The organism is Sphingorhabdus sp., assembly GCF_040079335.1.
GTDB lineage: Bacteria > Pseudomonadota > Alphaproteobacteria > Sphingomonadales > Sphingomonadaceae > Sphingorhabdus_B.
Genome location: NZ_JBEBKL010000012.1, coordinates 1 through 55,925, shown reverse-complemented (window position 1 = coordinate 55,925; position 55,925 = coordinate 1). Strand labels below are relative to the sequence as shown.

Here is a 55,925-nt window from a genome sequence, read left to right as displayed (position 1 = left end):
AGAGTCGCTGTTGCCTCCAGGCTTTAACGATCCTGCACCGCCGCCCGCAGCACGGCCCGCGCCGCCGCCAAGTTCCAATACAACGCGGCCCACTGATGGCGCGCCGACATCGCCTTCAGCGACTCCGTCCAACGATACCGCTGCGCCTGCCGCGACTTCCAAAGATCCCGAAAAAGATGAGGAAGACGAAGAAGAAACCGAAGTCCGTTACGATGTGCCACCCACCGCGCGGCGCTCGCTGAAAGCGGTCGGGTTGTTCACCGATGCATCGGGCGGCTTCCCGGCGGACGCTTTCGGCGCGCTAGACGGCAAATTTTTAACGCAGGTTGTGCAGCGGACCAACGGCCCGCTTGCCTCGCGCTGGGGCACGATCATGACCCGCCGCTTGCTCGCCAGCCGCACGGCGACCCCGCGCAACATCAATGGCGCCGATTGGGCCGCCGAACGCAGCTGGCTGCTGTTGCGCATGGGCGATGCGGTTGCGGCGCGCCAGTTGGTGCAACAGGTCGATTCGGATCGATATACCAAGCGGCTCTATCAGGTCGCGATGCCGGTTTTCCTGGCCAATGCCGATTTGTCCGGCATGTGCCCTGTGGCTGACGCTGGTGCGCAGCAGACCGGTGAAGGCACCTGGCGGATGGCGCAACCGATCTGCGCCTCGCTCGCTGGGGAGCAAGGCCGTGCAACCGCACTGCTCAATCAGGCGCGCGCGCGTGGCTGGCTCAAAGGCATTGATTATCTACTCGGCGAAAAGGCGGTCGGGGCCGGGGTCCAGGGGCGTCGTTCGGTCAAGATCGAATGGGAAAATGCCAAGGGCTTTACAACATGGCGCCACGGCATCGGGCAGGCAACCGGTGTCGAGCCGCCAGAGGCGCTTTATGCAAAGGCAGGCAGGCAGGTTAATGGCTGGGTCGCGCAACTGCCCACGGCTTCGCTGCCAGCGCGTATGCGCTCGGCCCCCGCAGCAGCGGCTATGGGCGTGCTGTCCAATCGCGCGCTGGTCGATATTTACAGTGTCGCCTTTGAAGATCCCGATGTGCCCGCAGACATTAAGGCACGCGGCGAATCGTTGCAAACGGCCTATGCCGATAATAGCAATGCTGCCAAGATCGCCGCGATGGCCGACTTGTGGGATGGCGGATCGACACCAGACCAGCGCAGGTCAGCACTGGTTTTGACGGCGCGGGCCGCGGCGCTCATCGCGCCTAGCGAAGATCATGCGGGGGAAGCCGACAGGCTGATAGCGTCGATGCTGTCGGCTGGCTTTGACGAACAGGCGGTTCGCTGGGCCTCGATCGTTGATGGCGGCTCACTCGGTTGGGGTTTGCTCGCCTGTGCGGCCGCCGGATGGCGCGGGGCGATCAACGAAGGCGAGCTCGACGATTTCCGCAGCAATGATGACAGCGCCGATTATCGCAAATCGAAATTTCTGTTGGCGGGACTTGCCGGGCTTGGCCGGGTGGAAGCAGCGGCGATTACCGATTTTTCGGAGACACTTGAGGTCAACATCCGCAAGGAAAGCGGCTGGTCACGGGCAATCGCATCGGCGGCGCAACGCGGGGAAAGCGGTACGGTTGTTTTGCTCGCTGCCTCGGCTTTGCAGGGCACCGGCTGGCAGGATATTCCGCCGCACCACCTGTTTCACATCGTGCGCGCGCTCAATCAGGTAGGCCTTGATGGCGAAGCCCGGATGATCGCCGCAGAGGCTGTAAGCTGGAGTTGAGGCGCAGTTGAACAGCCAGATCAACCCGGGCGCCGATGCCGATCTGATTGAGCGATTCCTCGAAATGCTGGCCGCAGAACGCGGTGTCGCGCGAAACACCCTGCTTGCCTATCGCAGCGATCTGGCAGCAGCCTCCGAAATGCTGGCAGGCAAATTGGCCGCAGCGAGCAAGGAAACGCTGGCGATTTTGACCGCTGGCTGGTCGCACCTTGCCAATAGTTCGATTGCGCGAAAAGCGGCTGCATTGCGCGGTTTTTTCGGATTTTTGGAAGAAGAGGGGTTCCGGCCCGATAACCCCTCCGCCGCCCTGCCGCGCCCGGTGCAAAGCCGTTCGCTTCCCAAGATACTTGATGTAGCCGAGGTCGAGGCCTTGTTTGCATCAATCGAAGTGCGGTTGGCCAAAACCAAACCATCACCGCTGGACTATCGCCTATCGGCGCTAGTTGAACTGCTCTATGGGTCGGGCTTGCGCGCAACCGAACTTGTCGCCCTTCCGCGCACGTCGATTGTTCGCGATAGGCCATATATCATCCTGATCGGCAAAGGTGCCAAGGAACGGCTGGTACCGATTTCGGACCGCGCAAGGCAGGCGGTCGGTACTTGGCACGCCTTTGTCCCCAAGGATTCGAAATATCTTTTCCCATCGCGGGCGGCGAGGGCCTCGGGCAAGGGCGATGTGCATATCAGCCGCATTCGCCTGTTCCAGATCATACGCGAACTGGCGGCCGAATCCGGTATCGATCCAGCCAAGGTCAGCCCGCATGTGCTGCGTCACGCCTTCGCCACCCATTTGCTCGCTGGCGGTGCCAATTTGCGCGCGCTGCAGGCGATGCTCGGCCATGCCGATATCGCCACCACACAGATCTACACCCATGTCGATTCGTCGAAGCTGGTCGAGCTGGTGAACCAGCGGCACCCGCTCGCAAAACGCAAGCTCTCTCGTTGACCCCGCCGCCTGCAGGTTCTAACGGCGAGGCATGACAGTCTATCTCGATTTCGAAAAGCCGGTCGCCGCACTCGAAGCTCGCATCCAGGAACTGGAAGACACGGCGGGTGAAACCGAAATTGATGCCGCCAGCGAAATCGGAAAATTGCGCGCCAAGGCGGACAAGCTGCTGGCCGATACCTATTCAAAGCTGACGCCTTGGCAGAAAACGCAAGTTGCCCGCCATCCAGAGCGTCCGCATTTCAAGCATTTTGTCGCCAATCTGTTTGATGATTTCCTGCCACTCGCCGGGGATCGTGCTTTTGGCGACGATCAGGCAATAATAGGCGGTCTGGCGCGCTTGGGCGATCGCCGCGTGGTGCTTATCGGTCACGAAAAGGGTGACGACACCGAAAGCCGCTTGCGGCACAATTTCGGCATGGGCAAACCTGAAGGTTATCGTAAAGCGATCCGCCTGATGGAACTTGCCGACCGTTTCGGACTGCCAGTGGTTTCGCTGGTCGACACCTCGGGTGCCTTTCCCGGCGTCCAGGCCGAAGAGCGCGGACAGGCCGAGGCGATCGCCCGATCGACCGAAAAATGCCTGCAACTCGGGGTGCCGATGATTTCGTGCATCGTCGGTGAAGGTGGCTCGGGTGGTGCGGTTGCGCTCGCTGCGGCGGATCGGGTCCTGATGTTCGAACATGCGGTCTATGCCGTGATTTCGCCCGAAGGCTGCGCCTCGATCCTGTGGCGCACCAATGATCGTGCGGCGGATGCGGCCCAGGCGATGAAAGTGACTGCCGCCGACCTGAAATCGCTGGGCGTCATCGATGCGATTGTGCCGGAGCCGATGGGCGGCGCACACCGCGATCATGCCGCTGCAGCTGCCAATCTTGGCAAGGCGCTGTCACAATCGCTTGGCGAACTGGAAAATCTGAGCCGGGGCGAAGTGAAAAAGCGTCGCCATGCCAAGTTTCTGGCGATGGGGCAGTTTTAACGCGTTTTCCTGCCCCGGTTCATATCAGGGCCAGCTGCAACAATTTACCTAGACTCCTGTGATTGCGTGCTAAAGTGCATGCGCATTAAAAGGAGTCTGTCGTGCGTAACAAACTGCTCTTGACCCTCGCAGCCTCGGCGCTGGCCGTTGGTGCCATTTCGACCGAAGGCGCATTTGCCGCAAAATCGAAAAGCAGCGAACCCTTACCCTTTTCATCGAAAGAAAAGGCCAATGGTGCGAAATATCACCCTGAAATTCTGAAGGAATTTGGCGGAGCCTATCAAAGCCCGCAGACGGCCTATGTCGAGCGGGTGGGCAAGAAGATTGCTCTGCAATCGGGCCTCGCGAACAGCGAGGGCGAGTTCACAGTGACCTTCCTCAATTCCGCAGTAAACAACGCATTCGCAATCGAGGGTGGCTATGTTTATATCACCCGCCAGCTTGCGGCACTTTGCAACAGCGAGGCCGAAATGGCGGGCGTGCTTGGCCATGAAGTCGGGCACACAGCGGCCCGCCACAGCAAGAAACGCCAGAAACAAGCGACGCTTGCCAGTATCATCGGCGTACTCGGCACAATCGGTGGCGCGATGATTGGTGACAATGGCGGCCTAGCAGGCGCCTTGGGTGGCGCTGCGAAGCAATATTCTGGACAATTGGCGCAGCTGTTTACCCTGAAATATTCGCGCGGACAGGAAGAGCAAGCCGACGATCTGGGGATCAAATATCTCAGCAAGGCCGGTTATGATCCGTCTGCCTTGTCAGCCATGCTCAATTCGCTCGCGCTGCAGACGGCGGTGGATGCCAAGGTGGCGGGGCTCAACGCGCACTCGGTGCCTGAATGGGCGAGCACCCACCCTGATCCGGCCAAACGCGTTGTGCGCGCGGCGACCAATGCGAAGAAATATCCGGCCAGTACGGTCCGCAATGCCGATATGCATTACAAGGCAATCGACGGGATGATGTATGATGATGATCCCAAGGAAGGCGTGATCGAAGGGCAGGAATTCCTGCACCCCGATCTGCGTCTGCGCTTCGCGGTGCCTTCTGGATTCGGAATGTCGAATGGTACGCAGGCGGTTACTATCAGCGGTAATGGCGGTAAGGCGCTGTTTACGACGCAGGCGTTCAATGGCGACCGCAAGGCCTATATCGACGCCGCCTTCAAGGCCGTGGTTGGGGATCAGCAGCAGGTCAATTATGGCTCGATTCAGCAGACTACAGTTAATGGAATTCCCGCTTTTTATGCCAGCGCTAATGTGCAGACCCAGCAATCGGGAACTGTGACGCTGACAGTATTCGCCTATGAATGGGCGTCAAATCAGGCGTTCCACTTCGTCACCATCGCGCCCGCTAACAGCACACCTTTCACATCGATGTTTGAAAGCGTGACGCGGATGACCGACAAGCAGGCGGCCGAAATCAAGCCACGCAAATTGCGCGTTGTAACGGTTGGAAAGAATGACAGCGTTGCGACCCTTTCAGGGCGAATGGCCTATAAGAATTTCCAGACCGAACGGTTTCTGGCGCTAAACGGCCTTGCCAGCAACGCGACACTGACGTCGGGCCAGAAGGTGAAAATCGTCACTTATTAGGGTCGGTTCGGCGTCCTTTTATCAAAAGGACGCCGCTTTCATTATCAATCGTCGCGCGAGATACGTTCCTGGCGCTCGTGGCGCTCCTGCGCCTCCAGCGTCATGGTGGCGATCGGGCGAGCGCGCAGGCGGGCGAGCGAGATCGGTTCGCCGGTTACCTGGCAATAGCCATATTCGCCTTCCTTGATACGACGCAGCGCTGCATCGATTTTGGCAATCAGTTTGCGCTGGCGATCGCGGGTGCGCAGTTCGATACCCCAATCGGTTTCGCTCGATGCGCGGTCGTTCAGATCGGGTTCGCGAATGGGCCCGTCTTGCAGCTGGTTCAGCGTTCCGCGCGATTCATCGAGAATCTCTTTGCGCCATTTGAGCAATTGCAGTTCAAAGTAGCGCAGTTGTTTTTCGCTCATGAACGGCTCGCCATCGGACGGCACGTAATCGGGGTCTAGGTCACTCTCCAATTCGCTGATTTTTTCGGATTTGTCTTGCACTTGAGTGCTTGCATTCATTGCAGAATCTCCACCGAAGAACGGCTAGAACAGGGGCCAAAAAGCCCGTATTCCCTCTCTTGGCGGGCGCTATAGACGCGGCTCAAAGAGCGCACAAGCGACAAATCGAACGTGAGAGAATCGTCTGTGGAAATTTTACGCAACAATCAGCTATAACTTCGGATAGAGTTAACACCTGCCATAGCAAACAGTTCCACAACGGGACGTTTCGTCATTTTACACCGGAATATGTGCGATTTTTTTTGTTGTCGGCGGGTGAAGAGGGTTAATGTAATTGCGGCTTAAGGAGTCTTCTGCCCAATTGGATCGACAAAGGGCGGGAATCTATCGGACTCGGTAAATTGACCGTCGCAACGACTGAAGAGGTCAGGGAATATGTCAGTACGGATGGCTTTGGCAAAATTGTGCGCTTGCACATGCGGCGGTGCCCTTATCGGCGGCGGAGCCGTGCAGATTGCAGACCAGCCGCCTGCACAGGTAAAGGTGCATAAGGCCAAGAAGCACGTGAAAGCCCGCAAGATTGCGCGCCACGCCCCCGTCCGTAAGGTCAAACGCGTCCGTAAGGTCGTTCGCACCACGACGACAACCTGCATGCCGCAGCCTGTCGCAATCGCGCAGGGCATGCCGATGCCGATCCCCTATGCGCCGCTTCCCCCCATGGGTGACGTCGGCAGCAGTGGTGGCGGCGTTCCCGTCGTCATCGGTGGCGGTTTTGGCGGTGGTTTCGGCGGTGGTTTCTTCGGCGGCTTCTCGGGCGGCGGTGGTGGCAGCAGCGGTGGAACCGTTGTGATCTCGTCAACTTCGACCGGTTCGACCAGCACTTCTTCGGGTGGCTCGGGCGGTTCGAGCACTTCGACCGGCGGTTCCAGCACCTCCAGCACCTCGGGTGGCGTTTCAACGTCGACCGGCGGTGTCAGCACCTCGACCGGCGGCGTTTCGACTTCGACGGGTGGCGTCAGCACTTCGAGCGGTAACGTTTCGACCTCGTCGGGTAACAACAGCACCAGTTCGTCAAGCTCCTCCTCGTCTTCATCGTCGAGCAGCTCTTCTTCATCCAGCTCCTCGTCTTCAGGTTCATCCTCGGGCGGCGGCAGCACGGGTGGCAAGCCGGGCGGTAGCAGCGGCGGCCATCATGGCAGCAGTGGTGGACATCACGGCAGCAGCGGTGGTTCGGGCGGATCTTCGGGTTCGTCGGGTAGCAGCGGCTCGTCGGGTTCGAGCGGCTCCAGCGGTTCGAGCGGGTCCTCATCGTCGTCGAGCAGTTCATCTTCGTCGAGTTCATCGAGCAGCTCTTCGGGCGGTTCGTCGAGCTTTGGCGGTAGCACTAGCACGGGTTCGACCGGATCGAGCGGTTCGACGAGCAGCAGCTCTTCCAGTTCGTCTTCGTCCAGCTCCAGCTCTTCGTCGTCATCGAGCGGTGGCAGCACCAGCAGCACCGGCGGAACCGACGTTCCGGCCCCACCGATGGTATTGCTCTTTGGCGCAGCAGCAGCAGGGCTGTTCGCCCGCCGCCGCAATGCGAAGAAGAAGCTGTCCAAGGCAGCCTGAATTTCAGACATCACGAAATGTTGAGGGGGGCGGCTTTCGGGCCGCCCTTTTCGTTTATGATGCTTGCACCCGCGCGCGCCGCTCGGCATAGGCCTTGGAAATGCACGACCTGAAATCCATCCGCGAAAATCCTGTCGCATTCGACGCCGCACTGGCGCGTCGTGGGGCAGCTTCTGTATCTGCCGAAATCCTTGCCCTAGACGAACGCCGCCGTTCGGTGTTGACCGAACTGCAGGAGGGCCAGTCACGCCGCAACGAGGCGTCGAAAGCCATTGGCGCGGCGATGGGCAAAGGTGACGCTGCCACTGCGGATGCGCTGAAGGCCGAGGTCGGCCTGCTCAAGGAAAAGCTGCCGCTATTGGAGGAGCAGGAACGTGAAGTTTCGGGCGAACTGGATGCGCTCCTCGCCTCCATCCCGAACCTGCCCTTCGACGAGGTGCCGCAGGGTACCGACGAGCATGACAATGTCGAAGTCAGCCGCTGGGGCACCCCACGCGCTTTCGATTTCGATGCAAAGGATCACAGCGAAATTGGCCCACCGCTGGGGTTAGATTTTGAAACCGGTGTAGCGATTTCAGGTGCGCGATTCACCTTCATGCGCGGGCAGATGGCGCGGCTGAACCGGGCACTTGGCCAGTACATGCTCGACCACCAGACCGGGACCAATGGTTATGCCGAGTGCAACACACCCGTCCTTGTCAATGATGCCGCCATGTATGGCACCGACAAGCTGCCAAAATTTGCCGAGGATTCCTTTCGCACAACCGATGGGCGCTGGCTCATCCCAACCGCAGAGGTATCGCTGACCAGCAGCCAGGCCGGCAAAATCCTAGACGATGCGGCGCTTCCCATTCGCATGACCGCACTCACTCTTTGCTTCCGCTCCGAAGCAGGTGCAGCCGGCAAGGACACCAAGGGCCTGATCCGCCAGCACCAGTTCGAAAAGGTTGAACTGGTCTCGATCACCCGCCCCGAAGACAGCGTGGCCGAGCATGAACGGATGACCGCTGCGGCGGAAAGCGTGCTGCAGGCGCTAAAGCTGCCCTATCGCAAGCTGCTGCTGTGCACCGGCGACATGGGCTTCGGCGCACGCAAGACCTATGATCTGGAGGTATGGCTGCCGGGCCAGGGGCTGTATCGCGAGATTTCGAGCTGTTCGAACTGCGGAGATTTCCAGGCGCGACGCATGAACGCGCGCTATCGTCCGGTTGAGGGCAAGGGGACGGCGTTCGTTCACACGCTTAATGGCTCTGGTCTGGCGGTGGGCCGAACGCTCGTCGCGGTGATCGAAAATTACCAGAATCCAGATGGAAGCGTGTCGGTTCCGGATGTGCTGAAGCCCTATATGGGGGGAACTGATAGGCTGGTTCCCGCAACATAAACACTCGTCAATCCCGCGAAGGCGGGAATCCATCACCTGCCGCCGAAATTTCAACTGCCGGTGATGGACCCCCGCCTTCGCGGGGGTGACGAAACAAGATAAGGTTCAAAAAAATGCGCATCCTCCTTACCAATGACGACGGCGTGAATGCCCCCGGGCTCAAGGTCCTCGAAAAGATCGCGCGCGAATTCAGTGACGATATCTGGATTGTCGCACCCGCCGAGGAAAATTCGGGCGCTGGCCATTCGCTGACTCTCACCCGCCCGGTGCGCATCCGCGAACATGGGCATCAGCATTTCTCGGTGACGGGCACGCCGACCGATTCAGTGATGATCGCGCTCGGCGTGATCATGAAGGATGCAAAACCCGACGTCGTTTTATCGGGCGTCAATCGCGGCGCCAATCTGGGCGACGACATTACCTATTCGGGCACCGTTTCCGCCGCGATGGAAGGCGCGCTGGCAGGTGTTCGCGCAATTGCGATGAGCCAGGTTTACGGCAAGGAAGGGATGGGCGATGCCGTGCCCTTCTCGGCTGCCGAGGCGTGGGGACCAAAGGTGCTGGCACCGCTGCTCGCAACCCCCTTCGTTCCGCGCACGCTGGTGAATGTGAACTTTCCAGCGGTCGCGCCCGATGCGGTCAAGGGCATTCAGGTCGTGCGGCAGGGCTTCCACGATTACAGCCGTGGCTCGATCGTCAAGGGCACCGACCCGCGCGGCTATGACTATTTCTGGTTCGGCCTGCACGGGGTTGAGCATACATCGGGCCATGATACCGATCTGGAAGTCGTCGATGACGGCTTCATCTCGGTCACACCGTTGCAACTCGACCTGACGCACCGCGAATCGCTCGAAGCGTTGCGTTCGGCGTATAAATAAGGGCTCAGGCGCCGAGCAGCGCGAAAACCAGCCCCATCGCTGCGTAAAAAGCGATCCAGTATCCGGCGTCGATGGCGAACAGCTTGCCCGATTTGTGCCCGTACAGATAGTTGGTGCCGATGGCAGGGGCGACAAAGCCGATCGCAATTCCGGTGGAGATCATCATCGTCCGGTAAAAGTCGGTATCGAAATGCGAGAGCAGATGGCCGAGGAACACCGCCGACAAGAGGCTGAACAGGAAGGTGATCCCGAAAATCTTGGCCATATTGCCCGATTTGATTTCATCGTCCGATAGCCCGATTTCGCGCTGCCACGCTTTGCCAAACAACGGACCGTACCAAAGCCCGCCGACCATGAAGCCGGAAGCCGCCGCAACCAGTATTGCCAGAAGATTTGCATTCGCCATGAGTTCTCCCCTCCCGCTTGCGGGAGGGGCTCGCCGACTCTATCCCCCGGACAGAGTCCAAGGGCGAGCGGGGAGGGCCTGTCTCGCAAGTTAGTTCGAAACCATACCCTCCCCTGACCCCTCCCGCAAGCGGGAGGGGAATTTGGTGACAAGCGGTTGCAAAAGCCCTAAGGGCGCGCGCTATATGGCAACGAAAATTCAAGAAGCGCCCAAGGTGGGCATGGTCTCGCTTGGCTGCCCCAAGGCGCTGGTCGATAGCGAACGCATCCTCACCAAGCTGCGTGCAGACGGCTATGCAATGTCGCCCGATTATGAGGGTGCGGACGTCGTGCTCGTCAACACCTGCGGCTTCCTTGACAGCGCCAAGGAGGAAAGTCTTGAGGCGATCGGTGAGGCGATTGCCGAAAATGGCCGGGTGATTGTCACCGGCTGCATGGGCAATGAGGCAGAGCTGATCCGCGCGCGCTTCCCTGAGGTGCTGGCCGTCACCGGCGCGCATCAATATGAGGATGTAGTGGCCGCAGTGCACGCCGCCGCCCCGCCGGCGCGCGGGGCCTTTGTCGACCTCGTCCCCGAAGGTGGGCTGAAACTGACGCCGCGCCACTACAGCTATCTGAAGATTTCGGAAGGCTGCAATCACAGCTGCGCATTTTGCATCATTCCGTCTTTGCGTGGGAAGCTCGTCAGCCGCCGGATCGATGCGGTGCTGCGTGAAGCCGAGAAGCTGGTATCGGCGGGCACGAAAGAACTGCTTGTCATCAGCCAGGATACATCGGCTTACGGCGTCGATACCCGCCACGAACCGCGCGAGTGGAAAGGCCGCCAAGTGCGCGCGCATATGACCGATCTGGCGCGCGAACTGGGGCAATTGCGCACGGCAGAGGGCAGGGCGCCGTGGGTGCGGTTGCACTATGTCTATCCCTATCCGCATGTCGACGATGTCATCCCGTTGATGGCCGAAGGGTTGCTGACGCCCTATCTCGATATCCCGTTCCAGCATGCAGCACCGTCGGTGCTGAAAGCGATGAAGCGGCCCGCCAACGAAGCCAAGGTGCTCGAACGCATCCGCAACTGGCGCAGCATCGCACCCGATATTGCGATCCGCTCCAGCTTCGTCGTCGGCTTCCCCGGAGAGACCGAGGCGGATTTCCAATATCTGCTCGACTGGCTGGATGAAGCCCAGCTCGACCGCGTGGGTGCCTTCCGGTTTGAACCCGTCGAAGGGGCCGCCGCCAATGCGTTGCCCAATCCGGTGCCTGAAGAGGTGAAGGAAGAACGCTACCAGCGGATAATGGAAAAGACCGCCGCGATTAGCGCCGCCAAACTGGCGGCCAAAGTCGGGCGCACTTTGCCCGTCATCATCGATGAAGTCGGGGAATCGGATGAGGACGGCAGTATCGGTGCCACCGCGCGTAGCCAGGCCGATGCGCCGGAAATTGACGGAAATGTATTCCTGCGTGACATGCCCGAAACGCTGCAACCCGGCGATATTGTTGAAGTTACTATAGAAGACGCCGATGAGCACGACCTGTTCGGGGTAATAGCCAAAGCCTGATGTAAACGGGTTGCAATCTGCAACCATGTCAGTAAGTTTCCTTTTAAGCGCACGGTTAAATGGTGCGGAGGAGACGAATATGGTGGCGAAACAGCATGGCGGAGAATTTGATGTCCTGATCGTCGGGGCGGGGCTTTCGGGGATCGCGGCTGCCGCGCATCTGACTATGCAATGTCCGGGTAAAAGCTATGCCGTGATCGAGCAGCGCGCCGACATGGGCGGGACGTGGGATCTGTTCCGCTATCCCGGCATCCGTTCGGATTCGGACATGCACACGCTCGGCTATCGTTTCAAACCGTGGACCGAGGCGAAGGCGATCGCAGACGGCCCGGCGATTCACAAATATGTCCATGAAACCGCCGACGAATATGGCATCGCGCCCAATATCCGTTTCCGCCACCGCGTGCTGGGTGCAGACTGGTCGACCGACAAGGCCTGCTGGACGATAACCGCGCGCCGCGAAGAGGATGGCGCCGAGGTTCAGTTTACCGCCAACTTCCTGTTCATGTGCGCGGGCTATTATGATTATGATCAGGGCTATCGCCCCGAATTCCCGCAAGAAGCGAGCTATGCCGGGCGGATCATCCACCCACAGCATTGGCCGGAAAATCTGAACTATGCGGGTAAGAAGGTCGTCGTGATCGGATCGGGTGCGACTGCCGTCACAATCGTGCCGGTGATGGCCGAGACCGCCGAGAAGGTCTATATGCTGCAGCGCACGCCGACCTATATGGTTTCGCGCCCGGCAAAGGATTGGCTTGCCAACACGATGCGCGCCATCTTGCCCGAGATGATGGCGTATAAGATCACCCGCTGGCGCAACATCGCGATGCAGCGCTTCACTTATAATATGGCCCGAAAAAAACCGCAGAAGATGGGTAAGCGCATTATCGAAATGGCGCGCAAGATGCTTCCCGCCGATTACCCAAATTTCGAAAAGGATTTCACACCGCCTTACACGCCTTGGGAGCAAAGACTGTGTCTGGTGCCCGATGCCGATATGTTCAACGCGATCTCCAGCGGCAAGGCAGAGATTGTCACCGACCATATCGACCATTTCACCCCGACCGGCATTAAGTTGAAATCGGGGCGCGAGCTGGAGGCGGACATCATCGTCTCCGCAACCGGCCTCAACCTGGTGATGATGGGCAAGACCAATCTAAGCATCGATGGCAAGCCGACCGCTCCGCACGAGCATGTCAGCTATAAGGGCATGATGTTCAACGATATTCCGAACTTTGCGAGCGTGTTTGGCTATGTGAATGCCAGTTGGACGCTGAAGACCGATATCGTTGCAGATTATGTCTGCCGCCTTTTGAAGACCATGGATGCAAAAGGTGTGCAGATTGCCAATCCGCATCTGGCCGACGCCGATATGCCGCGCCTGCCGTGGGTCGACGACTTCTCCTCGGGCTATTTCGCGCGCTCGTTCGACAAGCTGCCCAAAAATGGCGACCGCCACCCCTGGCGCGTGCTGCAGGATTATAAGGCGGAGAAGAAGATCCTGACCGAAGAGCCGATCGAGGATGGCATGATGCTGTTCTCGAAAGCTGGCGAGATGGTGAAGCCGGTGGCAGCTGCGGCAGAGCCTATGCTGGAAGCGGCCGAATAGCGCTCAGTCTGGGTTCAATTCGTCCCGCTTTGTAACTGCCGCAACCCGTCGCTCGGCCACCGGTTCGGGGGCGACGACATGCGGTTTGCGGCGAACGATCCACAAAACCAGCGCGATGGTGAGTAAGCCGAGCACGACAATCGCGCCAGCCAGCCCGGCAAAAACGCCGAACATCGGTTTGAGATTGGGGGAATAGGTCTTGGCGACGGGTGTGTCGTTGCTGATCTTCCAAAAGTCGACCTCATAGGGTTCGTCGTTCAAGCGGAACAGGCGCACTTCGGCCGTGGTCCATTTCCCGCCATCTTTGGCCGCATAAATGATGGTAACTTCGGAATCTTCCGGGCCCATCATATGTTCAGGCTTGTAGGTGATGAAGCGCGGCGTGAGTTTAGGTTCTGCCTTTAAGTAATTTGATTTATTAGAAAAATGAGCGCTGAGTTCATCCCTTGCGGTCGGTGCAACATGGCGTTCCGCCACCACCCTATCCCCCTTCTGCAAGGCAGCCACAAATGCGTCAGACGTAGGTCCGATGTCTCTGGGTAATTCGATCACATCGGGCTCGCTCCACGAACAGGCGGCGAGCAGGAAAAGGAACAGCAAAGGCAATCGCTTCAGAAAATCCGCGTGTAAGGCCATTTGCTTCTCCCCCTGTTGAATCGTTGTCGCTATCAAGGCTGCATGACTGACTATAGCAATTTGATCCAGCCCGATAGCGGGCAAGCCGCAACCGACATTGAAATCATTTCAAAAGAGGGATTTGCCGACTGGTTCGCCGGTCAGCCCAGCCCTGTCCGCGCCGCCGCCACCGCGCAGAAGTTTGACGGAAATGCAGGCGATTTTGCCATCCTGCATATCCCCGGCGGCGATGAGTGGAAGGCGGCACTGATCGTTGCCGATGCGGCGAAGCTCGAACATTGGTCGCTCGCCAAGGCGGCGGAGTCGTTACCTGAAGGCACGTACCGGTTGACGGGCGCCGAAACCGGCGACGCGCTTCTCGGCTGGCTGCTCGGCCAATATCGGTTCGACGAATATCGCAGCGAGTCCAAGCTGAAAGGGCCGCGTGTCCTGCTCACCAGCGAGCCGGGACGTATTGAAAATGCGGTGCGGCAGGCAGAGGCGACCGATCTGGTGCGCACGCTCGTCAACCGGCCCGCAGGCGATCTGGGCCCCGACCAGTTGGAGGCCGAGGCGCAGCGGCTGGCCAAGGCGCATAAGGGCACGCTGCATGTCACCAAGGGGCATGATCTCGAAACCGGCTATCCGCTGATCCATGCGGTCGGCAAGGCAGCGTCGCGCGATTATGCGCCACGGCTGATCGAACTTGAATGGGGCGATGAACGCCATCCGCGCATTGCCATTGTCGGCAAAGGCGTGGTTTTCGATTCGGGCGGGCTTTCGATGAAAAGCGCGGTCGGTATGCGGCTGATGAAAAAGGATATGGGCGGTGCCGCGCATGCGCTGGCGCTCGCCGAACTGATCATGAAGGCGCATCTACCGGTGCGGCTGCACCTGCTGGTGGCGGCGGTCGAAAATTGCGTTGCGGGTGGGGCCTTGCGCCCGGGCGACATCGTCAAAAGCCGCGCGGGTATTCATGTCGAGATCGACAATACCGATGCCGAAGGGCGGTTGATCCTTGCAGATACGCTGGCCAAGGCGGTGGAGGACAAGGCCGGACTGATCGTCAATTTCGCGACGCTGACAGGCGCGGCTCGCGTGGCGCTCGGCCCTGATTTGCCTGCGCTTTTTGTCAATGACGATGAACTGGCCGACGGCCTGCTCGATGCGGGCAAAGCGGTGGCCGACCCGCTGTGGCGGATGCCGTTGTGGAAGCCCTATGCCGATATGCTCGACAGCGACATTGCCGATACCGCCAATGCAGGTGGCAGCTTTGCAGGCGCGATCACGGCGGCCTTGTTCATGCAGAAATTCGTGCCCGATGAAGTGCGCTGGGCGCATCTCGATACCTTCGCCTGGCGGCCGACCGCGAAGCCGGGGCGGCCCAAGGGCGGAGAGGCGCTGGGGCTGCGTGCGGTCTATCGCTACTTGTCGCAGGCCTATCCGGTCCGCTAAGGGGCGCGCTAAGCTAGGGGAATTATAGTGGCCGATACGGCACCACCGAAACAGCGCGCGACCTATCGCCTCAGCGGGCATAGCATCGAAGGCGACAAGCGCACGACGCCGATCCGTGGCGATCTGGCGGACATCAAGCTCGCCGGAAAGCTGTTCGCACCGCATTATGCGGTGCCGATGTTGCGCACCGGGATTGCGCCCGTCACCGAAATCCATGCCGAACCGCATCTGAGTTCGATGCCGGTCAGCGCGCTGATGCACGGCGAAGAATTTGCCGTGCTCGATGTCGCGGGGGAATGGGCCTGGGGCTATTGCCTGCACGACGATTATCTCGGCTATCTGCGCTTTGCCGATCTGGGCGATGATTTCACCGCGACCCATGTGGTCAGCGCGCCTGCAACCTTGCTGGTGGCGCAACCCTCGATCAAGGCGCCCGTGCTGGCCCGCTACCCGATGGGGGCGCAGATCGTCTGCGGTGAAGCCAGCGAATGCGGTAAGTTCCTTGCCTGCGAAGGCGGCTGGATACCGCGCGTGCACCTGTCCGAACCCGGCAAGGTCGATGGTTCGCCTGCCGATCTGGCCGAAAAGCTGGTTGGCGTACCCTATAGTTGGGGCGGCCGCAGCGGCGATGCGCTCGATTGTTCGGGGTTGGTGCAACTGGTTCTCGGCCTGAAGGGCATTAAGGCCCCGCGCGATGCCGATATGCAGCAGGCCAGTTTCGGTGAAGAACTGGGCGCGGACGAAAAACTGCAGCGCGGCGACCTTGTTTTCTTCCCCGGCCATGTCGGCATCATGGCGGATGACAGCAACCTGATCCACGCCAATGGCGCGGCAATGGCGGTTTCGATCGAGCCCTTGGCCGATGCGACGGCGCGTTTTGCCGAGCATGAGGTGCCGGTCTTGGCGCGGAAGAGGGTGGCGTTGTGACTGCCCCATCGGTTTTCTGCCCCTCTCCCCTTGCGGGAGAGGAAAGACTTGGCTTGGCAGCTTGCTGCCTAGCAAGTCTTGGAGAGGGGGTGGCCGCCACAAGCCCTCTCCAATTGCGACTAGGCAACAAGTTGCCAAGTCTCCATATCCTCTCCCGTAAAGGGAGAGGAATATGACCCACACCCTCTTCATCGACGGCGCAGTCGGCACCACCGGCCTCGAAATCGCTGACCGGCTTTCGGGCCGCAGCGAGTTTGCGCAGATCATCCTGCCCGAGGACAAGCGCAAGGATGCCGCCGCGCGTCGTGAGGCGCTGAACGATGCCGATTTCGTCATCCTCTGCCTGCCCGATGATGCGGCGAAGGAAGCGGTGGCGATGATTGCCAATGATCGCACCCGCGTGATCGATGCCTCGACCGCGCACCGCGTCGATTCCCATTGGGCCTATGGCTTTCCGGAGTTCAAAAAGGGCCAGCATGAACGGATCGCGGCGGCACGCTTCGTTTCCAATCCGGGTTGCTACCCCACCGGCTTTCTAGGCCTTGTCGCGCCGCTGGTCGCGGCCAAGCTGATCCCGTCAGACTGGCCCTATACCGTCAACGCCGTGTCCGGCTATTCGGGCGGCGGAAAGGCGTTGATCGAACGGTTCGAGGGGGAGGGCGCCGATATCGGTTTCCGCACCTATGGCCTTGACCTCAGCCACAAACATGTGCCGGAGATGCAGCTACATGCCGGCCTGTCACTCGCCCCGATTTTTGCGCCAGCAGTGGTCAAGGCGTTCCGCGGCATGATGGTGGAGGTGCCGCTGCCGATCTCGGTGATGCCCGGCAGCGATAGCCCCGAAGAGATGCGTGCCTGCCTAATGGAGCACTATGCGGGTTCGCCGGTGGTTAAGGTCCATACCGACATGGCGCCGTCCGAACTGCTGATCCTCAACACGCAGGAACCGAACGACCGGCTCGACCTCTACGTGATGGGCAGCCCCAAGGGCGATCAGGTGCGGCTGATGGCGATGCTCGACAATCTGGGCAAGGGCGCCAGCGGTGCGGCCGTGCAGAATTTGAACATCATGGCCGGGCTGGATGAGGTGAGCGGGTTGCGGTTGTGATGCGCATTGCACGCCCCGTGCAGCTATTTATTGCGATAACGGTGTTAGCCACGGCTGATGCCTCTTTCGCGCAACCCGTAAAAGCTGGAGACGTTTTTAAGATATTCTCCCGCTATGAAAACGAAGAAAAACGCGAGGATGGATCAAGCAGTTCAAGCGGTCAGACTGCCATCATCGAGCGAGTAATTCGTGTCGATGAACGTGGTTTAGAGCTGGAGTATGATGAATTTCCAGCCGAAGATGGGACAAAGAAGGGCGCTAACTGGCAACTGCCCGCTCGCATTTTTCGGCCGTTCGAGGGTGAGCCTTCACTGTTGAATACGGAAGAACTTGAGAGCCGCGTTGACCCTTGGCTGAAGAAAGCCAAATTTCCCCGTGCTGCGTGCGGTCAGTGGATATTCACGTGGAATGCTTTCAAAATTGAATGCGATCCCGTTTCAGCACTTGGAATTGTAAAGCAGTATGATTTGTGGACGTGGATATCGGACAGGATGCCTTATAGTGATCCATACGCTTCTGCTCCTTCGCCCATACGTCTCAGAACCAGCAACGCCGAAGGTGCAACCTATACTGTTGAGCTTGCAGTAGACCCTGAAAAGGTGAGGTTAGCTGAGGCTGAGTCTGAAGTGGTTGTCGGAAAGATTATGGGCGACAATAAGTCGCTAGAGGATGCCCTGCTGAATCAGGCTGACAGAAAAATATCCGGTATCATGTCTGTAGAAATCGAAACAGACCCAGCAGGCCTCATCGTAAAGAAGACGACGGTAACAAAACTCGACATTGCAAAATCTGATGGCGACGTCGAGAGCCGCACCAGCACGGTAACCGTCGAACGCGAACGCCTTCCTGCATCTGCTTTACCGCAGCCTCAATAAGGCGGCTTGTGCAGCCCCTTGGGGCTCGCCGTAAAGATCTCGCAGCCTTTGTCGGTAATCCCGATTGAGTGCTCGAACTGCGCCGATAGCGAGCGATCCCGCGTCACTGCTGTCCAGCCATCTTCCAGCACCTTGGCGTGCGGTTTGCCGATGTTGATCATCGGTTCGATGGTGAAGATCATGCCGGGTTTTAGTTCGGGCCCAGTGCCGGGCTTTCCGGCATGCACCACTTCGGGCGCGTCATGGAACAAACGCCCAAGGCCATGCCCGCAAAATTCGCGGACTACGCCATAACGATGCGCTTCGGCATGGGTCTGGATCGCATGGGCAATATCTCCGATGCGGTTGCCGGGCTTGGCCTGTTCAATGCCGAGCATCAGGCATTCATAGGTCACATCGACCAGCCGCTTTGCCTTGGTGGGCACATCGCCGACCAGATACATGCGGCTGGTATCGCCGTGCCAGCCATCGACGATCGGGGTGACATCGATATTGACGATATCGCCATCGCGCAGTTTCTTGTCCGACGGGATGCCGTGGCAGATCACATGGTTGATGCTGGTGCAGCAGCTGTGCGTATAGCCGCGATAGCCGAGCGTCGCCGGGATGCCGCCGCCCTTCAGTGTCATTTCGCGCACCAGATCGTCAATCTCGCCCGTGGTCACGCCGGGCACGACGAAGGTGGTGAGGGCATCAAGGATTTCGGCGGCAAGACGGCCTGCCTTGCGCATGCCTTCAAAGGCTTCCGCGCCGTGCAGCTTGATCACCCCGTCACGCGGGATGGCGGCCTCTTCGGCGGTAACGGCAACATATTGGTTCATGAGGGCGCATATAGGCGCTTTATCCGTGCTTTGCGAGGGGAGTCTTTGCGGCTATGCCCGAGTCCATGACCTCAAACCGCATCTACACCGCCGCACTTGTCATCATTGGCGATGAAATCCTTTCCGGCCGCACGCAGGACAAGAATATCAGCCAGATCGCGCTCTGGCTTAACGTGCAGGGCATCCGCCTGCGCGAGGTGCGCGTGGTGCCCGATGTCGAGGAGGCGATTGTAGAGGCGGTGAACACACTGCGCGCGCGCAACGATTATCTGTTCACCACCGGCGGGATCGGGCCGACGCATGACGACATCACCGTCGATGCGATTGCAGCGGCGCTAGGCGTGCAGGTGGTCCTGCATCCTATCGCGAAGGAAATCCTCGAGCGCTATTACGAAACCCGTGGTGGTGTGACCGAACAGCGGCTGCGCATGGCGAGGGTGCCCGATGGCGCGGACCTGATCCCGAACAAGATGTCGGGCGCGCCGGGGATCAAGATTGGCAATATCTTCATTATGGCGGGTGTGCCGCACATCACCGCTGGCATGCTCGATGCTCTGACCGGCACGCTGGAGGGTGGCGCACCCTTGCTGTCGCACCAGATCGGCTGCTGGGTCGCCGAAAGCGAGATCGCAAAGCTGCTCGGCGATACCGAAAAGGCGCATGAAGGCTGCCAGATTGGCAGCTATCCCTTTTTCCGTGAAGGCCGTGTTGGCGCCAATTTCGTGGTACGCTCCACCGACGCGCACCAGTTGGCGGCCTGTGTCGAGGCCCTGCGATCGGGGCTAGCCGGCTTTGGTTATGAAACCATCGATGGCGGGATTTGACCGCTTATTCATCCTGCGTCAATCGACGCCGCAGCAGGAAGCCGGTCGATGAAATTTCTCCCTAGTCTTCGCCTGGCAACCGCGCTTGCGCTGCTCATTCCTGCACAGTCGGTTTTTGCAGAAACCACCCCTGCGACAGAAACCAAACCCGCCCAGACCCCTTGGCTTTACGAGAATAGCGACGTTCCAGTCGACGCCAGCTGGACCTTCGGTGTACTCGAAAATGGCCTGCGCTATGCGGTGAAGAAGAATATCGTGCCGCAGGGTCAGGTCTCAATCCGCGTGCGCGTTGATGCGGGTGCGCTGCATGAAGAGGATAATGAGCTCGGCTTTGCGCATCTGATGGAGCATCTGGCGTTCCGCGGTTCGGAACATGTCCCCGAAGGTGAAGCCAAACGCATCTGGCAGCGCTTCGGCGTCAGCTTTGGCAGCGACAGCAATGCCCAGACCACACCAACGCAGACGGTTTATAAGCTCGACCTGCCCAACAGTTCGCCTGCCACGCTCGATGAATCGCTGAAAATCCTCGCGGGAATGGTGCGCGCGCCCAACATCTCCGAAAGCGCGTTGAATGCGGAGCGTGCGATCGTTCAGGCCGAGCTACGTGAATCCGCTGGCGCTGGGATGGATCTGGGCGAAGCGATGCGCCAGCACGCTTTCCAGGGGCAGCGGCTCGCAAAGCGTTCGACCATCGGAACAATAGAAAGCCTCGACACCGCCTCGGCTGCGGGACTGAAAGAATTCCACCGACGCTGGTATCGGCCCGAGAAAGTCGTGGTCTCGATAGCAGGCGATGCCGACCCCGTTGAACTCGAACGCCTTGTCCGTCTGCATTTCGGCAGTTGGAAAGGGCAGGGTGCCCCCGTTGCCGATCCCGATTTCGGACGCCCTGATCCCAACGGCGCTGTCGCGAAGACTGTGGTCGCTCCCACGCTGCCGCCCAATGTTGCGGTCATCTACGCCCGGCCTTGGGAAAAGGTCGCCGACACCATAGCCTATAATGAACAATTGCTGGTCGATGCGCTGGCGCAGCAGATCATCAACCGCCGTCTGGTGACGCAGGCGCGGGCCGGGTCGACCTTCAGCGTCGCCGAAGTGGCGCAGGAAGATATCTCGCGCAGCGCCGATACCACTACGGTTATCATCACCCCGATTGGCGACAATTGGCAAAAGGCGGTGGTGGACGTGCGCGCGATTATCGCCGATGCGACCACTACGCCACCTTCGGCCGCCGATATTGAACGCGAATTGGCGCTGTTCGGCAATGCGCTGCGCACAATGCGCGATAGCTATCCGTTTGAAGCGGCGGCCAAGCAGGCCGACGACATCGTCAAGGCGGTCGATATCCGCGAAACCATCGCCGATCCCGATACGGTCGTGTCGGTCTATGAAAATATGCGCAGCAAATTCACGCCCGAACGCCTGTTCGCGGCGACCAAGGCGCTTTTCGCGGCTGATGCCGTTCGCATATTGCGTACCACGCCTGTTGCGGACGGGGCAGACGCCGATGTCCGTTTGGCTAAGGCTCTTACCGATCCGGTGACGGCGGCGACTACGGTGCGCCTGTCGGAAAATGCGATCACCATCGAGGATCTGCCCAAGCTGGGAGCGCCCGCTACAGTCGTGTCGCGCAATACGCTAACGCGGTTGGAAATGGAATCGGTTGAGCTGTCGAATGGCGTGCGCGCGCTTTTGTTCCCGAACAAGGCAGAGAGCGGTCAGGTCCGCGTGCTCGTGCGCTTCGGCCGGGGCTATCAGGCAGTCGATCCGGCCAAGGGTGCCTTGTTCTGGACCGGGCAGGGCATCATCAGCGAAAGCGGCATTGGGCAATTTAGTCGGACGCAGATTGATCAGCTGGTCAATGGTCGCCGCATCGAACTGGGTTTCAATGTCGACAATGATGCGTTCGAATATACCGCATCGACGCGTCCAGAAGATTTGACTGATCAGCTGCGGTTGATCGCGACCAAGATGGAAAACCCCAATTGGGATAGCGCTCCGCTCGAACGCGAAAAGGCGCTGGCGATTGCGGGCTATCGCAGCTTCGACATGTCGGCGACTGCGGTGCTGCAACGCGAGCTGCAATATCGGTTGTCAGGCAATGATTTGCGCTGGAAAATCCCCACTCCCGACGAAGTGCGCAAAGTTGATGCCAGGGCGTTTCGTCGCTTCTGGGAACCTTTGTTGGCCAGCGGCCCGGTGGAAGTATTGCTGTTCGGCGACTTTGAAACTGAAAAAGCGGTCGATGCGCTGCAGAACACCGTTGGCGCGCTGAAACCGCGGAGTGTGGCTTCGATTTCGCAAAAGGCTTCGCAAGTCATCTTCCCTGCGGCCAACGCAAAGCCGCTGCGTTTTACGCACAAGGGCCCCAAGGATCAGTTGGCGGCCGTCATCGGCTGGCCCACCGGGGCAGGGCTTGCGCAGATCAGCGAAGCCCGCCAGCTGGAAGTGCTCGCGGCATTGTTCCGCGACCGGCTATTCGAAAAATTCCGATCGGAACAGGCTGCAAGCTATAGCCCGGACGCAACTGCGACTTGGCCGGACGAATTTGCATCGGGCGGCTTCCTGATGGCGTACAGCCAGATGCAGCCCAAGGATAAGGACCGCTTCTTCGCTTTTGCAAATGCGGTCGCAGCAGATTTGGTTTCTACGCCAGTGAGCAAGGACGAACTGCAGCGTGCGCTGGAGCCGATCCTGCAATATGTCGAGCGCGCGACGACGGGCAATCTGTTCTGGATGAACGAGCTGGAGGGCGCGACTTATAATGCCGCGCGCTATGACGCGCTGGGACGACTATACAGCGACTACAGCAAGGTCACGCCCGAGCAGTTGCAAGCGCTGGCGCGCAAATATCTGGTAACTACCAAGGCCTGGACGATGGTTGTAGAGCCAGAGGCCGGAGCGGTTGCTTCGCGCTAGTCTCTAACCCGGAAAGCGCTCAAATGCCGGACGGCTGTGCGCGGTTTCCATCCAGCCGAGCCGTTCAGCCGTCTGGATATGCGCGCCGGGGGGCAGGGCTTCGGGATCGTCGAGCGTTGCCGACTGGATATCGACGATACCGGGCAGGAATTCCGCGTTGCGATAATAGAGCCCCGATCCGCATTTCGGGCAGAAACTGCGCATCGCCGAACCTGAGGAATTGAAAGTCACAGGCTCGCCCTCGACCAGTTTGAACTGATCCTCGGTAAAGGCCGCCCATGCCACCATCGGCGCTCCCGACGATTTACGGCAATCGCTGCAGTGACAAAGCGCCACATGTTGCGGCTCTCCGTTCACCTTATAGCGCACCGCGCCGCAATGGCATCCGCCTTGATGGGTCATGTTTGTCTCCTTCCTGCGACTCACATAGCAGGAAGTATGGAACAATTATAGAACATATTTGGAAAGATCGGCGTCCTTGGCAATGCCCGAAAGCTGCTGCTCAACATAGGCAGCGTCGATCTTGATCGTCTCGCCCTTGCGGTCCTCGGCATCAAAGCTGATGTCCTCAAGCAAGCGTTCCATCACGGTCTGCAGGCGGCGCGCACCGATATTTTCGACGCTTTCGTTCACCTGCGCCGCGATGCGTGCGAGCGCGGTAAGCGCGTCGTCGGTAAACTCCAGCGCTACATCTTCGGTGCCCAGCAGTGCCACATATTGGTGCGGCAAATTGGCCTTGGTTTGCGAAAGAATGCGGACAAAATCCTCCTGCGTCAGCGCGGTCAACTCGACACGGATCGGCAGGCGGCCCTGCAATTCGGGCAGCATGTCGCTGGGCTTGGAGATATGGAAGGCACCGCTGGCGATGAACAACACATGGTCAGTCTTCATCGGACCATATTTGGTCGCAACCGTTGTGCCCTCAATTAAAGGCAGCAGGTCGCGTTGCACGCCTTCGCGGCTCACCGAACCGCCGCGCACATCGCTGACGGCAATTTTGTCGATCTCGTCGAGGAAGACGATGCCATTGGCTTCGGCATCGGCAATCGCGGTGCGCGCAACATCATCCTGATCGAGCCGCTTTTCGGTTTCCTCGTCAACCAGCTTTGCCCAGGCTTCGGGCACTTTCAGCTTGCGGCGTTTCTGGTTGTTCTGGCCGAACGCCTTGCCCATCATCTCACCGATATTGATCATGCCTACGCCGCCCATTCCTGGGCCAAGGTCAGACAAGCCCATCGGCATGCGCGGGGCATCGGCAACGTCGATTTCAATTTCGACATCATCCATATGGTGGTCGCGGATGCGCTGGCGAAAGGCTTCGCGCGTCGCTTCGCTGGCGGTATCGCCCGCCAACGGCTTCAGGATGCGTTCCATCGCGGCGGCTTCGGCTGCTTCACGCACAACCTCACGGCGACGATCCTTTTCGAGGCGGATGGCTTCCTCGACCAAATCTCGGGCAATCTGTTCGACATCGCGGCCGACATAGCCGACCTCGGTGAATTTGGTGGCCTCGACCTTGATGAACGGCGCATCGGCCAGTTTCGCCAAGCGGCGGCTGATTTCGGTCTTGCCGCAGCCCGTCGGGCCAATCATCAGGATGTTCTTGGGCGTCACTTCGTCACGCAACTCGGCGGGAAGGCGTTGGCGGCGCCAGCGGTTGCGCAGGGCAACGGCAACTGCGCGCTTGGCGTCGGCCTGACCGATGATGTGTTCGTCCAATGCGGCGACAATCGCCTTGGGCGTAAGATTTTGGCTCATAATAAAGGGATTCCCGGGGTCAGCCGACGCTGTCCATGCTTTCGACCGTCAGCTGGTCATTGGTGTAAACGCAAATCTCGGCAGCGATTTTCATCGCGTGGCGCGCCTGTGTTTCGGCGTCGGCCTCATAGTCCATCAGTGCGCGCGCGGCTGCGAGTGCAAAGTTGCCGCCCGATCCAATGGCCGCAATGCCATCGAGCGGTTCGAGTACATCACCATTGCCGGTCAGGATCAGTGTCACTTCCTTGTCGGCGACGATCATCATCGCCTCCAGGTTGCGAAGATATTTGTCAGTCCGCCAGTCTTTCGCGAGTTCGACTGCAGCCCGCATCAACTGCCCGCGATGCGCTTCCAGCTTTTTTTCGAGCCGTTCGAAAAGTGTAAAGGCATCGGCCGTTGCACCCGCAAAGCCCGCAATCACGCTGCCGTCGTGCAGGCGGCGGACCTTTTTGGCATTGGGCTTCATGACGGTTTGGCCCATCGAGACCTGACCGTCACCCGCAATCACTACCTTGCCGCCTTTGCGGACTGAAAGGATGGTGGTGCCGTACCAGGTCGACGGGTTGTTATGCGCTTGATTGTCCATAGCCCCGGATATGGGGCGCATGGTTCAACTGTGCAAGACTAGCTGCGCTCGCCTAGCTTGCGTTCCCACTGCAGGGCGTGGGTTACGATGGTGTCGAGGTCATCATAATTCGGTTGCCAACCAAAGCGTGCCTTGATCTCGCGATTGTCCGAAATCAGTTCGTCAGGGTCGCCGGCGCGGCGACCTTCGATCTTGCGGTCGATGGTTAGATTGGTGACGCGGTCGACGGCGTCCAGAACCTGCATCACCGAATAGCCATGGCCATAGCCGCAATTGAGCGTGTGGCTGGCTTTCGGGTCAGCCACCAGCGCCTCCAGTGCGATGACATGCGCTGCGGCCAGATCGCTGACATGGATATAATCGCGGACGCCTGTGCCATCGGGAGTGGCATAATCGGTGCCAAACACAGCCACCGAATCGCGTTTTCCTAATGCGGCTTCGACCGCGACCTTGATCAGGTGGGTAGCACCTGCGGTCGACTGGCCGGTGCGGCCTTGAGGATCGGCCCCTGCGACGTTGAAATAGCGGAGCGCGCAATAGTTGAAGTCATGCGCGGCCGCGACGTCGCGCAGCATATATTCGGTCATCAGTTTCGACATGCCATAGGGATTGATCGGCAGCTTGGGCATGTCTTCGCGCACCGGGCTCGATTCGGGGATGCCATAGGTGGCGGCAGTCGAAGAGAAGATGAAATGCTTCACGCCCGCCTGCACAGCCGAATCGATCACGCTGCGACTCGCGGCGGTATTGTTGCGATAATATTTGAGCGGGTTCTCGACTGATTCGGGGACGATGATGGAACCCGCAAAATGCATAATTGCCTCAATCCCATGATTGCGTAGCGCGGAGGCGACCAGTGCTTCATCGGCGACATTACCTTCGACCAACGGCACATCGTCAGGGATCGCCCAACGAAAACCCGTTACCAGATTGTCGATAACGACGGGACTGTGCCCGGCATCTTTCAGGGCGAGAACGGCGTGGCTGCCAATATATCCAGCACCGCCGGTTACGAGAACTTTGAGACTATGGGACATGACAGTGTGCCTAGCACAAGCGATTGACCAGATGGTTAAAATCCTCGGCGATTCGCGCTAACCAAGCGATCATAATAAAAAAGGCGGCAAAAAAGCCGCCTTTCGTCGAATTTTTGACTAGGCTCAGGGGCTGGTCGGATTGTCGTCGTCCGAAAGTAGAACGATTCCCAACACCACTGCCGCAGCCGCAACGATTGCGATAATGACTCCGCTGCCACCACCGAGCTTGCTTTCGGCTTTCTTGACCGAGTTCGCACGCTTGACTTGAGACGTGGCTGATTTCGAAACGGACGGTGCAGCCTGAGCTACAACGGGAGATCCGGCCACAGCGAGAGCGGCAGATGCCAGCAATATTTTCGCAATTTTCATGTTAAAACTCCCTTTGGAATAGGACGTGTTGTGTTTCAATGTGTGACTTTGAGTTGCGACCCCGGCCACATTTACCTTAAATGTCAGTTACATTGGAAGGATGCAAGTGCATTTCGTCGAGCCGAGGCAAAAAAAAGGCGGCCAAAAAGCCGCCTTTCCTTTTAATCTCAGACCGAGCTCAGGGGCTGGTCGGAGCGTCGTCGTCGTTGCCCGAGGCAATGACGATACCGGCGATAACAGCTGCAGCTGCGAGAACAGCGATGATGACACCGCTTCCGCCGCCGAGCTTGCTTTCTTCCTTAGCGGCACCAGCGCGCTGCACCTTGGCAGCGACGGGCTTTGCAGGAGCAGCAGCCTGTGCAATCACCGGGGCACCGGCGAGAGCAACAGCAGCCGCTGCAGCGAGCGAAACTTTACCGAAACGCATTTTTTGGCTCCTTTTTTGAATGTGGTTTTAAACACACCGAGCGCTTATTGGCACAATCAGCTGTTCTGTGCAACCCGTGAATCTAGTGGGAAATTGCAAAATCTCATTTTCTCTTCATAGCTTGCATGACTGTTGCGCAGCCGACACAGTGTTGCAAACGCTAAATGATGCTAATTACCATGTCACGAAAGCTGTAAGTTTTCGTCATTTGCTTCTGTTCATAGTAATTCTCGGTCAAACACGATGAATCGATTTGAAGAAGGGTGTTAGAGTCGTGCTAATTGCAGTTCATCAAATGAACAGTTGTACCGATGTTGACAGGAATGGCGCCGCAATGGTTGCGGCAATGAAAGAAGCCAAAGCGCAGGGGGCCGCGTTCTATTTTGCGCCGGAGATGTCCCTGTTACTCGATCGCGATAGGGAAAGAGCAAAAGCGAACATCGCGTTGGAAGGCGAAAATGAATGGTTGCGTAAACTAGCATTTCTAGCCGAAGAATTAGAACTCTGGGTGCATATGGGATCGGTTCCAGTCCTGTCCGAACGCGCTCCGGGACGTATGGCAAACAGAACCATACTCTTTGACAGTTCCGGCAAGTTGGTTGCCCGTTATGACAAGATGCATCTGTTCGATGTCGATTTGGCCACGGGTGAATCCTGGCGAGAATCGTCAGCTTATGTTGGCGGCGGTGCCCCGGTGCTGGCGGATACACCGCTGGGTTGGATGGGGCTGACGATTTGCTACGATATGCGCTTTCCGGATCTTTATAGTCTGCTGGCGCGTGGCGGCGCCCGCGCCTTTGCTGTTCCTGCGGCCTTCACCGTTCCGACCGGCAGCGCGCATTGGCACATTTTGCTGCGAGCGCGAGCAATCGAATCCGCAGCCTTTGTGATCGCGGCAGCGCAATCGGGCAAGCATGAGGATGGTCGTGAAACTTACGGCCATTCGTTGGTTGTTGATCCCTGGGGCAAGGTCATTCTCGACATGGGTGAAGGCGAGGGGCTGGGTTTTGCAGAAATTGATACTGCCCGCGTCGATGAAGTGCGCGCGCAAATCCCGGTGCATCTCAACCGACGGGATATTCCACCACTTCCATAGCGCGTCGTCTGGTTAGATGCTGTTCGCGCCGGGCAATGATCATGCCTGCGCCTACGATTAGCGGCGCGCCCAGCCAAACTGAATGTCCCGGAATATCACCGAACACAGCATATCCCATCAATGCTGACCAAAGTAGCGCGCTATAATCCATCGTCATGATCGCGGCGACAGACGCGTGGCGCAAGGATGCGGTCAGCAGTATCTGCGCGATGGCCCCGGAAAGGCTGAGACCAGCTATAATCGCCCAACTGGCCAGATCATGGTTTTTGCCAAACAGCAAAACGGCCACCCCCAGCGGAACCAGCGAGGTAAGGCTGAACCAGAAAACGATGGCACCCGCCGGCTCGCTCTGCGCCATCCGACGGAGCTGGATAATCACACATGCTGTCATTAACGCACCGCCCAATGCCACAGCTGCACCGGTCAGAACGATGGCCCGACCACCTGGCTGCAGTGCAACCACCACGCCGACAAAGCCCAAGACCACCGCGCCCCATCGATAGCGCCCGGTGGGTTCGCGTAACAGCAATGCAGCGAGGATTGTCGCAAATATCTGCGCAGCAAAACCAAAGGTTGTGGCCTCGGCCATAGGCAACAACAGCATCGCCGAGAAATTGAGCGTCATCGCCGACACGCCGAGGATCATGCGCAAGCCATGCTCCATGGGTCGTGAGGTGCGAATGGAGGCGAGCGCGCCTGTCCACCAAAGCCATGCAACGGCAACCGGAAGCCCGGCGAGCTGACGGTAAAACAAGCTTTCGGTAACATGGACGCCATGCGCACCTGCGAGTTTTACCAGCGCAAACATGATCCCAAGCACTGCCATCGCGGCAAGTCGAAGGGCTACGCCAAGCAACGGATGCTGGCTGGAGCTAGCGAAAGTCGTGTTTTTGGGTTCGTCGGGCCGCATCGCCGCCTGCATAGGCGGATAATGCCGTCCGTCCAGCCTCTTGCAATGCTTGGGCTGAATGCGCATCTGGCCGGGATGATCGATTGGCTAGCAGAAAACTGGAACTTTCATATGTGGGCGGTCATTGCCGTGCTTTCGGCAATGGCATCTGCGCTGTTTGTGCTGGCGGATCGAAAACGGCAAAAACGTGAGCGTCTTGATCGGGTCGGCTTCATTCCCTGGACCGGTTTGAGCGTACTTGCGATGGGGATCACCCTGTTATGCGCCGTGCTCGCTGTTAAAGCAGGCTGATTCCAACAGTGTCGTTGAAGCCTTTGGCGCGTTCGGCTAATCCAGTTGCAAAGGCGAACCGAATCCGGACGTTTGAGAGGAGACCGACATGACCGAACTACCCACAGCAAATCGTACCATGCTGACCGAAGTAAAGCCGGAAGGGGTGTTGGAACTCTATCTTGCGAATCTGCCGATGCCGACGCCGAAGGACCATGAAGTTGTCGTCAAGGTGCAGGCAACCCCGATCAACCCCTCTGATCTCGGCCTGATGGTCGGTGCTGCCGATGTGACCAGCGCGCGGGCGATCGATCGTGATGGCCTTCCCGGAATTGCGATGAATGTTCCCGAAGCAGGTATGCGCTTCATGGCGGGTCGTGTCGGTCAGGCATTGCCCATTGGCAATGAAGGCTGCGGAGTCGTTGTCGCGGCGGGCGCTTCACCGGAAGCACAGGCTTTGATAGGCAAAACCGTCGCACTCATCGGCGGTGAGATTTATGCGCAATATCGCTGTCTGGCAGCAATGGCATGTATGCCGCTCCCTGATGGAACTGCGCCGGAAGATGGCGCATCCTGCTTCGTCAACCCACTGACTTCACTCGGCTTTGTTGAGACGATGAAGCTGGAAGGTTACAAGGCGATTGTCCACGCCGCAGCCGCCTCCAACCTTGGCCAGATGCTGGTGAAGATCTGTAAGGCAGATGGCATTCCGCTCGTCAATATCGTGCGTAGCGAAGAGCAAGTTGCCTTGCTCAAGGGCATTGGCGCCGAAATTGTGCTCAATTCAAACGACGCCGATTTTGTGGAGCAACTAACCAGTGCGATCGAAAAGACCGAAGCATTTCTGGGCTTTGATCCGATTGGCGGCGGCAAGCTGGCCGGGCAAATATTGGGCGCGATGGAGGCAGCAGCTGTGCGCCGCATGTCGGCCTATAGCCGCTATGGTTCAGACCAGATGAAACAGGTCTATATCTACGGCGCGCTTGATGTTGGCCCGACCATTCTTAACCGCAATTTCGGTCTGACCTGGAGTCTGAGCGGCTGGTTGCTCACGCCGTTCATGGCAAAGGCTGGCCCTGAAATTGTTGGCCGCATGCGCGCCCGCGTTGCCGCTGAGCTGACGACGACTTTCAAGAGCCATTACAGCCATGAAGTCAGCCTGGAGCAGGCGGTCGATGTTGCAACGATGCAGGCCTATAATGCCAAGCGCACGGGTGAGAAATATCTGATCCGGCCCTAGGCTGGTTCACTTTCCAAACTGGCCGCTGACCCGCTCGATAAAATCCGGACCCACGCCCACGCTGTTGAACACTTCGTGGGCGAGGCCCGCATTGAGCGGCAGGTCGGCCTGTTCCTGATAGAGCCGCTTATAGGCAAAGACGCTGTGGCGGCTTTGCGCGGCGATAGCGCGGGCGAGTTCCAGCGCCCTGGCATCGAGTTCGGCATCTGGCACGGCGTGATTGGCAAGGCCGATGCGCGCAGCTTCTACCCCTGATGCGGGCAGGCCAGTAAAGCTCATCTCGCGGGCTTTCCACTGGCCGACGCGGCGGGGCAGGCGCTGGCTCATTCCCCAAATTGGGACCAGCGCGAATTTGCCGTGCGTGTCGGCGAAAACCGCATTTTCGGCTGCCAAAATGATGTCACCCGCCAAAGCAAGCTCAAGTCCGCCGGTGTAGCATCCGCCCTGAACGGCGACGATAACCGGCTGCGGCAGTGTAGCGAGCGCAGTGACGATCGATGCCTGAAAATGCGGGCGAGGCAACGCCTCGCCTCGCTCTTTCAAATCGTTGCCCGCACAGAATGTCGGCCCATTGGCGCGAAGGATGACGGCACCGACGGCCTCACTCGCCGCACGGATCGCATCGATATGCGCTTCCAATTCGAGCCACAGCGCGATGTTGAGCGCGTTGCGCTTGTCGGGCCGGTTGAGTGACAGGATGGCAATGCCATCGCGGTCTTCGCGAGAAACCAAATCGGTCATAGACTTCCTTCTGCCGCTACGACGGTCTGGCCCGCCGGATTGAGTGCTGCCAAGATCAAAGCATCGCCCTCGCGTCGCCCGACCAGATGGAGCGGTTCGCCCGCAAAGGCAGGGCTCTGTGCGCGGAAGGCGAATTGCTTTACAGCGTTCGCGCCAAATTGCCGCGCCGCAAGATCCAACAGCAACGATGAATTCAGCGGCCCATGCGCGACAAGCCCGCGATAGCCCTCTTCGTTGATCGCATAAGGTGCATCATAATGGATGCGGTGCGTGTTGAAGGTGATGGCTGAAAAGCGGAACAGCAGCGCCTCGTTGGGGACCAGTGTGCGGTGGAAATCCCATTCGCTGAAATCGATGGTGACCGGTTCGGGTGCGGGTGCAGGCTTGGCGGTATTGGCTTCGCGATAGACCAAAGTTTGCCGTTCTTTGATAGCCAAGACACCATCGGCATTTGTCTCATGAGCGACCTCAACGAAGACAAGGCTGCCGGTGCTACCGGACTTTTCGTTAATTGAGGCGATGGTCGAAACACGCTCGATTTCGGCATTGACCTGTATCGGGGCTACGAATTCCACCTTGCTCGACGCCCACATGCGCCGGGGATGCGGGACAGGCGGAAAAAAGCTGTCGGGGCTGTCGCTGCGCTGCGGATGGCCGTCCAGTCCCAGTTGCGCCGTAGTTGCCTCGGGCGTGCACAGCACCCAGTGGATCGCTTGCGGAGCGACATCGCCGCCCTCCGCGCTATCGATCGTTGCACGAAAGCGCTGCAGCAGGGCAGGGGTCAGCCGATCGCTCTGCACCAATTGGCGGCCTATCCAGGCATCCCAGGCACCCATCAATAGCTCCTCGGCAGGCCAAGCACATGCTCGGCAACAAAAGACAGGATCATGTTCGTGCTGATTGGTGCGACCTGATAGAGCCGCGTTTCGCGAAACTTGCGTTCGACATCATATTCTGCGGCAAAGCCAAAGCCGCCATGCGTCTGCACACAGGCTTCGCCCGCGGCCCAGCTGGCTTCGGCAGCCAGCATCTTGGCCATATTGGCTTCCTCGCCACAATTCTCGCCTGCCTCATATTTGCGGATGCCTTCGTGCACGAGCAGGTCGGCGGCGCGCATCTGCGCATAAGCGCGGGCGATGGGGAACTGCACACCCTGGTTCTGGCCGATGGGCCGACCGAACAGCACCCTTTCCTTGGCGTAGGCGGTCGCCTTTTCGATAAACCATTTGGCATCGCCAATACACTCCGCCGCGATCAGCAGGCGCTCGGCGTTCATGCCCGACAAGATATAGCGGAAGCCCTTGCCCTCTTCGCCGATCAGATTTGCGGCGGGCACTTCCATATTGTCGAAGAAGACAGCCGTGGTCGCATGGTTCATCATCGTGTCTATGGGGTTGATGGTGAGCGAACCCGCGGCCAGCGCTTCCTTCATATCGACAAGAAAGACCGACAGCCCCTCGGTACGGCTCGCGGCTTCCTCCTTTGGTGTGGTGCGGGCGAGCAGCAGCATCAGGTCCGAATGTTCGGCGCGGCTGGTCCAGATTTTCTGGCCGTTGACGATGTAACGGTCGCCATCCTTTTTGGCGACGGTCTTGAGGCTCAGCGTATCGGTGCCGCTGGTCGGCTCGGTCACGCCAAAGGCTTGCAAACGCAGTTCGCCAGTGGCGATTTTGGGCAGATAACGCTGCTTCTGCTCCTCGCTGCCGTGGCGCAGCACCGTGCCCATGATGTACATCTGGGCGTGCACAGCACCGCCATTGCAGCCCTGTCTCTGGATTTCCTCAAGGATCGCTGCCGCTGCGGAAAGCGGCAGGCCCGCACCGCCATATTCTTCGGGGATCAGCGCGGCGAGATAGCCCGCCTCACCCAAGGCTGCGACAAACTCGGACGGGTATTCACGCACCTTATCTTTGGCACGCCAATATTCGCCGGGATATCCAGCGCATAGTTTGGCGACCTCTTCGCGTATGGCGGTATAATCCTGCATTACGCCCTCTCAAACACAGCGGCTATGCCCTGACCACCGCCGATGCACATGGTTTCAAGGCCGTAGCGCACATCGCGCCGCTGCATCTCGCGGGTCAGATTGGCAAGAATACGCCCGCCGGTTGCGCCAATGGGATGGCCGAGCGAGATGCCCGAGCCGTTGACATTGAGGATGTCGTGGCGGCTATCGTCATCCGACCAGCCCCAGCCCTTGAGACAGGCGAGCACCTGCGGCGCAAAAGCTTCATTGAGTTCGATCAGGCCGATATCGTTCCAAGACAGCCCATTACGTGCAAACAGCCGTTCGGTCGCGGGCACAGGGCCATAGCCCATCCGGCTAGGATCACAGCCAGCGGCGGCCCAGCTGTGGAAGAAAGCGATGGGCTCGAGGCCCAGTTCCTCGAGCTTATCCTCGGCAACAACAAGGCAAGCTGCGGCGGCATCATTTTGTTGGCTGGCATTGCCCGCCGTCACTACGCCGCCTTCCAATGAGCGCAGGGCTCCCAGCGTTTCCGGGCTGGCATCGGCACGATAGCCTTCGTCATGGTCAAAGACGACCGGATCGCCCTTTTTCTGCGGTATCGAAACCGGCACCAGTTCGTCGGCGAACAGCCCATTTGTCCATGCCGCCGTCGCGCGCTGGTGGCTGCGCGCGGCATAGGTATCGCAGGCTTCGCGGCTGATATTCCAGTCCTTGGCCAGATTCTCGGCAGTTTCGATCATGCCTGAAATCACACCATAGCGCTCGACTGGCTGAGACATCACGCGGCCGCGGGTCAGCCGGTCATGCAGTGTCAGGTTGCCGGCGCGAATGCCTTTGCGAATGTCGGTGGTGTAATGCTCGACATTCGACATGCTTTCACAGCCACCCGCAACAACCACATCCGAAACCCCGGTCTGCACCATCATCGCGGCGTTGACGATCGCCTGCAGGCCGGAACCACAGCGACGGTCAAGCTGGTAACCCGGAACCTCTTCGGGAAGGCCTGCAAGCAGCCACGACCAGTGCGAAATGCACGGCGCCTCGCCATTGCCATAGCCTTGCGCGAAGATGACATCGTCGACGCGCGTCGGTTCGATTTTAGTGCGCTCCATCAGGGCTTTGAGGATCACAGCTCCCAACTGGCCTGCAGTCATCGAAGACAGCGAGCCCCCGAATTTACCCACGGCGGTGCGTATTGGGGCGACTATGGCGGCGCGACGAAGAGTCATGTTGGCTTCCTTTGCTAATTGCGGTCCTGCAGCTTGCCCCGCGCGATCACCTGCGCCTGGATTTCGGCTGCGCCTTCGAAAATGTTGAGTATGCGGGCATCGCACAGCACCCGGCTGATTTCATATTCCATGGCATAGCCGTTGCCGCCGTGGATCTGCAGACCGGCATCGGCATTGGTCCAGGCAACGCGGGCAGCGTGCAGCTTGGCCATGCCCGCCTCGATGTCGCAGCGCTTGCCGCTATCCTTGGCGCGGGCGGCAAAATAGGTCAGCTCGCGCGCCATCACCATGTCGGTGACCATCATCGCCAGCTTATCGGCGACGCGCGGAAAGTGGATGATTGGCTGGCCGAACTGTTTGCGATCGAGCGCATATTGAAAGGCTAGATCGATGGCGCGGCGGGCAACGCCGACCGCACGGGCAGCAGTCTGGATGCGCGCGCCTTCGAAGGTGCGCATCAATTGCTTGAACCCTTGGCCCTCCTCTCCGCCGAGCAGGGCATCGGCAGGGGCCTTCATGCCATCAAACTGCAACGCATATTCGCGCATTCCGCGATAGCCGAGGACTTCGATCTCGCTGCCGCTCATGCCCTCAACGGGGAAGGGGTTGGCTTCGGTCCCGCGCGGTTTGGGGACCAGCAGCATCGACAGCCCTGCATAACCTTTCACATCGGGCAAGGTACGCGCCATTAAGGTCATCAGGTCGGTGCGCGCGGCATGGGTAATCCAGTTTTTCGCGCCGCTAATTTCCCATCCCGCATCGGTCCGCACCGCGCGGGTTTGCAGGCTGGCCATGTCGGAGCCCGTATCGGGTTCGGTAAAAACCGCAGTCGGCAACACTTCGCCCGACGCGATGCGCGGCAGCCAATGCTGCTTTTGCACTTCGGTACCGCCCATCATGATGAGCTCGCCCGCAATTTCGCTGCGCGTGCCGAGCGAACCCGTGCCGATCCAACCGCGCGACAACTCTTCAGTGACGACGCACATCACCAGCTTGCCAAGGCCCAGACCGCCAAATTCCTCGGCTATGCAGACGCCGAAGGTGCCGAGCGCGGCCATTTCGGCGATGATTTCATCGGGGATGAGCGCATTGGCGAGATGCCAGCCATGCGCCTGCGGCAGGATGCGGTCGTCGGTGAAGCGACGATACTGGTCGCGAATGGTATCGAGCAGTTCGTCGTCGAACCGGTCCGAGATGGTCGCACCCTCGGCGAGCAGTTCGACCAGCCGCGCCCGATTGGTCGCGCTGTTGCCCTGTGCCGCCGCCATCAGGGCAGGGACATGGCTTTCGAGCCCGAAATCTGCCGGACGGACAAATTCATTCTGCCCCATGGGAAGGCCACCAGCCAATTGGGCGAGCGTTTCACCGGTGCCGATGGCGACGACCAGCGCTTCGGCTTCCCCGCTTTGCTTCTCGCCCCATACAAGCAATGCCCGCAGTGCTTCAACGCTGGTTTCAATCCAAGCATAGCCATGCGCTGCATGTTGTTCGGCATCCAGCGAGGCAGCGGCGACGCGCTCCTGCACCGCAACCCTAGTCGCTGCCGCATAGCTTTCGGCGATGGCGAGTGCTCCGCTCATCCCTTTGCCACCGTTCCGGCGTCGATCAAGGCTGCAATGGCGCCGGAGGACAGGCCGAGTCGCTCCGCCAGTATCTCTTCGCTATTGGCGCCGTTGCGGGGTGCGGGTTGCGGGGCTTGGCGATCAAGCTGCGGCACGGTCGCAAAGCTGCCCGCTGCCGGATAGTCGAAGCCCGATGGATTGGCGACCGCTCCAAAGACTGGATTGTTCGCAACCAGCGCCGGGTCATTCGCCGCGTCGAGCATGGTGCGATAGGCCGAATGAACGATCCCGCCCGCGTCGAAAGCGGCAGCAAGGTCGGCATGGCTCCGCGCGGCGATGGCGGCGCCGAAAAGCGGATAGAGCGCGTCACGATGGTTGAACCGCAGCCCGTCGTCCTTGGCGAAACTTACCCCGCGCTCGGCCTCCAATGCTGCGACCGCATTTTCGAGCTTCAAGGCCGTGATAAGATTTGCCCATTGGCGCGGCGTGACGACCACGATCATCGTGCGAACGCCATCTGCGGTCACAAAATCGCGTCCAAACAGGCCGTAAACCGCATTGCCCAGCCGTGGCCGGTTGGCACCAGTATGCAGCATCTCGGCAATGCCGCCCAAATTGGCAACGGTGCCGATCGCGACGTCCGAAAGCGGGATACGCACTTCTAGTCCTTCGCCGGTCGTCGCACGTTTTTGCACTGCGGCAAGCATCGCGAACGCAGCATAGGCCCCGGTGAGCAGATCCCATGCAGGCAGGACGTGGTTGACCGGCTCCGGCCCCGCACCTGTCATCATCGGATAGCCGACCGAATTGTTGACGGTGTAATCGAGCGCGGGCGAGCCATCGGCCCAACCCATCACGCGGACCGTGATAAGGTCCGTCCGACCTTCGGCCAATTTCGCATGCGACAGGAAGCCTTCGGAAGGGAAGTTCGTGACAAACTGCCCCGTCTTGCGCGCCAATTCCTGCAGCAATTCGCGCCCCTGCGGGGTAGCAAGGTCCAGCGCGACCGATTTCTTCGCGCGGTTGAGATTCTCCCAATAAAGCGAGTCATTGGCTTCGGTCACAGGCCAGCGCCGGAAATCGGGGCCGCCGCCAATCTGGTCGACGCGAATGACCTCCGCCCCCATCTGCGCCAGATATAATCCAGCGGTGGGGGAGGCGACGAAGCTGGATGCTTCGATTACGGAGAGGCCATTGAGAAGGTTGTACATTCCGGGTGACTACCAGACCGCGCCTTCACGCTCGAACTCGCGCAGCAAATGCTTGGCGATCTGCAACTGCATGATCTGGCTGGTGCCTTCATAAATGCGCAGGATGCGGGCATCACGGAAGAAACGCTCGGCGGGATATTCGGCGAGATAGCCGGCACCGCCATAGATCTGCACACAGCGATCAGCGACCCGACCGCAGGTTTCGGTAGCGAACAATTTGGCCGCCGCTGCCTTGCGCAGGATAACCTCACCACGGTCGGCGCGCGCGCAGGCATCGGCAATCATGCATTCGGCTGCGTAGAGTTCGGCCTCGCTGTCGGCCAGCATCGCCTGAATCAGCTGGAAATTGGCAATCGCCTCACCAAAGGCCTTGCGCTCAGTGGCGTAGCGGATCGCGGTGTCGAGAATGCGGCGGCCCATGCCGACACCCATTGCGGCAACCGACAGGCGGCCATTGTCGAGGCTTTGCATCGCGATCTGGAAACCACGGCCCTCTTCGCCGCCGACCAAGGCGTCGCCTGGAATCTTGACATCTTCCATTACGATGTCGGCGATATGCGCGCCTGCCTGCCCCATTTTCTTGTCAGACTTGCCGATGCTGATGCCGGGCGATGTCATATCGACAATGAAGGCGGATACATGGGCATTTTTGGGCAGCGCCTCTTTGGAAGTGCGCGCCATGATCAGGCCGATTTTCGCGGAAGGTGAATTGGTGATGTAGCGCTTGGTGCCGGTCAGCTTGTATCCATTGCCATCGCGCACCGCCATGGTCTGCATCGCGGCACTGTCGGAACCGCTGCCGGGTTCGGTCAGGCCGAAACAGGCTATCTCGCCACTGGCGATGCGCGGCAGCCAAAAGTCCTTCTGCTCTTTGGTGCCAAAATTCTTGATGGCACTTCCGGTCATCCCGACATTGATCGACATGGTCGAACGATAGGCAGGGGCTGCGTAGCTGATCTGCTTCACCGTCTCGATATATTGGCTGATGCTCATACCTGCGCCGCCAAATTCCTCGGGGATGGTGATGCCAAACAGCCCCATTTCGCGCATCTCGGTCAGGATGTCGTCGGGGATGCGATCATTGGCGATCACATCTTCTTCCGCAGGGATCAGCCGCTCGCGCACATAGCGGCGGAGTTGTTCAATGAAGGCGTCGAAAATTTCAGAATCCATGCCGGGGTTGCTCATAACCTGCTCCTCAGATGGGGTCGTAAGGGAAAACATGCGCCGAAACCTCGTCGGCACGGGCGAAACTGGGTTTGAACGCCGGGATCAGCTCGTCGGCGATGCTCTCCGGCGTCCAGCCCTCAACCTTCGTCATCGAGCGGATCGGACGCGGCTTGTTATAGAGGACAATCTCATTCTTGCGCACCGAGAATATCTGGTTCGATACCTCCTTTGAAGCATCGCTCGCGAGATACACCACCAGAGGCGCAATCTTGTCGGCGCTCATCGTTTTCAGCCGCTCGACCCGCTCTTTCTGCTCGGGCGTTTCGGCGGGGATGGAGGCAGTCATCCTGCTCCAGGCAAAGGGCGCGATGCAGTTCGACCGCACGCCAGCGCGCGCCATATCGAGCGCGATCGATTGCGACAGGCCGACAATGCCCAGCTTGGCAGCCGAATAATTGGCCTGCCCGATATTGCCGATGAGGCCGCTGGTTGAGGTGAAGTGGATAAAGCTGCCCGATTGCTGCTCGCGAAAATAGGGCGTGGCGGCCTTGGAGACGTTGAAGCTGCCATTGAGGTGCACGTCGATCACCGCGCGCCAATCTTCATGGCTCATCTTGTGCCAGATAGTGTCGCGCAAGATGCCTGCATTGTTCACCACTGCATCGATACGGCCAAAGGCTTTTACGGCATCTTCGATGATGGATGCGGCACCCACCGGATCGGCGACGCTGGCCAGATTGGCGACGGCCTTGCCGCCCGCAGCGATGATGTCGTTCGCGGTTTCCTGCGCGGGTCCTGCATCGCCACCTTCGCCGCCGCCGCCCACACCGGGATCGTTGATGACGACTGCAGCGCCATGTTTCGCGCACAGCAAGGCAATTTCCCGGCCAACCCCGCGTCCTGCGCCAGTCACGGCCACAACCTTGCCCTCAAGCATTCCCATCGCCTCTCTCCAGCCTGCAATTTAAGCGGTCAGTTAAGCCTTGGCCGAGCAGAAGGGATTCGTGAAGCCCCAAAGGGCAATTTTCTCTGCCGAGAAATGTTTGGGAAGTTTATCCGGAAATATGGTGCCGGCTACAGGATTCGAACCCGTGGCCCCCTGATTACAAATCAGGTGCTCTACCAACTGAGCTAAGCCGGCGCGACCAATGCGGGCCCTTTAGCGTCATAGCACCCCAAAGGTCCAGCCCTCTCTTTGTGCGATATCGGGGGTCAGCAATTCGGGGGTCCAAAGGTGAGCATTCTGGCTGGCGCTGCGCATCCATGCGGCGGTCAGCAGCGCGTCTGTGGCATGGTCGTCAAGCCTGTGGAGCAGGGAAGGGGCTTCGGCTCCGAATGCTGCAAGTGCCTTTGTCAGGGTCGCTGCATCGCGGATCTTGCTGGTGTTGGCGGGCAAGCCTGCCGCACGCGCGGCCATGGTGGTGTAGATTTCGATGATGACGGGGCCGTTTTCGGGAATTGGATCAAACGGCCAGACTGGGATGCGCCCGCCCAGCCGGTGCATCATCCGCATGCCGGTGAGCGAACTTTTGCCGACCTGGCCTGCGCCGACGAGATTGAAACAGCTCCAGCTATTAGCCTGTTTGGTTTCGCGCTGGTGGCGCTCCACCTCGCGCAACCGGCCTATGCCGCCCTCGAACAGATCGCCGACATCACCCTTGGCGTGGCGGAAATGACGGCGGGCTTCAGAGTGAGCAAGAAAGCTGTTCGCGGCCAGATGCCGGTCCTCGGTGCAGAGCTGGTCTATCAATGCCCATAGCGCGCGGGCGTCGGCGGGGCTGTCCCTCCATTCGGGAAAGAAGCTGCCGTGATCGAGGAAGGGAAAGCCGAGCGACAGGTCGAGGCCAATCAACATATCCTCTTGCGCATCGGCGCATTCGACCAGCCATTCGAGAACAGCTTGCCGCGACCAACGCTTTTCGGGACCGATCAGTTCGGGTGCGCCTACATGGCCAATGCTCGCCAATGCTAAGCCGGTAGGGAATTCGCTGACCGCGCCGGACCAGTCGATACAGGCAAAGCGGGAGAAGCGGCGCATGGCGCCCGATATGCGCTCGCCATCACACAAATAAAAGGGGGCGGAGTTTTCCCCGCCCCTATTGGCTGCTTCGGTAAAGGCAGCTTATTTCTTGGCAGGTGCCTTGCGGGCCGGTGCGCGCTTGACTGTCTTGGGCGCTAGCGAGGCGACCGGTTTCTTGACCACAGGTGCCGCAGGAGCCCGCAGGTCGGACAGCATCCGTGCCGCGGCATCGCGTCCACCGAGGCCGAACGCGAGGGCAAAGGCAACCGCCGCACCAATGGCGAGCGCGCCAAAGGCATAGTCGACGATCATTCCGCCAATCTGCATTTGCTTGAGCCCGATGAAGACGAACAGGCCCGTTGTGATCCAATAGGTCAAGTTTGAGGCGATGCCCGGCCCTGTCGCGTCAGCAATCAGGTTGCGCAGGATATTCGCAATCAACACGCCCAGAGCAATCAGGACTGCACCAAAGACGACATTGCCTGCCTGCGCCAGCACCGTTTCAAGGATGTTCGTCAGTTGCGGGAAACCCAGCATATTGGTCGCTGCGATCGCGAAGAAGATCATGATCGCAATGGTTACGATGGTTGCAATAACGCCGGAAGCGCTGCGGCCTTCGGGCAGAATGCCAAGCTCGTTAATCGCACGATCTGCACCCAGACTGGGCAGCAAATCGCGGATCAGCGAGGCAATCCAGCGCGAGATTACAAAGCCGATGCCAAGCAACAGGCAAGCGCCGATAATCAGCGGAATCGCTTTGAACACCATGTTGAGCAGGTTCATTGCCGGTTCGGTAATCGCCGAGATTTCGAGCATCTGCAGGGCAGCAATTGCGACCGGAATGATTACCAGCACATAGACAATGGTGCTGATGGTCTTGGTGATCGCATTATTGCCCGTAATCGCTTCGACGCCGCCCTTATTGGCCCATTTGTCGAAATCGACGGCCCCCAATGCAGTTTCTACGAGATCGCGCGCAATTCCCGCGATCATCGAACCGATGAAAAAGATCGCTGCTGCAAAAACGACATTGTCGAGATAGCCGATGAAATTGCCGAGCAAGCCCTGCACCGGTGTAATCACGCTATCAAAGCCGAGTTGCTGCAGAACTGCGAGCAAGCCGAGCAACCAGACAAGTAGCGACACAATCTTGCCGAGCGCCATGCCGACACTCTCGCCGCTCGATGTCCCGCGTTGCAGGAACGGTATCTGGTCGACCATCTTGGCGAAGGTCCATTTGGCCGCCTTGGCGAGCGCCCAGGTGATGCCCAAAATGACAAGGGCGAAGAATATCTTCTCCGCCCATTCCATGAAAAGTAGTTTGTCGAAAGCGTAACCCGCAATTTGGAAACTATCCATTTTCGCTCCCCCCATATAACGACCTCAAAGGGCCTAGAAGCGAACAGAATCTAACATAGAATCAAGACTCTGGCAAATTTTTGCTGCACTTTATATTGCGCAGCATTTTTACGAGTCAAAGCAATGATTTGACTCGCTTTATTGTTTGTCGATGCTGATGACGACGCGTCCGATTGCCTCGCGTCGTTCGAGCACCAGCAGCGCCTCGCGGGTCTGTTCGAGCGATAGGCGGTGCGAGATATGCGGACGCATGATGCCCGCTTCGGCCAGCTTTTTTAGTTCGATACCGGTCCGTGCGGCCAGATCGGCGTCGCGGCGGCTGGCTTCTCCGGCGCGCAGACCGATCAGGCTGTAGCCCTTGATCAGCGCATGATTGGCCGGAAAGCTGGGCGTAGTTCCGCTGGCAAAGCCGATGATGAGGAAGCGCCCGCCCCAGCCAATGGCACGGGTTGCGGTGATAGACAGTTCGCCACCGACTGGATCGAAGACGACATCGCAGCCTTTGCCGCCTGTCAGTTTCTTGACCTTGGCGGCGAGCTCTGGGTCGGCCGGGTCGAGCGCATGGTCGGCACCTGCTGCAAGGATGGCATCGCGCTTTTCTGCGCTGGAGCCGGTACCGATGACGATCGCGCCCATATGCTTGCCCAGTGAAACCGCCGCCATCCCGACACCGCCCGCGGCGCCAAGCACGAGCAGTGTTTCGCCTGCTTTGAGTGCAGCCTTATCGTGCAAAGCGTGCCAGGCAGTGACGCCGCCCGCACGCCAGCAGGCAGCTTCCTCCCATGACAAGGCGTTAGGTTTCGCGACCAAAGCGGCGGCTGAAACCAAAGCTTCTTCGGCGATGCAATCGCCCTTGCCGCCACCCATCACGGCATCACCCACTTTGAACGCAGTCACGCCATCGGCGATCTCGATAACCTCGCCTGAAAATTCCATGCCGGGGATGAAAGGCGGGTCGGGTCGGAACTGGTACTTGCCATAGGTCATCAGCAGGTCAGGGAAATTCAGCCCCGCTGCCTTGATCACAATCCGCACCTCGCCTGGTTTCAGCGGCGCCCGTTCGCGGGTTTCGATTTTGATGCTATCAGGCCCATCCAATGCGGTGCAGACGGCAGCGCGATAACTCATTTCGGGTTCCTCTCCCTGCGCAGTCCATCCCAATGGGCCAGTCGCTCTGCAATCTTGGCCTCCAATCCGCGTGCGACCGGACGGTATAGTTCGGTCGGCTGTATTTCGTCGGGCCAATAATTGGCACCCGAAAAGCCTTCATCGGTATCATGATCATAAGAATAGCCAGCGCCATAGCCGATATCCTTCATCAGCTTTGTCGGGGCGTTCAGGATATTGGCTGGCGGCATTAGCGATCCGGTATCTTTCGCCAATTTCCACGCAGCCTTTTGCGCTTTGTAGGCGGCGTTCGATTTGGGTGCGGTCGCGCAGTAGAGGCAGGCTTGCACAATTGCGAGTTCGCCTTCGGGCGAGCCGAGAAATTCATAGGCGTCCTTTGCGGCCATGCACTGTTCGAGCGCGCGCGGGTCAGCAAGACCGACATCCTCGACCGCGAAGCGGGTGATGCGGCGGAGGACGTAAAGCGGCTCTTCTCCCGCCACCAGCATGCGGGCCAGCCAGTAGAGCGCAGCCTGCGGGTCCGAACCGCGCATAGATTTATGCAGCGCAGAAATGAGGTTGTAATGCCCCTCACGGTTCTTGTCGTAAACCGGCATGCGACGATGGAGCAAAGCCGCCATGCCTTGCGGATCCAAGGGTGTGTCGGGTGGCGCGATGGCAAACAATGTTTCGGCCTGATTGAGCAGGAAGCGGCCGTCGCCGTCAGCGCTGGTGATCAGGGCAAAGCGCGCATCTTCGGTGAGGGGCAGGGGCTTGCCCTCAACAGCTTCTGCCCGCTCCAGAAGCTTGCCCAAGGCTGTTTCATCAAGCCTTTTCAGTACCAATACCTGCGCCCTGCTAAGCAAGGCGGCGTTGAGTTCGAAGCTGGGGTTTTCTGTTGTCGCGCCGACCAGTGTCACAATCCCGCGCTCGACAAAGGGCAAGAACCCGTCTTGCTGTGCACGATTGAAGCGGTGGATTTCGTCCACGAACAGCAAGGTGGCCTTGCCGGTACGCGCGACCTGTTCGGCCTCGGCAAAGGCTTTCTTCAGATCTGCAACGCCCGAAAAAACAGCCGACACTGCCATATAGTGCATGCCCACCGCATCGGCGAGTAGGCGGGCGATGCTGGTCTTGCCGGTTCCGGGCGGACCCCATAATATCATCGAAGACAGTCGTCCTGCCGCGACCATCCGCCCGATCGCGCCATCAGGGCCGGTCAAATGCTCTTGCCCTACAATGTCGGCAAGCGATTGCGGGCGTATGCGATCCGCGAGTGGGGCATTCGTCGGAATAGCCTGTGCGGCGCTTGCCGGTGCATCGCCGAAAAGGTCGCTCACGCCGGGGCAATCTCTTTACGGTGCTGCCTGACAAGCCGGACATAGGTGTCGGCAACCGCCTGGTTGATCGCATCCCAGCTATAGTCGAGACTGCGATCCTCGCCGGCCTTGCCATGCTGGGCGCGCAAGGTTGGGTTTTCGCAGTAACTGCGCAGGGCCTCGGCGAATTGGGCAATTGCGCCCGGCGTAATCAAACGGCCTGAGCGGTTGTCGTCGACAAGGCTCTGGCTACCGGTGGCCTTGGCTGCGACGACCGGAAGGCCGCAGGCCATCGCCTCAAGCGTCACATTGCCGAAGGTTTCGGTGACGCTGGGGTTGAACAGCATGTCCATGCTGGCCACCGCGCGCGCAAGATCGGTGCCGCCCTGAAAGCCGACAAAGGCGGCGTCGGGTAGGCGCGTTTCGAACCAACCGCGTGCGGGGCCTTCGCCGATCACCAGCACCTTGTGCCGCACATTGCGTCGTTTCAGCTGGTCGATGCTGTCGGAGAACACATCAAGGCCTTTTTCCATCACCAGTCGGCCGAGGAAGCCGATTACCGGCATGTCATCTTCGATGCCAAGACTGTTCCGCCAGGCCAAGTCCCGGCGGCCGGAATGGAATATCTCCCGGTCCACGCCGCGCGACCAGATGTCGATGTCATAATTCATCCGCTGCTGGCGCAACACCTGCGCCATCGATTCCGACGGGGCCACCAGCGCGTCGCATTTCCGGTAAAGCGTGCGCAGCCACGCCTCGACCAACGGCTCGAGGAACGACATGTTATAATAGCGAAAATAGGTCTCGAACCGCGTGTGGACCGATGCCAGCACCGGCAGGTTGCGCTTGCGCGCCCATTTTACAGCCTTGCGCGCGACGCGATCGGGGCTGGAGATATGGACGACATTGGGCGCGAACGCTTCCAGATCGCGTTTGACCGCCCCCGAAAGTGCCAACGGGATTCGATATTCGGGGCGGTTGGGGATTGCCATGGAGGGCACGCTGACAAGATCGCCGGTTGGCTCAAAGGCCGGTTCGGCAACAGTCGGTGAATAGACGCGCACCTGCGCACCCTGACGCAACAAATATCCCACCAGCCGGTTGAGCGCCTGATTTGCGCCGTCGCGCACATAATTATAGTTGCCGCTGAACAGGGCAATGCGAAGGTCCGCCGTCTGCATCCGCAGTCTATTAGACAGCGCGGGCGCGATTGCCAATGGTCAAGCAATGGCGGCGAGGTTAAGCTTGGCTATGATCAAGACGACAATAGAAGCACTTCTGGTTGGTAAACCCGTTTCGTTTAGGGGCGAGAAGGAAGAAAGTTCCATCGGCTCGCGCCTTCCGGTCGAAGCCCCGGTCTATCTGACCTTTACAGGCTTTGAAGGTGACCGCGTCGGCGACCCAACCGTGCATGGCGGTGAGGACAAGGCAGTGCATTTCTATCCGGGTGAACATTATCCGCTTTGGGAGGCCGATTTTGCCAAATCCGGACGTGAACCGCACCCGCATCTTGGCCGTCTGGGTGGTTTTGGCGAGAACATCTCCGCTTTGGAAATGACCGAGGACAAGGTGCAGATTGGCGACCGGTTCCGGATCGGAGAAGCGTTGGTCGAGATCAGCCAGGGGCGACAGCCCTGCTGGAAAATAGACCATCATTTCGGGATGAAAGGAATGATGGCCGCTGTCGTGCAGACAGGACGTAGCGGCTATTATTTCAGGGTGATCGAAGTTGGCCACGTAAAGCCTGATGACCGTATCGAACAAGTCGAACGCGCCCGGCATGGCTGGACCGTCGAGCGTGCCTTCCAGCTTTTGATCGGCGGCCTGCACCGTATGGACGGGGCAAATGCTGCATTACGCGAACTGGCGGAAATGGAAAAACTTGCTGTCCATTGGCGCTGGCGGGCCCGGCAACTGCTCGAAGGTCTGGGCGAAGCGTAACTTTCCGCCAACTCGTGGCGAACCAAAGGGTATGATGAAAAAACTAAACCACATTGTCATCGCTATTCTGTCTGCCACGCTCATCTTCTCTTCGGCGAGCGCGGCCGAAAAACGTAGTAAAGCTGAAACCGCAACTGCCATCTTCGCGATGGGTTGCTTCTGGTGCGCCGAGGCTGATTTCGAAAAGGTCGACGGCGTGATCGATGTCGTATCGGGCTATACTGGCGGACGCTTGCTCAACCCGACTTATGAACAGGTGAGTGCGGGCGGGACAGGTCATTATGAAGCAGTGCGCGTCACCTATGATCCGGCGAAAGTGAAATATTCCGATCTGTTGTCCGTCTTCTGGAAGAATGTCGACCCGTTCGATACTGCCGGTCAATTTTGTGACAAGGGTGAAAGCTATCGTGCGGCGTTATTCCCGGGAAGCGCTCCCGAACGCAAAGCCGCGTTTGCTTCACGCGACTATCTGGTCGGCTTTTTCAAGCGCGACCTTGCGACCAAAATAGAGACCCGCGCCGCCTTTTATCCTGCCGAAGGCTATCATCAGGACTATTACAAAAAGAACCCGATACGCTATCGCTATTATCGCAGCCGTTGTGGCCGCGATGACCGGCTGGCGGAAGTTTGGGGCAAATAGGCAAGCTTAGCCAGCCGCCTCACCCACAACCTCTGGCCTGTACAAACGCACGCGGGTGACGCGGCGTTCGTCGCCTTCGACTATCTCGATTTTCCAACCGCTTTCCGGGTGAATCAGCATGTCGCCCACATCGGGAACCTGACCCGCGAGCACAAAGGCGAGGCCACCGATCGTGTCGACATCCTCATCGACCTCGGACAATTTCTCGTCGAGCGCGTCTGCCAAATCATCAAGTTCGGTGCGCGCATCGGTATCCCAGATACCCGGCGCGTTTTCGACGAAAAGCGCTTCGGGTTCGTCGTCATGCTCATCCTCGATCTCGCCAACAATTTCTTCGACCAGATCTTCAATCGTGACCAGACCTTCGGTTCCCGAATATTCGTCGAATACAATAGCCAGATGGGTGCGCGTACGGCGCATTTCGTCGAGCAGCTGCATCACTCCCATGCTTTGCGGCACAAAGCGTGGCTGACGGATAAAGGCTTCCAGACTGTCCGGCTTTTCCTTGCCATCGGCGAGGACCGCGAAGATATCCTTCACATGGATCATGCCGGTGATGTTATCCAGCGAGTCCTTGTAAACCGGCATTCGGCTGTGGCCATGCTCTACGAAGGCAGCAACGGCCTCGTCAAAGCTGGCATCGTCGCGGATACCCAAAATGTCGGCGCGCGGGACCATCACGTCGTCGACGCGGTGCTCGGAAAAATGGAGGAGGTTACGGACCATCTCGCGCTCGATGGCCGAAAGGTCGCCTTCGCTGTCGGGCGCTTCGCCTTCTTCTACATCTTCCTCATGTTCGGCGATTTTTTCTTCGAGCTGCTCGCGCAGCGTCGGTTCATGGTTGCGTCCGAAAAGCAGTGACTTAACGCGCTGCCATAATCGGCCTTCCTCGGTTTCGTCCTTGCGGGGTCGTAAACCGCTACTACTCTCGCCCTCCGTCATGGGGTTGGCTATGCTGCCTCCGGCTGTTTTCAGAGGTCGCTATATGGATTGGCGATGCCCAGCGATGCAAGCGCTTTTACCTCCAGAGCTTCCATATGTTCAGCCTCCGCTTCGTCGATATGGTCGAGCCCTAAAAGGTGCAGCGTGCCGTGAACGATCAGATGGCTCACATGACGGGTCAGCGGGATGGCTTTTTCCTCGGCTTCGGATGCGCAGACACCATAGGCCAATATCATATCGCCCAGCAGCACTTCGCCATCGTCGGTGTTCGCCAGTCCGTCTAGTTCGTCGGCTTCGAGCATCGGAAAACTCAGCACATTGGTCGGCTTGTCCTTGCCGCGCCAATTGCGATTGAGTTCATGGACTTCTTGATTATCCGAAAGCCGGATGCTGATCGAAAGCGTGAAGGGCGCTTCGGCCAAGTCACCGTGCGACGAAACCGAAAAAGCTGCCTTTACAGCATCTTCTGCGATGCGTTCCCAATCAGTCTGGCCATCCCAATCGCGCGTTCGGTCGATATCGACCTCAAGCATTTGGCCCCTCATAGGCATCGACTATCCGGCCAACCAGCGGATGGCGGACAACGTCGCTGCTGTTGAAGCGAATAGTGGTGATGCCCTCCACCCCGTCAAGCCGCTGCACGGCATCGTTCAGCCCCGAATAGGTGGCGCCGCCGGGGATATCGACCTGGTTCGGGTCGCCGCAGATCACCATCCGGCTGTTCATGCCAAAGCGGGTGAGGAACATCTTCATCTGCGCCGGCGTTGTATTCTGCGCTTCGTCGAGAATGATGAAGGCATCCGACAGCGTGCGCCCGCGCATGAAGGCGAGGGGGGCAATTTCGATTTCGCCGCTCGCGATCCGCCGCTCGACCTGCTCGACCGGCAAAGTGTCATGCAACGCGTCGTAGATCGGGCGCAGATAGGGATCGACCTTTTCCTTCATGTCGCCGGGAAGGAAGCCCAGCCTTTCGCCTGCCTCGACTGCGGGGCGTGACAGGATCAGCCGGTCAACCGCCCCGGTGATCAACATGGCGACCGCCTGAGCGACCGCCAGATAAGTCTTGCCGGTGCCCGCCGGGCCCAAAGCGAAGATGATCTCGTCGCGCGCCAGCGCGTGCATATAGGGCACCTGCGTGGCCGAGCGCGGCACCAGCGTTTTCTTGCGGGTGCGGATCATCACCTCGGGCGCGCCGTCAGCATCCTTGCGGACTATGCCGTCGAGTGTCGGTTCGGCACTCATCGAAATGATCGCTTGCACGGCTTCAGGGTCAATCTCCTCGCTGCGCATCACGCGGCTGTAAATATCGTTCAGAACATCGCGGGCGCGGGCAATCGCTCCTGCTTCGCCCTCGATCTGCACCCGGTTACCGCGCGCCGAGATATAGACCCCAAGCCGGTTCTCGATGGCGACCAGATTGCGATCAAATTCGCCAAATACTGTGTTGATGAGGTGCGGGCGGTCGAAGGTGATTTCGAGCCGCGACATATCGCCGGCTTGCGCTTGGGCTTTTTTCGCCATTCAGGCTGCGACCTGCATCAATAACTCTCCCTTGAGACTCAGCGGACCTGCTTCGACAATATCTACATCGACAATATCGCCGATGGAAAGCCCCGAGCCCAAGATATGCACAGATTGTAGCCAAGGTGATCGACCGATCAACTGGCGGTCGAGCTTGCCCTGCTTTTCCAGCAGCACAGATGTCCGTTTGCCTACCGTTGCGCGGTTGAAAGCGAGTTGCTGTTCGTTGATCAACGCCTGAAGTCGTTGGAGCCGTTCGTCGGCAACTTCGGATGTAATTTGATCGTCCATCGTCGCCGCAGGCGTGCCAGGACGCGGGCTGTATTTGAAACTGAACGACTGGGCAAAAGCCGCTTCGCGCACGATGCTCAGCGTGTCTTCAAATTCGGCATCGGTCTCGCCGGGAAAGCCGACGATGAAATCGCCCGACAATGCGATATCGGGCCTGGCGGCGCGCACTTTTTCGATGATCCGCAAATAGCTCTCACGGCTGTGGCTGCGGTTCATCGCCTTCAGGATGCGGTCATTCCCAGCCTGCACAGGAAGATGCAGATAGGGCATCAGTTTTTCCACCTCGGCATGCGCGGCGATCAGGCCGTCGGTCATGTCATTGGGGTGGCTGGTCATATAGCGGATGCGGTGCAGCCCATCGATCCGGTCTAGCGCGCGGATCAGCGAACCCAGATCCTGATTGCTGTCCCGCCACGCATTGACGTTTTGCCCCAGCAACGTGATTTCCTTGGCACCCGCATCGACCAGCGCCTTGGCTTCGTCGACAAGGTCGGCAAACGGGCGGCTGATTTCTGCACCGCGGGTATAGGGCACCACGCAATAGGTGCAGAATTTGTCGCAGCCTTCCTGCACCGTCAGGAAAGCGGTTGGTCCTGTTTTACGCCGCTTGGGAAGGGTGTCGAACTTGTCGAGCCCGGGCAGGTCGAGGTCGACCAGACTCCCCCCGCGTGTAACGGCTTCAACCATGTCAGGCAGTTTGTGATAGGCCTGCGGGCCGACGACGATATCAACTTCAGGCGCCCGGCGGCTGATTTCCCCACCTTCGGCCTGCGCGACGCAACCGGCGACGGCAATCACCGGGCTGCTGCCATCCTTGCGACGCAGGCGACCGATTTCGGAATAGACCTTTTCCGCCGCTTTCTCGCGAATATGGCAGGTGTTGAGGATGACGAGGTCGGCATCCTCCTTGTCCGACGCTTCCATGCCGCGCGCAGCAAACATCTCTGCCATACGCTCGCCATCATAGACGTTCATCTGGCAGCCGTAATTTTTGACGTGAAAGCTTTTGGGCGACTCGGTGCTCATGGAGCGGCGCTATACATCGCGCCTGTAGTGGTCGCCACCCTGCATTGCCTCTGCGATGCGATGTCGCACCTCGGACGAAATCGCCTTGCGGTCCGGGAAATGCGCCGGATCAAACGGTTCCAGAAAGTGCAGCGTGGCAGTCACCGGCCGGACATAGGTCATGATCCGCCAGAAATTTTCGACAATGCCTTCCTCACCCACCCAGGACAGACGACGCGTATGCTCGCCATAGGTCAGGAAAACCGGCTGCACCATCATCCCCTGCGGCGGCGGCACAAGGGCGGCAAACAGCGAGGGCTTGAATGGCAACAGGCCGGAGCCGTCATGCGTCGTGCCTTCGGGAAAGATCGTCACCGGTTGATCGCCCGACATCGCATCGCGCAAATCGTCAACCTGATCGCCAACGCTCAAGCGGTTTTCACGGCTGACGAAGATCGTATTGTTGATCGTGCAAAGCCAACCGATCAGCGGCCATTTCTCGATACCGTCATTGGCAACGAAAGTGCATCCTGTGACGCCAGAAATCACGGGAATGTCGATCCAGCTATGATGATTGGCAGCATAAAACACATTCTTGCGGATCCGCTGCCCGCTGGTTGCGGTGGCAATTCCAGCCGTCCAACTGATCGACAGCAGGAAGAGGCGGGGCCAGGGTGACGGCCGTCGAAACAGCCGCCAGATGTTATGGAGGAGCAACCCAACCAAAAGCGACGCAGCCATGAGCAAAAGCCGCGCGGCGAACATCACTTGCCCGAAAATCAGGCCAAGCGGGTTGCGCTGCTTAATCGTCGCGGCTGAGAGCAACGCCGTACAGTTCCATACGGTGATCGACCAAGCGGTAGCCAAGCTTTTCCGCTATCACCTTTTGCAGAGCCTCAAGCTCCGGATCGACAAATTCGATGACTTTGCCTGTTTCAACGTCGATCAGATGGTCATGATGCGCTTCGGGCGATGCCTCATAGCGCGCGCGCCCGTCGCCGAAATCGTGGCGATCGAGGATTCCGGCCTCTTCGAACAGGCGAACAGTCCGGTAAACCGTGGCGATCGATATCTTGGGGTCGATAGCTGAAGCGCGCCGATACAATTCTTCCACATCGGGATGATCATCGGCGTCGGAAATAACCCGCGCGATCACACGGCGCTGGTCAGTAATTCTAAGGCCGCGTTCGGCGCAGAGCGCTTCAAGGTCAATCCGGGTTTCCATCAAGCGATATTTAGTCACATGCTTGGATTCGTCAATGAAAAGGGCCAGCCCACACCAGGCCAGCCCTTTCAAAATTTTCGGTTTGAAAAAGCGACTATTTCACTTTTTTCTTGCGGCCGGAACCCGGTGCACGGCCAAGGCCAATCGCTTTGGCGAGATCGCGGCGCTGTTCGGCATAAGCGGGTGCTACCATCGGATAATCGGCAGCCAAGCCCCATTTTGCGCGATAGTCATCGGGCGTCATGCCATAATGCGTCATCAGGTGGCGTTTCAGCATTTTAAGCTTCTTACCGTCTTCTAAACAAACGATAAAGTCGCGCTTTACCGAAGAACGAATAGGCACTGCGGGCTCAAGTGGCGCCGCTGGAGCAGCAACATTGGCAGACAAGCCTGCAAGCGCCCCGTGGATATTTGAAATCAGGGTCGGCAAATCGGAAACCGCCACCGTATTGTTGCTGACATGCGCGGCAACAATATCTGCCGTAAGCGTGATCAGCATTTCATTCGTGTCATTGCTATCTTCAGCCATATATATTCTCCCTTACCCGGTATTTTGTTTTTGACAGCAATGTCATTAAAGCAGCTTGGCGCAGTAAATTCAACGAATTTTACAGGTGGAAATACCAAATTTTGTTTAGTTGCATAAATGGTCAACAATATATCAAAGGTTCAATGCCATGGTGATTGCGTCATAGCGACCGCCATCGACCCCTTTATAATATGATTTTCGAACGCCGCATTTTTCGAACCCCCGGCTTCTATAAAAATGCAACGCGCTATTGTTCGACCGCACTTCCAGAAAAATGCGATCGCGTCCCGATTGTTGAGCTCGTGCAACAATATGCTTCACCAATGCCTTTGCGATGCCGCTGCGCTGGCGTTCAGGCGCTACGCCGATCATCAGCAACTCTTCTTCATCGCAAACCCATCTGGTCAGTGCGAAGCCGACAGCTTTTTGGCTCTGTTCAGCGATCAGCAGGCTCGTTTGCGGGACAGTCAGCAGCGACAGGCATTGCGCGGACGTCCACGCCTCTCCGAATTCGGGGGCGAATGCGCTGTCCATAATAGGCATGATAGCGGCAATGTCGCGGGCGTCACCGGAAATGATGCGACTCTCGCTCATTTTGCTGCGGGCAATTTCGCATCCGGGCCGCGAACATAAGCGGCCGACGGCGGCATAACAGGAAGGTGCGCAATATTTGGCCAGAAACGGGCATCCGAGACGACATCTAACGCTACAGCATTGGCGCGCATTTCAACAAGCCCGGTAGCGGCATCGCCGGTCAGATAGTCTGCGATTGAAATCTGCGCGACCGCTTCCGGCAAAAGCGAACGCGCCCCGGCTGTGGGTGCGCCTTCAGCGTCGAAGGGTTGGAAAAACAGTTCTCCATGCCCGCCGTGGATGGCAACATCGATCGGTTGTGCTGAACCTAGGCTGTTTCGCGCGATTGCGGCGAGCAGTGCGAGGCTGTTAAAGCCTTCGCAGTCGACATTCCATGCAAACCCCAGCGCCTTTGCCGCCGACAGGCCCACGCGGATACCGGTAAAGCTGCCGGGTCCGACATTGACCGAGATGATGTCGGCAAGGCCTTGCCCGGGCAGTTCGGAAATCATCGGCACCAGCCGTTCCGCATGTCCGCGCCCGATGACTTCATGGCACGCAGCGATGCATTCCATGTCTTCGAAAAGCGCAACCGAACAGGCGCGTGTTGCCGTGTCTATGACCAACCGTCTCACGCGAAGCCGCGTAAACGATCAGACGATCTTGTTAAAGCGGTCAAATGCAGGACGCGGGCTGCGTTCAAAGATCGACGCAGGATCGCCATAGCCAATGGTCGAGATGAAATTGGATTTCACCTTGGTGTCCGCGAAGAAGGCTTCGTCGACTGCATCATTGTTGAAGCCCGACATCGCTCCGGTATCGAGGCCCAATGCCCGCGCAGCTAGGATGAAATAGCCGCCCTGCAAGCTGCTGTTGCGGAAGGCGGTCTTTTCGATCAGCGCATCATTGCCGACAAACCAGCTGCGCGCATCGGTGTGGGGGAAAAGCTCGGGCAGGTTTTCGTAAAACTCCAGGTCCATGCCGATGATCGCGGTCGCGGGCGCCGACAGGATCTTTTCGCCATTGGCGGGCATGGCAAGTGCGGCCAGCTTCTGCTTGGACTCTTCGCTGACGCACCAGACGATGCGCGCGGGCAGGCAGTTGGCCGATGTCGGGCCGAACTTCATCAACTCCCAGACGGCTTCCAGCTGCTCGTTCGACACTGGTGTGTCGAGATAGCCATTAAAGGTGCGTGCGGTGCGGAAAAGCTGGTCGAGGGCTGCATCGCCCAGCGGCTGGTTGATCGGCATGTATTGTTCCCCAGTTATTAGAAAATCAGGCCGCGCGGACTTCGGTCACTTCGGGCACATAATGCTTCAAAAGCTGCTCGATCCCGTTTTTCAGCGTGGCACTCGACGACGGGCAACCTGAACAAGCACCCTGCATCTGCAGGAACACCACGCCACGCTGGAATCCGCGATAGACGATATCGCCGCCATCATTGGCCACCGCCGGGCGGACGCGGGTTTCGATCAGTTCCTTGATCTGGTCGACAATCTCTGCGTCGGCAGGGTCATCAAGCGGATATTCATCGTCCGCCGCCGGGACCGAGAACCCGGCCTGGGGCGCATTGAAGAGCGGCATGTCTGCGCTGAAATGGTCGAGCAGGATTGACAGCACATCGGGCTTCAGATCGGCCCAGTTGACGCCGGGGGCGGCGGTGACCGAGATGAATTCGCGCCCGAAAAACACGCCGGTCACGTCGCCCAGCCCGAACAAAGCTTCGGCCAGCGGAGAGGCTTCGGCCTCTTCATGGTCGGCAAAATCGCGCGTCCCTGCGTCCATCACGATGCGTCCGGGCAGGAATTTGATCGTTGCCGGGTTCGGTGTCAGTTCGGTCTCGATTATCATAAGCTCCATTTGGGGAGAGCGGGCAGGGGACACAAGGCCTTTTTCCTTGGCTGGCCAAAAGAAAACCCCGCAACTTGGTTAAAGCTACGGGGTCTTCCTTGGGAGAAACCTGTGGGTTTAGGCTGTCGCCTTCTCGTCCTCGCTCTTCGTTTTCCACAGCGAGTAGAATATCCCGCCCAATATCAACGCGAAGGTCACGCCGAGGCTCAACACCGGCGGGAATTTGTCGCCGCCGATCAAGAAGTCGGAGATGAAGATCTTCGACCCGATGAACACGAGCACCAGCGCCAAAGCATATTTCAGATAATGGAAACGGTGCACCATCGCCGCGAGCGCGAAATAGAGCGCGCGCAGACCGAGGATCGCCATGATGTTCGAGGTATAGACGATGAAGGTATCGGTAGTGATTGCAAAGATCGCCGGTACCGAATCCACCGCGAACACAAGGTCGGCGAGGTTGATCACGATCAGCGCCAGCAACAGCGGCGTCATCGCGGTGACCATCTTGCCAGTCTTGCTGTCGGGAACTTTCACAAGAAACTTCTCGCCATGCAGTTCGTGCGCAACGCGGAAATGCTTGTTCATAAACTTGACGACCGGGTTTTTGGACACGTCCATTTCCTGGTCACCGGTGAACAGCATCTTCACGCCCGTCGCGATCAGGAAGGCTGCGAACAGGTAAAGCGTCCAGTAGAATTCCTGCACCAGCGCCGCACCCGCCGCGATCATGATACCGCGCAGCACGATTACCGCGATGATCCCCCACAGCAGCGCACGATACTGATATTTGGCTGGAATTGCGAAGTAAGTGAAGATCAGGCTGATCACGAAGACATTGTCGATCGACAGCGCCTTCTCGATGAAGAAGCCGGTATAATATTTCATGCCCAGATCGGGGCCTTTGGCGTACCAGACCCACAGGCCGAAGGCCAAGGCGATGCCGATGTAAAAGGCGGAAAGCTTCAGGCTCTCCTTGATGCCCATTTCCTTGTCTTCCTTGTGCAGGAAACCAAGGTCAAAAGCGGTCAAGGCAATTACAATGCCCAGGAAGGCCAGCCAGAACCAGACCGGCGTACCCAAAAACATATCAAACAGGAAATCCATCAAACGGGCCCCTTATGTGTCCAATCCGTCCCTAGGGACGGAGGTTGCGCCGCGTGTCGCGCTTTCGGATGAACAATCCGACATCACGCATGCCGCCGCATGCGCCAGAGGGGCCCGGATTGACCGTCGATTTAGGGGTTGATACGCGAATTTCAACTGGGAATTTGCCTGTAGCGGGACATGCGCTCAAACTCTCCCCTCCACTTCAGGGGAGGGGCAGCGAGACTTGGCATCTTTGATGCCTAGTCGC

At 58.9% G+C, this 55,925-nt stretch carries 57 protein-coding genes and 1 tRNA gene (1 of these 58 running past the window's edge); 19 read left to right on the top strand and 39 right to left on the bottom strand.

All coding sequences use genetic code 11. The features are described 5' to 3' along the window. From ABL922_RS05610 to ABL922_RS05595, 4 genes are all read left to right on the top strand, one after another. Window positions 1-1,723 carry the 3' portion of a hypothetical protein gene (locus ABL922_RS05610; protein WP_349023222.1) on the top strand. It extends 71 nt beyond the left edge of the window, so only the last 1,723 of its 1,794 coding nucleotides appear in the window; the start codon falls outside the window, past its left edge; its stop codon occupies window positions 1,721-1,723. Window positions 1,724-1,730: 7 nt separating this feature from the next. Then, the gene (locus ABL922_RS05605; protein WP_349023221.1) at window positions 1,731-2,669 is read left to right on the top strand and encodes a tyrosine-type recombinase/integrase; all 939 of its coding nucleotides are present in this window, start codon (window positions 1,731-1,733) and stop codon (window positions 2,667-2,669) included. A 31-nt stretch (window positions 2,670-2,700) separates the two neighbouring features. Next, window positions 2,701-3,648: an acetyl-CoA carboxylase carboxyltransferase subunit alpha gene (locus tag ABL922_RS05600; protein WP_349023220.1), complete on the top strand. Its 948-nt coding sequence runs from the start codon at window positions 2,701-2,703 to the stop codon at window positions 3,646-3,648. 101 nt (window positions 3,649-3,749) lie between these two features. Continuing rightward, window positions 3,750-5,240: a M48 family metalloprotease gene (locus tag ABL922_RS05595; protein WP_349023219.1), complete on the top strand. Its 1,491-nt coding sequence runs from the start codon at window positions 3,750-3,752 to the stop codon at window positions 5,238-5,240. A gap of 44 nt (window positions 5,241-5,284) precedes the next feature. Here the strand turns inward: ABL922_RS05595 and dksA are convergent, their stop codons facing one another. The 3 genes from dksA to ABL922_RS05580 all read right to left on the bottom strand — a co-directional run bounded on the left by dksA (window position 5,285) and on the right by ABL922_RS05580 (window position 7,308). Then, a complete protein-coding gene (gene dksA / locus ABL922_RS05590; protein ID WP_349023234.1) occupies window positions 5,285-5,650 on the bottom strand; it encodes an RNA polymerase-binding protein DksA in 366 nt (121 codons plus the stop codon). A 737-nt stretch (window positions 5,651-6,387) separates the two neighbouring features. Next, window positions 6,388-6,855 carry a hypothetical protein gene (locus ABL922_RS05585; RefSeq protein ID WP_349023218.1) on the bottom strand — a complete coding sequence of 156 codons (468 nt, stop codon included), beginning with the start codon at window positions 6,853-6,855 and terminating at the stop codon, window positions 6,388-6,390. Window positions 6,856-6,900: 45 nt separating this feature from the next. Next, the gene (locus tag ABL922_RS05580; protein ID WP_349023217.1) at window positions 6,901-7,308 is read right to left on the bottom strand and encodes a hypothetical protein; all 408 of its coding nucleotides are present in this window, start codon (window positions 7,306-7,308) and stop codon (window positions 6,901-6,903) included. Between the two features lie 89 nt (window positions 7,309-7,397). On the opposite strand from ABL922_RS05580, the gene serS reads away from it, so the two are divergent. Together serS and surE are read left to right on the top strand one after the other, a co-directional pair. Beyond that, on the top strand, window positions 7,398-8,678 hold the full coding sequence (gene serS, locus ABL922_RS05575; protein ID WP_349023216.1) for a serine--tRNA ligase: 1,281 nt from the start codon (window positions 7,398-7,400) through the stop codon (window positions 8,676-8,678). 113 nt (window positions 8,679-8,791) lie between these two features. Continuing rightward, window positions 8,792-9,556 carry a 5'/3'-nucleotidase SurE gene (surE, locus tag ABL922_RS05570; RefSeq protein WP_349023215.1) on the top strand — a complete coding sequence of 255 codons (765 nt, stop codon included), beginning with the start codon at window positions 8,792-8,794 and terminating at the stop codon, window positions 9,554-9,556. A 4-nt stretch (window positions 9,557-9,560) separates the two neighbouring features. On the opposite strand, the gene ABL922_RS05565 is transcribed toward surE, so the two are convergent. Further along, window positions 9,561-9,962, bottom strand: coding sequence for a DUF1761 domain-containing protein (locus tag ABL922_RS05565; protein ID WP_349023214.1), 402 nt, complete (start codon window positions 9,960-9,962; stop codon window positions 9,561-9,563). 184 nt (window positions 9,963-10,146) lie between these two features. Here ABL922_RS05565 and rimO point away from each other — a divergent pair, with 184 nt between their 5' ends. Together rimO and ABL922_RS05555 are read left to right on the top strand one after the other, a co-directional pair. Then, window positions 10,147-11,517: a 30S ribosomal protein S12 methylthiotransferase RimO gene (gene rimO, locus ABL922_RS05560; RefSeq protein ID WP_349023213.1), complete on the top strand. Its 1,371-nt coding sequence runs from the start codon at window positions 10,147-10,149 to the stop codon at window positions 11,515-11,517. Between the two features lie 79 nt (window positions 11,518-11,596). Next, entirely contained in the window at window positions 11,597-13,129 is a 1,533-nt protein-coding gene (locus ABL922_RS05555; protein ID WP_349023212.1) for an NAD(P)/FAD-dependent oxidoreductase, read from the top strand. Window positions 13,130-13,132: 3 nt separating this feature from the next. On the opposite strand, the gene ABL922_RS05550 is transcribed toward ABL922_RS05555, so the two are convergent. Then, window positions 13,133-13,765: a hypothetical protein gene (locus ABL922_RS05550; protein ID WP_349023211.1), complete on the bottom strand. Its 633-nt coding sequence runs from the start codon at window positions 13,763-13,765 to the stop codon at window positions 13,133-13,135. Between the two features lie 42 nt (window positions 13,766-13,807). Between ABL922_RS05550 and ABL922_RS05545 the strand changes: the two genes are divergently transcribed. The 4 genes from ABL922_RS05545 to ABL922_RS05530 all read left to right on the top strand — a co-directional run bounded on the left by ABL922_RS05545 (window position 13,808) and on the right by ABL922_RS05530 (window position 18,109). Then, entirely contained in the window at window positions 13,808-15,199 is a 1,392-nt protein-coding gene (locus ABL922_RS05545; RefSeq protein ID WP_349023210.1) for a leucyl aminopeptidase family protein, read from the top strand. Between the two features lie 27 nt (window positions 15,200-15,226). Then, window positions 15,227-16,126, top strand: a complete 900-nt coding sequence (locus ABL922_RS05540) for an NlpC/P60 family protein (RefSeq protein ID WP_349023209.1) — start codon at window positions 15,227-15,229, stop codon at window positions 16,124-16,126. Between the two features lie 172 nt (window positions 16,127-16,298). After that, window positions 16,299-17,234, top strand: a complete 936-nt coding sequence (gene argC, locus ABL922_RS05535) for an N-acetyl-gamma-glutamyl-phosphate reductase (RefSeq protein ID WP_349023208.1) — start codon at window positions 16,299-16,301, stop codon at window positions 17,232-17,234. After that, entirely contained in the window at window positions 17,234-18,109 is an 876-nt protein-coding gene (locus ABL922_RS05530; RefSeq protein WP_349023207.1) for a hypothetical protein, read from the top strand. The genes argC and ABL922_RS05530 overlap by 1 nt, the downstream gene beginning before the upstream one ends. Here the strand turns inward: ABL922_RS05530 and map are convergent. Continuing rightward, window positions 18,103-18,930, bottom strand: coding sequence for a type I methionyl aminopeptidase (gene map / locus ABL922_RS05525; protein WP_349023206.1), 828 nt, complete (start codon window positions 18,928-18,930; stop codon window positions 18,103-18,105). The genes ABL922_RS05530 and map overlap by 7 nt on opposite strands. A 65-nt stretch (window positions 18,931-18,995) precedes the next feature. Between map and ABL922_RS05520 the strand changes: the two genes are divergently transcribed. After that, window positions 18,996-19,754: a molybdopterin-binding protein gene (locus tag ABL922_RS05520; protein WP_349023205.1), complete on the top strand. Its 759-nt coding sequence runs from the start codon at window positions 18,996-18,998 to the stop codon at window positions 19,752-19,754. 48 nt (window positions 19,755-19,802) lie between these two features. After that, window positions 19,803-22,673, top strand: a complete 2,871-nt coding sequence (locus tag ABL922_RS05515) for an insulinase family protein (RefSeq protein WP_349023204.1) — start codon at window positions 19,803-19,805, stop codon at window positions 22,671-22,673. Between the two features lie 3 nt (window positions 22,674-22,676). Here ABL922_RS05515 and ABL922_RS05510 read toward each other — a convergent pair whose 3' ends face one another. From ABL922_RS05510 to ABL922_RS05485, 6 genes are all read right to left on the bottom strand, one after another. Next, window positions 22,677-23,075 (bottom strand): GFA family protein, encoded by a 399-nt coding sequence (locus ABL922_RS05510; protein WP_349023203.1) that lies wholly within the window; start codon window positions 23,073-23,075, stop codon window positions 22,677-22,679. A 45-nt stretch (window positions 23,076-23,120) separates the two neighbouring features. Beyond that, a complete protein-coding gene (gene hslU, locus ABL922_RS05505; RefSeq protein ID WP_349023202.1) occupies window positions 23,121-24,431 on the bottom strand; it encodes an ATP-dependent protease ATPase subunit HslU in 1,311 nt (436 codons plus the stop codon). Between the two features lie 19 nt (window positions 24,432-24,450). Continuing rightward, window positions 24,451-25,017: an ATP-dependent protease subunit HslV gene (gene hslV / locus ABL922_RS05500; RefSeq protein WP_349023201.1), complete on the bottom strand. Its 567-nt coding sequence runs from the start codon at window positions 25,015-25,017 to the stop codon at window positions 24,451-24,453. 38 nt (window positions 25,018-25,055) lie between these two features. Further along, on the bottom strand, window positions 25,056-26,054 hold the full coding sequence (gene galE, locus ABL922_RS05495; protein ID WP_349023200.1) for a UDP-glucose 4-epimerase GalE: 999 nt from the start codon (window positions 26,052-26,054) through the stop codon (window positions 25,056-25,058). A 123-nt stretch (window positions 26,055-26,177) separates the two neighbouring features. Continuing rightward, window positions 26,178-26,423: a hypothetical protein gene (locus ABL922_RS05490; RefSeq protein WP_349023199.1), complete on the bottom strand. Its 246-nt coding sequence runs from the start codon at window positions 26,421-26,423 to the stop codon at window positions 26,178-26,180. A gap of 178 nt (window positions 26,424-26,601) precedes the next feature. Next, window positions 26,602-26,850, bottom strand: coding sequence for a hypothetical protein (locus tag ABL922_RS05485; RefSeq protein ID WP_349023198.1), 249 nt, complete (start codon window positions 26,848-26,850; stop codon window positions 26,602-26,604). Window positions 26,851-27,124: 274 nt separating this feature from the next. Here ABL922_RS05485 and ABL922_RS05480 point away from each other — a divergent pair, with 274 nt between their 5' ends. After that, complete coding sequence (locus tag ABL922_RS05480; protein WP_349023197.1) at window positions 27,125-27,946, top strand: carbon-nitrogen hydrolase family protein; 822 nt, start codon at window positions 27,125-27,127, stop codon at window positions 27,944-27,946. Here the strand turns inward: ABL922_RS05480 and ABL922_RS05475 are convergent. After that, window positions 27,915-28,922 carry a DMT family transporter gene (locus ABL922_RS05475; RefSeq protein WP_349023196.1) on the bottom strand — a complete coding sequence of 336 codons (1,008 nt, stop codon included), beginning with the start codon at window positions 28,920-28,922 and terminating at the stop codon, window positions 27,915-27,917. The two genes, ABL922_RS05480 and ABL922_RS05475, sit on opposite strands and share 32 nt — an antisense overlap. A 9-nt stretch (window positions 28,923-28,931) precedes the next feature. Between ABL922_RS05475 and ABL922_RS05470 the strand changes: the two genes are divergently transcribed. After that, window positions 28,932-29,147, top strand: a complete 216-nt coding sequence (locus ABL922_RS05470) for a hypothetical protein (protein WP_349023195.1) — start codon at window positions 28,932-28,934, stop codon at window positions 29,145-29,147. Window positions 29,148-29,235: 88 nt separating this feature from the next. Then, a complete protein-coding gene (locus ABL922_RS05465) occupies window positions 29,236-30,366 on the top strand; it encodes a zinc-binding dehydrogenase (RefSeq protein WP_349023194.1) in 1,131 nt (376 codons plus the stop codon). 6 nt (window positions 30,367-30,372) lie between these two features. On the opposite strand, the gene ABL922_RS05460 is transcribed toward ABL922_RS05465, so the two are convergent. From ABL922_RS05460 to ABL922_RS05395, 14 genes are all read right to left on the bottom strand, one after another. After that, complete coding sequence (locus ABL922_RS05460) at window positions 30,373-31,107, bottom strand: enoyl-CoA hydratase-related protein (RefSeq protein WP_349023193.1); 735 nt, start codon at window positions 31,105-31,107, stop codon at window positions 30,373-30,375. After that, a complete protein-coding gene (locus ABL922_RS05455) occupies window positions 31,104-31,943 on the bottom strand; it encodes a MaoC family dehydratase N-terminal domain-containing protein (RefSeq protein WP_349023192.1) in 840 nt (279 codons plus the stop codon). The genes ABL922_RS05460 and ABL922_RS05455 overlap by 4 nt, the downstream gene beginning before the upstream one ends. Beyond that, the gene (locus ABL922_RS05450; protein WP_349023191.1) at window positions 31,943-33,094 is read right to left on the bottom strand and encodes an acyl-CoA dehydrogenase family protein; all 1,152 of its coding nucleotides are present in this window, start codon (window positions 33,092-33,094) and stop codon (window positions 31,943-31,945) included. Before ABL922_RS05450 ends, ABL922_RS05455 begins: the two co-directional genes overlap by 1 nt. After that, window positions 33,094-34,305: an acetyl-CoA C-acetyltransferase gene (locus ABL922_RS05445; protein WP_349023190.1), complete on the bottom strand. Its 1,212-nt coding sequence runs from the start codon at window positions 34,303-34,305 to the stop codon at window positions 33,094-33,096. The genes ABL922_RS05450 and ABL922_RS05445 overlap by 1 nt, the downstream gene beginning before the upstream one ends. A gap of 14 nt (window positions 34,306-34,319) precedes the next feature. Then, window positions 34,320-35,885: an acyl-CoA dehydrogenase family protein gene (locus ABL922_RS05440; protein ID WP_349023189.1), complete on the bottom strand. Its 1,566-nt coding sequence runs from the start codon at window positions 35,883-35,885 to the stop codon at window positions 34,320-34,322. Continuing rightward, window positions 35,882-37,078, bottom strand: coding sequence for a CoA transferase (locus ABL922_RS05435; RefSeq protein WP_349023188.1), 1,197 nt, complete (start codon window positions 37,076-37,078; stop codon window positions 35,882-35,884). The genes ABL922_RS05440 and ABL922_RS05435 overlap by 4 nt, the downstream gene beginning before the upstream one ends. A gap of 9 nt (window positions 37,079-37,087) precedes the next feature. Beyond that, window positions 37,088-38,266, bottom strand: a complete 1,179-nt coding sequence (locus tag ABL922_RS05430) for an acyl-CoA dehydrogenase family protein (protein ID WP_349023187.1) — start codon at window positions 38,264-38,266, stop codon at window positions 37,088-37,090. Between the two features lie 10 nt (window positions 38,267-38,276). After that, a complete protein-coding gene (locus ABL922_RS05425; RefSeq protein ID WP_349023233.1) occupies window positions 38,277-39,185 on the bottom strand; it encodes an SDR family NAD(P)-dependent oxidoreductase in 909 nt (302 codons plus the stop codon). 128 nt (window positions 39,186-39,313) lie between these two features. Further along, window positions 39,314-39,389: transfer RNA gene (locus tag ABL922_RS05420), tRNA-Thr, on the bottom strand. Between the two features lie 24 nt (window positions 39,390-39,413). Beyond that, window positions 39,414-40,286 (bottom strand): hypothetical protein, encoded by an 873-nt coding sequence (locus ABL922_RS05415; protein WP_349023186.1) that lies wholly within the window; start codon window positions 40,284-40,286, stop codon window positions 39,414-39,416. 84 nt (window positions 40,287-40,370) lie between these two features. Further along, window positions 40,371-41,627, bottom strand: a complete 1,257-nt coding sequence (locus tag ABL922_RS05410) for a mechanosensitive ion channel (protein WP_349023185.1) — start codon at window positions 41,625-41,627, stop codon at window positions 40,371-40,373. 138 nt (window positions 41,628-41,765) lie between these two features. Continuing rightward, window positions 41,766-42,755 carry an NADPH:quinone oxidoreductase family protein gene (locus ABL922_RS05405; protein WP_349023184.1) on the bottom strand — a complete coding sequence of 330 codons (990 nt, stop codon included), beginning with the start codon at window positions 42,753-42,755 and terminating at the stop codon, window positions 41,766-41,768. Next, window positions 42,752-44,074, bottom strand: a complete 1,323-nt coding sequence (locus ABL922_RS05400; RefSeq protein ID WP_349023183.1) for a replication-associated recombination protein A — start codon at window positions 44,072-44,074, stop codon at window positions 42,752-42,754. The genes ABL922_RS05405 and ABL922_RS05400 overlap by 4 nt, the downstream gene beginning before the upstream one ends. Further along, the gene (locus ABL922_RS05395; protein ID WP_349023182.1) at window positions 44,071-45,234 is read right to left on the bottom strand and encodes a glycosyltransferase family 1 protein; all 1,164 of its coding nucleotides are present in this window, start codon (window positions 45,232-45,234) and stop codon (window positions 44,071-44,073) included. Before ABL922_RS05395 ends, ABL922_RS05400 begins: the two co-directional genes overlap by 4 nt. Before the next feature lie 70 nt (window positions 45,235-45,304). Between ABL922_RS05395 and ABL922_RS05390 the strand changes: the two genes are divergently transcribed. After that, window positions 45,305-45,994, top strand: coding sequence for an MOSC domain-containing protein (locus ABL922_RS05390; RefSeq protein WP_349023232.1), 690 nt, complete (start codon window positions 45,305-45,307; stop codon window positions 45,992-45,994). A gap of 31 nt (window positions 45,995-46,025) precedes the next feature. After that, window positions 46,026-46,634: a peptide-methionine (S)-S-oxide reductase MsrA gene (msrA, locus tag ABL922_RS05385; protein WP_349023181.1), complete on the top strand. Its 609-nt coding sequence runs from the start codon at window positions 46,026-46,028 to the stop codon at window positions 46,632-46,634. Between the two features lie 6 nt (window positions 46,635-46,640). On the opposite strand, the gene ABL922_RS05380 is transcribed toward msrA, so the two are convergent. The 12 genes from ABL922_RS05380 to ABL922_RS05325 all read right to left on the bottom strand — a co-directional run bounded on the left by ABL922_RS05380 (window position 46,641) and on the right by ABL922_RS05325 (window position 55,675). Beyond that, window positions 46,641-47,576, bottom strand: a complete 936-nt coding sequence (locus ABL922_RS05380; protein ID WP_349023180.1) for a hemolysin family protein — start codon at window positions 47,574-47,576, stop codon at window positions 46,641-46,643. A gap of 29 nt (window positions 47,577-47,605) precedes the next feature. Then, window positions 47,606-48,109, bottom strand: coding sequence for an rRNA maturation RNase YbeY (gene ybeY, locus ABL922_RS05375; RefSeq protein ID WP_349023179.1), 504 nt, complete (start codon window positions 48,107-48,109; stop codon window positions 47,606-47,608). After that, a complete protein-coding gene (locus tag ABL922_RS05370; RefSeq protein WP_349023178.1) occupies window positions 48,102-49,097 on the bottom strand; it encodes a PhoH family protein in 996 nt (331 codons plus the stop codon). The genes ybeY and ABL922_RS05370 overlap by 8 nt, the downstream gene beginning before the upstream one ends. Continuing rightward, window positions 49,098-50,414, bottom strand: coding sequence for a tRNA (N6-isopentenyl adenosine(37)-C2)-methylthiotransferase MiaB (gene miaB / locus ABL922_RS05365; RefSeq protein ID WP_349023177.1), 1,317 nt, complete (start codon window positions 50,412-50,414; stop codon window positions 49,098-49,100). Window positions 50,415-50,423: 9 nt separating this feature from the next. Beyond that, complete coding sequence (locus ABL922_RS05360) at window positions 50,424-51,260, bottom strand: lysophospholipid acyltransferase family protein (RefSeq protein WP_349023176.1); 837 nt, start codon at window positions 51,258-51,260, stop codon at window positions 50,424-50,426. After that, complete coding sequence (locus ABL922_RS05355; RefSeq protein ID WP_349023231.1) at window positions 51,196-51,618, bottom strand: Fur family transcriptional regulator; 423 nt, start codon at window positions 51,616-51,618, stop codon at window positions 51,196-51,198. The genes ABL922_RS05360 and ABL922_RS05355 overlap by 65 nt, the downstream gene beginning before the upstream one ends. A 94-nt stretch (window positions 51,619-51,712) precedes the next feature. After that, a complete protein-coding gene (locus ABL922_RS05350; protein ID WP_349023175.1) occupies window positions 51,713-52,147 on the bottom strand; it encodes a MucR family transcriptional regulator in 435 nt (144 codons plus the stop codon). 132 nt (window positions 52,148-52,279) lie between these two features. Next, on the bottom strand, window positions 52,280-52,741 hold the full coding sequence (gene rimI / locus ABL922_RS05345; RefSeq protein ID WP_349023174.1) for a ribosomal protein S18-alanine N-acetyltransferase: 462 nt from the start codon (window positions 52,739-52,741) through the stop codon (window positions 52,280-52,282). Beyond that, a complete protein-coding gene (tsaB, locus tag ABL922_RS05340; RefSeq protein WP_349023173.1) occupies window positions 52,738-53,355 on the bottom strand; it encodes a tRNA (adenosine(37)-N6)-threonylcarbamoyltransferase complex dimerization subunit type 1 TsaB in 618 nt (205 codons plus the stop codon). The genes rimI and tsaB overlap by 4 nt, the downstream gene beginning before the upstream one ends. 18 nt (window positions 53,356-53,373) lie before the next feature. Then, window positions 53,374-53,964, bottom strand: a complete 591-nt coding sequence (locus tag ABL922_RS05335; protein ID WP_349023230.1) for a malonic semialdehyde reductase — start codon at window positions 53,962-53,964, stop codon at window positions 53,374-53,376. A gap of 31 nt (window positions 53,965-53,995) precedes the next feature. After that, entirely contained in the window at window positions 53,996-54,571 is a 576-nt protein-coding gene (locus tag ABL922_RS05330; RefSeq protein WP_349023172.1) for a NifU family protein, read from the bottom strand. A 117-nt stretch (window positions 54,572-54,688) separates the two neighbouring features. Then, a complete protein-coding gene (locus tag ABL922_RS05325) occupies window positions 54,689-55,675 on the bottom strand; it encodes a TerC family protein (protein WP_349023171.1) in 987 nt (328 codons plus the stop codon). Window positions 55,676-55,925: the final 250 nt, after the last annotated feature.

What these genes read in the sequence shown, in the direction of transcription:
- ABL922_RS05600 (WP_349023220.1), top strand. Translation starts at nt 2,701, where the DNA reads ATGACAGTCTATCTCGATTTCGAAAAGCCGGTCGCCGCACTCGAAGCT.
- dksA (WP_349023234.1), bottom strand. Translation starts at nt 5,650, where the DNA reads ATGAGCGAAAAACAACTGCGCTACTTTGAACTGCAATTGCTCAAATGG.
- ABL922_RS05580 (WP_349023217.1), bottom strand. Translation starts at nt 7,308, where the DNA reads ATGTCTGAAATTCAGGCTGCCTTGGACAGCTTCTTCTTCGCATTGCGG.
- serS (WP_349023216.1), top strand. Translation starts at nt 7,398, where the DNA reads ATGCACGACCTGAAATCCATCCGCGAAAATCCTGTCGCATTCGACGCC.
- surE (WP_349023215.1), top strand. Translation starts at nt 8,792, where the DNA reads ATGCGCATCCTCCTTACCAATGACGACGGCGTGAATGCCCCCGGGCTC.
- ABL922_RS05565 (WP_349023214.1), bottom strand. Translation starts at nt 9,962, where the DNA reads ATGGCGAATGCAAATCTTCTGGCAATACTGGTTGCGGCGGCTTCCGGC.
- rimO (WP_349023213.1), top strand. Translation starts at nt 10,147, where the DNA reads ATGGCAACGAAAATTCAAGAAGCGCCCAAGGTGGGCATGGTCTCGCTT.
- ABL922_RS05555 (WP_349023212.1), top strand. Translation starts at nt 11,597, where the DNA reads ATGGTGGCGAAACAGCATGGCGGAGAATTTGATGTCCTGATCGTCGGG.
- ABL922_RS05550 (WP_349023211.1), bottom strand. Translation starts at nt 13,765, where the DNA reads ATGGCCTTACACGCGGATTTTCTGAAGCGATTGCCTTTGCTGTTCCTT.
- ABL922_RS05545 (WP_349023210.1), top strand. Translation starts at nt 13,808, where the DNA reads ATGACTGACTATAGCAATTTGATCCAGCCCGATAGCGGGCAAGCCGCA.
- argC (WP_349023208.1), top strand. Translation starts at nt 16,299, where the DNA reads ATGACCCACACCCTCTTCATCGACGGCGCAGTCGGCACCACCGGCCTC.
- ABL922_RS05530 (WP_349023207.1), top strand. Translation starts at nt 17,234, where the DNA reads ATGCGCATTGCACGCCCCGTGCAGCTATTTATTGCGATAACGGTGTTA.
- map (WP_349023206.1), bottom strand. Translation starts at nt 18,930, where the DNA reads ATGAACCAATATGTTGCCGTTACCGCCGAAGAGGCCGCCATCCCGCGT.
- ABL922_RS05520 (WP_349023205.1), top strand. Translation starts at nt 18,996, where the DNA reads ATGACCTCAAACCGCATCTACACCGCCGCACTTGTCATCATTGGCGAT.
- ABL922_RS05515 (WP_349023204.1), top strand. Translation starts at nt 19,803, where the DNA reads ATGAAATTTCTCCCTAGTCTTCGCCTGGCAACCGCGCTTGCGCTGCTC.
- ABL922_RS05510 (WP_349023203.1), bottom strand. Translation starts at nt 23,075, where the DNA reads ATGACCCATCAAGGCGGATGCCATTGCGGCGCGGTGCGCTATAAGGTG.
- hslU (WP_349023202.1), bottom strand. Translation starts at nt 24,431, where the DNA reads ATGAGCCAAAATCTTACGCCCAAGGCGATTGTCGCCGCATTGGACGAA.
- hslV (WP_349023201.1), bottom strand. Translation starts at nt 25,017, where the DNA reads ATGGACAATCAAGCGCATAACAACCCGTCGACCTGGTACGGCACCACC.
- galE (WP_349023200.1), bottom strand. Translation starts at nt 26,054, where the DNA reads ATGTCCCATAGTCTCAAAGTTCTCGTAACCGGCGGTGCTGGATATATT.
- ABL922_RS05490 (WP_349023199.1), bottom strand. Translation starts at nt 26,423, where the DNA reads ATGAAAATTGCGAAAATATTGCTGGCATCTGCCGCTCTCGCTGTGGCC.
- ABL922_RS05485 (WP_349023198.1), bottom strand. Translation starts at nt 26,850, where the DNA reads ATGCGTTTCGGTAAAGTTTCGCTCGCTGCAGCGGCTGCTGTTGCTCTC.
- ABL922_RS05475 (WP_349023196.1), bottom strand. Translation starts at nt 28,922, where the DNA reads ATGCGCATTCAGCCCAAGCATTGCAAGAGGCTGGACGGACGGCATTAT.
- ABL922_RS05470 (WP_349023195.1), top strand. Translation starts at nt 28,932, where the DNA reads ATGATCGATTGGCTAGCAGAAAACTGGAACTTTCATATGTGGGCGGTC.
- ABL922_RS05465 (WP_349023194.1), top strand. Translation starts at nt 29,236, where the DNA reads ATGACCGAACTACCCACAGCAAATCGTACCATGCTGACCGAAGTAAAG.
- ABL922_RS05460 (WP_349023193.1), bottom strand. Translation starts at nt 31,107, where the DNA reads ATGACCGATTTGGTTTCTCGCGAAGACCGCGATGGCATTGCCATCCTG.
- ABL922_RS05455 (WP_349023192.1), bottom strand. Translation starts at nt 31,943, where the DNA reads ATGGGTGCCTGGGATGCCTGGATAGGCCGCCAATTGGTGCAGAGCGAT.
- ABL922_RS05450 (WP_349023191.1), bottom strand. Translation starts at nt 33,094, where the DNA reads ATGCAGGATTATACCGCCATACGCGAAGAGGTCGCCAAACTATGCGCT.
- ABL922_RS05445 (WP_349023190.1), bottom strand. Translation starts at nt 34,305, where the DNA reads ATGACTCTTCGTCGCGCCGCCATAGTCGCCCCAATACGCACCGCCGTG.
- ABL922_RS05440 (WP_349023189.1), bottom strand. Translation starts at nt 35,885, where the DNA reads ATGAGCGGAGCACTCGCCATCGCCGAAAGCTATGCGGCAGCGACTAGG.
- ABL922_RS05435 (WP_349023188.1), bottom strand. Translation starts at nt 37,078, where the DNA reads ATGTACAACCTTCTCAATGGCCTCTCCGTAATCGAAGCATCCAGCTTC.
- ABL922_RS05430 (WP_349023187.1), bottom strand. Translation starts at nt 38,266, where the DNA reads ATGAGCAACCCCGGCATGGATTCTGAAATTTTCGACGCCTTCATTGAA.
- ABL922_RS05425 (WP_349023233.1), bottom strand. Translation starts at nt 39,185, where the DNA reads ATGCTTGAGGGCAAGGTTGTGGCCGTGACTGGCGCAGGACGCGGGGTT.
- ABL922_RS05415 (WP_349023186.1), bottom strand. Translation starts at nt 40,286, where the DNA reads ATGCGCCGCTTCTCCCGCTTTGCCTGTATCGACTGGTCCGGCGCGGTC.
- ABL922_RS05410 (WP_349023185.1), bottom strand. Translation starts at nt 41,627, where the DNA reads ATGGATAGTTTCCAAATTGCGGGTTACGCTTTCGACAAACTACTTTTC.
- ABL922_RS05405 (WP_349023184.1), bottom strand. Translation starts at nt 42,755, where the DNA reads ATGAGTTATCGCGCTGCCGTCTGCACCGCATTGGATGGGCCTGATAGC.
- ABL922_RS05395 (WP_349023182.1), bottom strand. Translation starts at nt 45,234, where the DNA reads ATGCAGACGGCGGACCTTCGCATTGCCCTGTTCAGCGGCAACTATAAT.
- ABL922_RS05390 (WP_349023232.1), top strand. Translation starts at nt 45,305, where the DNA reads ATGATCAAGACGACAATAGAAGCACTTCTGGTTGGTAAACCCGTTTCG.
- msrA (WP_349023181.1), top strand. Translation starts at nt 46,026, where the DNA reads ATGATGAAAAAACTAAACCACATTGTCATCGCTATTCTGTCTGCCACG.
- ABL922_RS05380 (WP_349023180.1), bottom strand. Translation starts at nt 47,576, where the DNA reads ATGACGGAGGGCGAGAGTAGTAGCGGTTTACGACCCCGCAAGGACGAA.
- ybeY (WP_349023179.1), bottom strand. Translation starts at nt 48,109, where the DNA reads ATGCTTGAGGTCGATATCGACCGAACGCGCGATTGGGATGGCCAGACT.
- ABL922_RS05370 (WP_349023178.1), bottom strand. Translation starts at nt 49,097, where the DNA reads ATGGCGAAAAAAGCCCAAGCGCAAGCCGGCGATATGTCGCGGCTCGAA.
- miaB (WP_349023177.1), bottom strand. Translation starts at nt 50,414, where the DNA reads ATGAGCACCGAGTCGCCCAAAAGCTTTCACGTCAAAAATTACGGCTGC.
- ABL922_RS05355 (WP_349023231.1), bottom strand. Translation starts at nt 51,618, where the DNA reads ATGGAAACCCGGATTGACCTTGAAGCGCTCTGCGCCGAACGCGGCCTT.
- ABL922_RS05350 (WP_349023175.1), bottom strand. Translation starts at nt 52,147, where the DNA reads ATGGCTGAAGATAGCAATGACACGAATGAAATGCTGATCACGCTTACG.
- rimI (WP_349023174.1), bottom strand. Translation starts at nt 52,741, where the DNA reads ATGAGCGAGAGTCGCATCATTTCCGGTGACGCCCGCGACATTGCCGCT.
- ABL922_RS05330 (WP_349023172.1), bottom strand. Translation starts at nt 54,571, where the DNA reads ATGATAATCGAGACCGAACTGACACCGAACCCGGCAACGATCAAATTC.
- ABL922_RS05325 (WP_349023171.1), bottom strand. Translation starts at nt 55,675, where the DNA reads ATGGATTTCCTGTTTGATATGTTTTTGGGTACGCCGGTCTGGTTCTGG.